Source organism: Aliirhizobium wenxiniae (assembly GCF_019511445.1).
GTDB classification, from domain to species: Bacteria; Pseudomonadota; Alphaproteobacteria; order Rhizobiales; family Rhizobiaceae; genus Neorhizobium; species Neorhizobium wenxiniae_A.
In genome coordinates this window covers 1-41608 of sequence record NZ_JAEUAN010000036.1, presented here as the reverse complement: position 1 = coordinate 41608, position 41608 = coordinate 1, and the positions used below count along the sequence as shown (strand labels likewise).

Sequence of the window (41608 nt, the reverse complement as noted above, 5' to 3'; positions counted from 1 at the left end):
GCTCAGTGCCACCTCCAGCGCGATGGAACGACGGCCCGTCGATGGATGGCAAGGGTCAGTTCACCGTGTTCCAGAACGTCCCGATGGGTGACGAGCCAGTTCTTGGACCGGCACGCCCGGATAGTGGCGCGCAGAACGAACAGATCGGTAAAGTATAAGCCGTCAGCCGGCCCGGCCGCGCTGGGTCGGCTCATTCGCTTGCAAAATCTAAAAGGTGATGGATGGCAAAACTGAACCGCCGAGCAATGGCAGCACTCGCGCTCGGCTTCAGTCTTGGAGGCTTCTTCGACGGGATACTCTTGCATCAGATCCTGCAGTGGCACCACTTGCTGAGCGGGCTTGAGCAGGCTCGTCTCGATATTCGCTTCCTCATCCTGACTGACGGCCTCTTTCACGGCCTTATGTACGTCGTAGCGATAATCGGGCAGAATCTGCTTTGTAAGTCACGCGCTCCGACAACACAAAGCGAGACCGAGCCTTTGCTCGCACGCGCTATGATAGGTTTTGGGATCTGGCATCTTGTTGACGCCATCCTTTCGCACTGGGTTCTCGGCATTCACCGTGTCCGAATGGACGTCGAGCAGCCCTTGCTCTGGGACCTCTCCTGGTTGGCTGTCTTTGGATTGCTTCCTCTCGCGACTGGCTATCACCTGATGAAGAGGCGCACAGTCAGCACATCGTTTCTTTGTTCTCCTGTCGCACTCGTTCTTGCAACCTTGATCGCGGGATCGATAGCAAGTTTCCCGGCGTCCCGCGGAGATACTGTTATCGTCCTGCTACGTCCAGGCGCGAGCGAGACCGTGATGATAAGTGGATTGGACGCGGTCGATGGGCGCCTGGTATGGACTGACCGGTCGAATAAAGTATGGGCAATAAACGTGCCGGCCGATGCCAAGCTCGCTCGCCTCTATGGCTATGGTGCGTTACTCGTTAGCAATTCAAATGCACCTGTCGGGTGCCTCAACTGGATTACAGCAAACTGAGCCAAACCGGAGGCTTTTCGTTCGGGACGATGGAACTACGACATCTTGCTTTAGTTCGCGGCCATCCATTGGAGCTTGCGTAGATGACCCAGCAAGAATTGCGAGACGCATGTTCCGCATACGAGAGCGAGCATGGCATGGAAGCCTGCTGTGATGCGATGGTAGACATTATGGCCGAGAGAATGACGCTCAAGGGATCAAACTTTGAGGACGGCCTTAACCCACTCGATGTGGCTGAAAAAACACCTTCCGCTTGTGGGTTCGGACGTAGTCCGAGTTTAGATTCGATGCCAAGAGGAGCCTGTAATGATGAACAATAGGATGGTTATTATCGTCGTTCTAGTCGTGGCTGTACTGGCAGTGATTATAGGCTCGCGTCCATTTCGAGCCTCGATCAGCGACCAACCGGGAGCACCGTCCCCGCATTCAATCGACCAATAAAATTGGGCGGAGGAACACTTCATTCGTGCAGGAGCCGCAAGGTATGGAACATGAGGTCGGCTGAGGTTTGACTCGATAATTTTCACGTAGATTAGAATCAAGCAATCGACCCGAAAAAAGGATTTGAATGCTTCGCCCCTATCTTGCAGCATTCGGGGGCAGCGCGTAGGCGATCACGTAATCGCCCGGCTTTGTGCCGACAGAGCCGTGACCACCGGCAACGATGACGACGAACTGACGGCCGTCCTCCACCGCATAGGTCATCGGCGTCGCCTGCCCGCCCGCCGGCAACCGGGCTTCCCAAAGCTGACGACCATTGGTCAGGTTATAGGCCCGCAGATAATCGTCGACCGCAGCCCCGAGAAAGGCAACGCCGCCCTTGGTGATCATCGGCCCGCCGATCCCCGGCACGCCCACCTTGAACGGCAGCGGCAGCGGCGTCATGTCCATGACGGTGCCGTTGCGATGCTTGTAGGCGATCTCTCCCGTGCGCAGATCTGCACCGGCGACATAACCCCATGGCGGCGCCTGGCAGGGGATTTGCAGCGGTCCGAGGAACGGCCCCATGAACACGCCATAGGGTGCGCCGTCATTGCGGTTCAGCCCCTGCTCGGAGCCTTTCTCGTCCTGCCCCTTCGGCGGGATATCGGCACGCGGCACCAGCTTCGAGGTAAACGCCAGATAGGTCGGCATGCCGAACATCACCATCCGCTCGGGATCGACCGCGACCGAACCCCAGTTGAACGTGCCGAAATTACCCGGATAGACGATCGTGCCGTTGAGCGAAGGCGGCGTATACTGCCCTTCATAGTTCATCTGCTTCAGCCAGATGCGGCACACCATCTGGTCGAACATGGTAACGCCCCACATGTCCCGGCCTTCGAGCGTGCGCGGCCGGAAGTTCAGCGCCGAGATCGGCTGCGTCGGAGAAGCGTGATCCTCGGGGATCGTGCCGCCTGGCGCCGGCTGTTCCGTGACGGGAATGATCGGCTCGCCGCTGCGCCGGTCGAGCACGTAGATATCACCCTGCTTGGTCGGGCCGACCAGCGCCGGAACGACGGAATTGTCCGGCTTGGTGATGTTAATCAGCACCGGCTGAGCCGGCACATCCATGTCCCAAAGATCGTGATGCACCGTCTGGCGCACCCATTTGTCTGCACCTGTATTGATGTCGAGCGCCACGATCGATGACGAATATTTCTCGACGTTTTCCGAACGGCCCATGCCGAGCTGGTCCGGCACCTGATTGCCGAGCGGGATGAAGACGAGACCGAGTTCCTCATCGACGGAGAAGACCGACCAGCTGTTCGGTGAGTTGGTCGTGTAGGTCTGGCCCTCCGGCAGCGGCTGGGTCTGACCCGGATTGCCCGAATCCCAGTTCCAGATCAGCTGCCCGGAATTGACGTCGAAGGCGCGGATGACACCGGACTGTTCCTCAGTCGAATAATTATCGTTGACCGCCCCGCCGATGATGATCTTGTTGCCGACAATCGCCGGCGGTGATGTCGAGTAATAATAGCCGGCCGGGTTGTATTTCATCCCCTTTTCGAGATGCAGCGTGCCGCCCTCGGCAAAGGATGTGCAGACCTCGCCGTTCTTGGCATCGAGCGCGATCAGGCGGGCATCCGCGGTCGGCAGATAGACTCGTTCGGCACATGCGGCTCCGGCGGCGGCAGCCTGATCCCTGTAATAGCTGACGCCGCGGCAGGTCTGGTGCTGCCGGTCCGGGTTCATCCCGGAATTGGCGTCGTATTTCCAGATCTGCTTGCCGGTCGCCGCATCGAGCGCGATCGCCAGATTATGCGGCGTGCAGAGATAAAGCGCGTTACCGATTTTCAGCGGCGTCACCTGATAGGTCGTCTCGCCCACATCGTCGGGCCGCTTCACGTCGCCGGTCTGATACCGCCAGACTTCCTGCAGGCCACTGACATTATCGACATTGATCTGATCGAGCGGCGAATAGCGCTGGCCATAGGGCGTGCGGCCATATTGATGCCATTCGCCATCCGGCACATTGCCGCCAAGCACCGGCGCTGCCGCGATCTTCTCTTCCGGAAGATCGCCGCTCTGGTCGAGCGGATCGAAGAACATCGAGACGCCGGCGATGACGACCGCCGCCAAAACCGCAAGCGCAAGCGGCCGGGCAGTTGCGCCGTAATGCGCGCCCGTCGGGCTGGTGAAGCCGAGCGGACGGCGGATCCACGGCGTCAGAAGCCACATGCCGAGAAGGATGATGACCCCGCCGCGCGGGCCGAGCTGCCACCAGTCGAACCCTACCTCCCATATCGCCCAGGCAAGCGAGGCGACGACGATCACCGCATAGACGTGCAGCGCCAGAAGCTTGCGGGCAATAAGAAGCGCCGCAACGATGAGAAAGCCAAGTCCGCAAAGAAGATAATAGGCGCTGCCGCCGAGCGACAGGAGATAGGCCCCGCCGCCGATCATATAGATTCCCATCAAAGCGACGAGTACTGCAGTGGCGATTGTGGTCATCATGGCCCCCAACGTTGAAGGCCAGCTAACAGGCTCTTCACACCAAAGTTCCCAAGGGACCCAGTCATTTTGCCGAGCGGCGATCTATGCGTCGCAGATTGCAAGAAACTGCAGTACGCGAATATTGATTTTGGGCTAGGTCAACAAGGTGCGGATGACGAGCCCTGCCGCCGCAACCACGCCGACACCCGCCAACCACAGCCCGATGAACCAAGCTGTCTTGCTAAGGCCGCCGATCATCAGTGATAGCCTTCTTCGGGATCAATTTTGCCCCTGAACACCCAGTACGCATAGCCGGTGTAGAGGAGGATCGTCGGCACCAGAACGGCAGCTCCGACCAGCAGGAACTTGAGTGAGCTTTCCGGAGCCGCAGCATCTTGAATCTTCAGGACGCCAGGGATGATGTACGGATAAAAGCTGATCCCCAGTCCGGCAAAGCTCAGCACAAAGAGCCCGAGTGCGGAAAGAAACGGCTGGAAGTGCTTGCCGTGTGTCAAGCCATGCCAAAGGGCGAAGGCGCAGGCGGCGAGCAGCAGCGGAACGAACGATGAGAAGAACGCAGTTGGCCATCTGAACCAGCGGTCGAAGTACGTCGCATTGATGAATGGTGTCCAGAGCGACACGACGCCGATCAGGGCGAGAAGCAGGAGGCTGAGTGGCCGTGCGAGCCGAGCCGAGCGGGACTGGATGTCGCCACTCGTTTTGAGGTTCAGCCAGGTGACACCCAGAAGGGCGTAGCCCACCAACACAGCGACGCCTGTCAATATAGAGAACGGCGTTAGCCAATCCCACCAGCCGCCCGCATAATGCCGTCCACTGACGGTTATACCCTGGACAAGCGCCCCAAGCGCGATGCCCTGCATCAGGGCCGCCACAGTTGATCCGATCCAGAAGCCGAAGTCCCACAAGTGGGACTCGTGGTGCGTTCGCCAGCGGAACTCGAAGGCGACGCCGCGGAAAATCAGGCTGACGAGCATCAGGATGATCGGCATATAGAGCGCGGGAAGAATGATGGCGTAGGCGAGGGGAAAAACTGCCATCAAGCCACCTCCGCCGAGTACCAGCCACGTTTCATTGCCGTCCCACACCGGAGCGATGGAGTTTGTCATGACGTCGCGGTCGCGACGTTGTCGAAAAAATGGGAAGACAATACCGATTCCCAAGTCGAAGCCATCGAGTACGACGTAGGCGAGGACAGCAAACGCGATAATGCCTGCCCAGATGAAGGGGAGCTCAATTGCCATGTCGTCCTCCAAGCGGGTCATCATGGCTCGGACCGGGCGTGATGCCTGCCGTTCGGATGGGGCCCGCATCGAGTTCGTGGTCCTCCAGCGGCGTCGGTGGTCTGCGCATCAGCTTGAGGAGATAATAGACGCCGGCGCCGAACACGATGAAGTAGACGACGATGAAGGTCAGCAGCGACGCGCCGACGGCGGGAGCCGAGACAGGCGACAGGCTTTCAGAGGTCCTGAGATGCCCGTAGACCGTCCATGGTTGGCGACCGACTTCAGTCGTGTACCAGCCGGCTAGGACTGCAATGATACCTGAACCTCCCATCAAGACTGCCGCTCGGTGAAGCCACGTCGATTGGTAGAGCGTTCCCTTCCAGCGCGCCCATAGTGACCAGAGACCAATCCCGAGCATGAGGAAGCCAAGACCAACCATGATCCGGAATGTAATGAAGGGCATGAGAGCTGGAGGGCGTTGGTCGCGAGGCCATTCCTTCAGTCCTGCGATCTTACCGTTCAGCTCGTGCTTCAGGATCAAGGAGCCAAGTTTCGGGATCTCGACGGCATAGCGCGTCGTTTCCGCCTCGTCGTCAGGAATGCCAAACAGGACGAGCGGTGCGCCGTGCTCGTGCGTCTCGTAATGACCTTCCATCGCGGCGATCTTGGCCGGCTGATGCTCTAGCGTGTTCAGACCATGCAGGTCACCGACGAAGATCTGGATGGGCGTGACGATGGCGGCCATCCACATCGCCATGGAGAACATGATGCGCGCCTGCCGGTCCTCACGGTCCCTCAGAAGATGCCATGCTCCAACAGCACCAACCGCGAATGCCGTCGTCAGAAAAGCCGCCAAAACTGTGTGCGTCATGCGGTAGGGGAAAGACGGGTTGAAGATGATCTTCCACCAGTCTTCGGGGATGAATACGCCATTGGTGTCGATGCTGAACCCTGCCGGCGTATGCATCCAGCTATTGGCGGCAGTGATCCATGTGGCTGAGATAAGCGTGCCGAGAGCGACAATCGCAACGGCTATCATGTGCGCGGTGTCACCAACCCTCTTGCGCCCGAACAAGGCGATGCCGAGGAAGCCTGCCTCCAGGAAGAAGGCCGTCAGTACCTCATACCCCATCAACGGACCGATGATCGGCCCCGCCTTGTCGGAAAATACGGACCAGTTGGTGCCGAACTGGTAGCTCATCACAATGCCCGAGACGACCCCCATGGCAAAGGTCACGGCGAAAATCGTCTTCCAATATTCGAACAACCTGAGATAGGCCAGGTCGCGTGTCCAGAGCCAGATCGCGTTGAGGACGGCCAGATAGCTGGCCGTTCCGATGGAGAACGCTGGGAAAATAAAGTGAAACGATATGGTGAACGCAAACTGGATGCGTGCCAGAATTTCTGCGCTGAGGCCGAGGAATGTCATTCGGTCCATCCATCCTGGGCGATGCGTGGCCGCGTTCGCCTTTCGATCCAACTTCAGTTCTTGACGGCTTAGGTGATCAAGAACCCGACCTCCTAGCCCGAATGGCGGTTGTGTGAAGCATCTGCAAGGCGGAATAGCCTCTCTTGCGATGATCGGCACCCACCGCGCAGGAATAACCGGCATCGATCATAGGGAAATTCTGACCGAGTGTGGTGAGCAACTCTGCCCCTCTCGGGCCGCGAACAACCGCCCCTCGCAGGAGTTCCGAACGAAGAAACTTATTTTGGCATCTGGGATTGCGTCGCTTGGATGTCCAGGGGCGCCATTTACCCGCGCCTCCACTTAACCTTTGAGGCAGCGCGCCCAAGACAACTCGACGTGGCCGAAGGATTTCATACAAGCAAAAAAGTGGCGGATGAAACTTTCGCCGCCGTCGCGTGTTCGGGCCGATCTTTAAGGAGGCTCATCATGCCAGAAAAGCATCCGAATACCCGTCGCTGGGGCGGACCAGGCTCAAGCCACGAGGACCGGCACAAGCCGGCTCCTGAGGAACACGATCCCCGACCGGATGGCGCACCCACCAATCCGCCGGTGAGTCGCGTCTCAGGCGGTGGAGGCGAACGGGACGAAAAGCATAGCCACGTTGATCACATGCGGAGCAGCAAATCTCATTCAAGCAGCACGCCCAGCCCCACGAGCGGCCGTGAATGGCTAGACAACAAGCCTCGCAATTAGCTGACTATAGCAGGTAGGCTCGTTCGATGGCTATCTGGCCATTTGAACGAGCGATGCGTAGCACCGCTGCGACGTATTCGTCTGCAAGCAGTAACAAAATTCTGAGTCCGTGGAACTGACGCGCCGACTTCCAGTTCGACGGCATCCATCAAACGAAGAGGTTCAGACATGGCCGAAAAAACCCTCGCCGATCTTTTCCACGAGACCCTGAAAGACATCTATTATGCCGAGCGGAAGATCGCATCCGCGCTTGGTAAGATGGCGCGCGGGGCTCAGGATGAAAAGCTAAAGGACGCGTTCATCACTCACAAAGAAGAAACACAAGGTCAGATCGAGCGCCTGCAAGCGGTCTTTGAGCTCATCGACAAGCGGGCGCGCGGAAAGACATGCCCGGCGATTGAAGGCATCATCGATGAGGCCGAAGAGATCATCGAAGAATTCATGGGGTCGCCCGCGCTCGATGCTGGGTTGATTGCCGCGGCTCAAGCCGTCGAACATTACGAGATTACCCGCTACGGAACGCTGCGAACCTGGGCAGAGCAGCTCGGGCTAAAAGAGGCCGCCGGCCTTCTTGAGGAGACGCTCGCGGAAGAGAGCAGAACCGACGAGCTTTTGACGAAGCTCGCCCAAACGGCGGTAAACGCTGCTGCCCAGAAAGCAGCTTGATCTCTCTTGCTCTAATACCCGATGGAGCACTGCACGCTCCACCGGGTGACCTCATGGCTAGCACGTCCGAGGCGGACGAGAGGCTTCAGAATGACATATTGATTGAGAAGAGGCGAAGATGTCCAAGCGTGATATCCATGAAGTCCTGAAGCGAGCCCTGCGGCAGGTTGGCAATACGAGTGCAGGTGGCCATCTGGGTGGCACGAAGTTTGGACAGGCGCACGACGCGAAAACGACGTCGCCTGTTCAGCGGAAAGGCAACAAGGCTCGCCCGAACAACGGCAGCAATTAAGGGGCATCGATGGCCTTCGATTAATCGGACGGGTTCGGACATGGAGGATTCATCATGAAAATAGTCGGCGTTCAGCTTATCGCTGAAGGAAGCGGCACGGGAGGATACACGGTCGAGTTCGTCGATGCAGCTGGAAGCGTAGTCTCGGTGAGGTTCGCCGCGAGTGCGGACCATGTCAACCGCGCCAACGCCGTTCAACAAGCCAAAGCTTTTCTGCATCGTCTGGTAGATGAAGACCTACTCCCTGATGAGATGGCCGAAGGCCAGAATCAGGACGGCCAGGCCGCGACGGTGGCGGAATCCTTTCCTTCCTCGAAACGGAGCGGATGATCGATGTAGTTGCCTCGACCAACACCATAGAGGCCGCCGACGTCTGAGAAGGTGAGTGGAAAATGGATAGAGTCGTCTGGAATTGCCCGGTATCTCTCGAGATGTACGGGCGGGGCCACTACAGAGTGGTTTCAAGCGCAAAAGAGGCGGAGCGGGTGCTGCGTAATGAATGGCCGCAGCTCAACGGATGTAGTTATGATGTCGCACTGGAGATGTGCTACGCCGCACTGAGAGCTGATGCTGATCCCGAACAGGCTCGACTGGCTTTTCTCGCGGCGGCGCGGGAAGCCGACATTCCTGTTGTCGGAGAAACTTAGTCGTTCCGCGGGTTGAAGGAGGTGGACATCGTGAAGTTCGGGCAATTTTGCGGTTTGCTTGCCGATGAGTTAGGTTTTCAACATAGTACTTTCCTCTTCAGCGCGGAAGTGCTGTTCTCCAGCGGGGAGGCTGTCGAAGTCCTGCATACTCCCTTCATTCTTCCACAGCGTGCGGTGACGGGAAGGGACGCCGCTCTGTTGCTCTGCCTGGCAGTCGCAATGGATCAAGGGTTTAGCGAACCGTCCGAGATCTCTGAATACGCAGGTGATGTCGTCGGTGCCGAGCCGAACTTGATCAAAGTTGCAGATGCCATCGAAAAAGGCATGGCCGTCACCCTCAACCTCTCCGGGCAGTTTGGCGCTACGGTGACCATTCCGGGATCGTTGATTGAGAAGATATCTCCCCTCGTGAAGGGCGGCAGAATTTCCCATTTGCGGTCGCTATAGGTGTCCGTCCCCGAGTCCAGGGGCGGGCACGCAGACACTCAAACTTTGGCGGTCCGTCCTTCCTCCTTGAGGCTCGCGAAGCGTGTTGTAACCGCGGCGAGGTTCTCGTCGAGCCACTGCGCCATGGCTTCCTCTTCCTTCAGGTTCGCCAGAAGCACAGACGTTGCACTTTCATGTCCGCCGACTTCGGAAAGGATCAGCAACGACTTGTAAGCAGCAATTTCGAAATGTTCGAAAGCGAAGTTTGCAAAAGAGCTCTTGAGGATCTCGTCACCAGCCATCGTATGCCCCATCGCGGCCATGCTGCCGGAAAAGGAGAGGGCAACGTCCTTGAGAGTTGAGCGATCGGCGCCGAACTGGTTGAGCAGTTCGTCAGCCGGGCGATCTGGCCTTCAGTCTCCGTAATATGCTGCTCGAGCCTGCGAGCAACCTCCGGATAGTGTTCGATACGAGCGACCTGGGGGCGCATGATCGAAAGCACCTGGTTCTCCATAGCATGGGCGTTCTTCAGGCCGGTGATGATCACGCTTCGTGCTGTGAATCTGGCATCGTCTTCTCCTATGTTGCAGGCGTTCGAACTGTGGGTGGTGGAGATAGTTCCAGCATGACACCTCTGGGAATTTAGTGATGTCGTGTCCGCAATCGTACGGACATGAAACTTATTGCGCCGCTCTCTGTTCGTCTCGCCCAACAATGGGAGAGCAAGATGTCTATGGTGATTGAAACCAGCTTTGACGTTCGCTGGCGAGAACCCGTCTGGGTGAAAACTTCGGCGGGAGTGCCCCGGGCTGTCAGAGGTCCCCGGCAGGCTCTGGATTACCTCACGCTTTCTCGCCCGGCACTGCCTGATGCAGCCTTCGAAAGTGCGAGACATCTTTGTGTTCAGGCGTTGCGCAAGGAAACGACCTGCGATGCGGCTCGGAGGTCATTCATCAACGCTACCCGGCATGCTGATCTTGACGCATGAGCCCATACCCGCGCCAGTCAACGGCAGACGCATTTGGCGGAAATATCGAGGAAGCACTTTATGGTAATCCTTAAATCAGGCGCTCCAGGTCGGTCGGTGCAAGGGCTGCGTGTACGCGAAGCTGCGATTTATCGCGGCCCGCACCTTTACAGCCGGACGAAGATGGTCCGTCTCCAAGTGGATCTTGGAGAACTTGAGCAGTATCCAACGTCACTGCTTTTGGGTTTCCCCGACAAGCTCCTGAACCTGCTTCCCGGTCTTGAAAGACATGGTTGCAGCTACGGGAAACGGGGTGGCTTCCTGCGCCGCATGGAGGAGGGTACGTGGCTCGGACATGTCGTGGAGCACGTTGCGATCGAACTCCAGAACATGGTCGGCGCTGATGTCGCTAGAGGCAAGACGCGCTCCGTCCCTCGCCAGACCGGCGTCTACAACGTCATGTTCGAATACAAGGATGAGACAGTCGGCCTGGCGGCGGGCCGCTTTGCGCTCGAGGTTGTCGACAGTCTGCTTCCAACCCATCTGCGCGGCCTTCAAGGGCTAGACAAGATCACAATTTCGCCACTCGACGCATTTGATTTTCCGACCGCACTCAATCACCTTCGAGATCTGCAGATTGAGCACGCCTTCGGCCCTACAACCGCTTCTATTGTTCATGAGGCTGAAGAGCGCGGCATCCCGTGGCGGAGGATGGACGCCAGCAGCCTCGTGCAGTTCGGTTACGGCAAGTATGTCAAGCGCATAAGGGCGAGCTGCAGTTCCCTGACCTCGGAGATTGCGACTGAGATTGCCGGAGACAAGGAGCTGACAAATCACCTTTTGCTAGAAGCCGGGCTTCCCTCTCCGCGAGGCGTGATCGTCACTGACCAAGCGGCCGCTATCGAAGCGGCACGCAGGCTCGGCTTCCCGGTGGTCACTAAACCGATCGATGGAAATCACGGGCGCGGCGTCAATATCGGGCTCTCGCGTGCCGAAGACGTCAGGTGGGGTTTCAGCCAGGCGCAAGCGCACAGCGGTCAGGTGCTTGTCGAGCAGCAATTTGAAGGCGAAGATCACCGGCTTCTAGTCATTGGAGGCAAGCTGGTTGCTGCGGCAAAGCGCGTTCCAGCTTGCGTGACCGGGGACGGGACGTCGACCATTGAGCAGCTGATCATGCAGGAAAACCGGGATCCACGGCGAGGGGAGGGCCATGAGGCGGCCCTGACAAAAATCGTCATTGATGACTGTCTGCTCTACTTTATAAAATCGCTAGGGCGAACGCTTCAGAGCATACCTGCAATGGGCGAGCAGGTACTGCTTCGCCCAACGGCAAATCTGTCGACGGGCGGTAAAGCCGTCGATTGCACGGACATCGTTCATCCGGATAATCGGCGCGTTTCCTGCCGCGCGGCGCAGATCGTTGGACTTGATATCGCTGGTATTGATTTCGTCACGCCCGATATCACGAAATCCGTCTTTGAGGTAGGCGGTGGCGTTATCGAGGTCAATGCCGGGCCGGGCTTCCGCATGCATCTGTTTCCGTCGGAAGGCGTGCCACGTAACGTTGCCGCATCGGTTATGGACCTCCTTTACCCCTCCGACGCCCCAAGCCGTATTCCCATTTTTGCCGTGACGGGAACCAACGGCAAGACCACGACGGCTCGAATGCTCGCGCATATTCTCGCAACCAGCGGGTTGAAGGTTGGAATGACGTCGAGCTCCGGCGTCTTTATCGACGGGGAGCGCGTCATGGACGGCGATTGCACGGGTCCGAAGAGCGCCCGTCTGGTTCTTGGCGAGCCTGGTATCGACGTCGCCGTCCTGGAGACTGCGCGCGGCGGACTTCTTCGTGAAGGACTGGCGTTCGAGACCTGCGACATCGGCTGTGTGACGAATGTGACCAGCGATCACCTCGGGTTGAAGGACATCGAAACACTCGAAGATCTTGCCAGCCTCAAAGCGGTCGTGGTGGAAGCGGTTCATCCAATGGGATGGAGTGTCCTGAACGCCGATAACGATTATACGGCGGCGATGGGCAAGGAAGCCGGGGGACAAAACTGTTTCTTCTCGACCCGGCGGCAAGGCAAGTGGCCGGACTTTCTAAAGGAGCATGTCGCTGCTGGCGGCAGGGCGCTGTGTTGCGATCTGGAAGCCGAGGGATCCGAAATCCTTATTCACGACGGCGGCAGGACCTTGGTGGTCTCGAGCGTTGCGGCCATTCCCGCGGCGCTCAACGGCATGGCAGGCTTCAACGTTGAAAATGCGCTTGCAGCAGCAGCCATGGCATTTTGCAACAACATCCCACTACCGGTTATCCGCGCCGCGCTGGCAACTTTCGGCGCGTCCTATAAGCAATCAGCGGGGCGGCTCAATATCATCGAACGCGGCCGCTCACGTATCATTGTGGACTACGCGCATAATGCTTCCGGCCTTCTCGCACTTGGCACGCTGGTGAAGAAGATGAAGCCGAGCTTCGTGACGACCGTCGGAGTCATCGGCATCGCGGGTGATCGGCGCGACCAGGACATTATCGAGATGGGCGAGGCTGCAGCGGGCATCTTCGACAAGCTGGTTCTTAAGGAAGACGATGATTTGCGGGGACGGTCGCCGGGCGAGGCTGCGGCACTTCTGCGCCAGGGCGCCTTGCTGGCTGGATTAGCGCCGACTGACGTCGAATCGTCCCTTCCGAGACGGAAGCAGTCGCTCGTGCCCTGGAAATCGCTCGGAACAATGTACTTGCAGTCGTCACTGCTAACGACATTGAAGGCGTATGGCGTCAGGTTTCGGCAACGCTGGATGTGGCGATACCGCCCCTATCACAGCTTCGCCCTTCCTCGATCGAGATGAGGGCAGTTTGATGTGGGCCATTATTCTCCACGGCGGCGCAAAGACGATCACCAACGACGAAGCGCTTTCCAATCGCCTTGGATGCCGGAAAGCACTGGATGCCGGCATCGCGATCCTGAAGATCGGTGGCAGCAGCATCGATGCCGCGGAGGCTGCAGTCCGTGTCCTCGAGGACGATCCGACCTTCAACGCTGGTTACGGAAGTGCGCGCAATGCCGACGGCGACGTAGAATGCTGTGCGGCGGTGATGGAGGGTGAGAAATTCAACGTTGGTGCCGTGGCAGCGGCGAAGGGAATTTGCAATCCCATATCAGCGGCGAGAGCGATGCTGTTCGAACAGCCAGTGCTTATTGCGGGCGACGGCGCAAGGGCATTCGCACGCGAAGTCGGACTCCCAATATGCGATCCTGACGATTTGATAGTGCCGGAAAAGCGAGGGACAAGCGATGAGGAATCGCAGCACGATACGGTGGGTTGTGTCGCCCTCGACCAGGGCGGCCGGCTTGCAATCGCCGTGTCGACAGGCGGTCGCGAAGGAGCCCATCCCGGTCGCGTTGGAGACTCGCCGCAACCGGGATGTGGCTTCTATTGCGATGATAACATCGGCGGTGTGGTATTTTCGGGCGATGGCGAACAGATCGCCAGGATGACACTCGCGGCGCGGGTCATGCAGGCCGCCGGCGATCTCTCGCCGACGCAATCGGTCGAAGCGGCACTCGCACATCTGGAACTCATTGGCGGGGAGGCGGGCGGCATTCTGCTGACGCCGGATGGCAGGTTCGGCTGGGCACACAATAGCGATAGTTTCGCGGTCGGTTATGCCAGCAGCAGGCAGCCTTCGCCTAAAGTATTCTTGACAAATGCGGAAGAACTGAATGGCTAGCGGACGGAAAACTCCCGGCAACGGACACGGCACGCTGATCATCATCGGCGGTCACGAAGATCACGAGGGTGAGAAGGCCATTCTGAGGGAGGTGGCAAGCCACGTGAAGGATGGGAAGCTCGTTCTCGCGACAGTCGCGTCGCACGAGCCGGACGGCTACCTGGAAAAGTACCAGGCCTCTTTCGCCGAACTTGGTGTTTCCAAAGTGACTGAACTTTACATCGATGAGCGCGACCAGGCGACGATGGAGGAAAAACTGATTGACCTGCGTGAGGTCAGTGCAGTCTTCTTTTCCGGCGGCGACCAGCTGCGCATTACCAGTCTCATCGGTGATACGCCGATCTATCAACTTGTGCATGAGATTTTCGCCAGGGGCGGCGTCATCGCCGGCACGTCGGCGGGGGCGTCCGCCATGAGCGAGACCATGCTGGTGCGCGGCACCAACGCCAGTTCATTCCGGATCGGCGATCTCAGCATGGCGCCTGGTCTTGGTCTGCTTCCGAACGTCATAATCGATCAGCATTTTGCCGAACGGGGCCGGATCGGCCGCCTGATCGGGGCCGTGTCGCAAAACCCACGTGTTTTGGGAATCGGAATCGATGAGGATACCGCGATCGTTGTTCGTGGCACACGGTTCGAAGTCATCGGTGCGGGCGCTGTGTATCTGGTAGACGCTGGCGATGTCACCCACACCAACATCGCCGAAGCTTCAGCCGATCAGGCGCTTTCCATCTACGACCTCAAGCTCCACGTTCTCAGTTCCGGTGACCATTTCGATCTGGAAACGAGGCGACCCGAGCGGGCAAGAGTAGCATCGCCCACAAACTGAAACGTTCACCAGGCTGATTGCAGTGTCCATAGAGCCAAATCCCTCACCCGTCGGCAGTCTCCAGGACCTTGATTTCTTGGCACTGGCAAGCGGGATCCGAGAAAAACGTGTCCTGCTGTTCGTAGGAGCAGGCGTGTCGATGAACCTGGGGCTTCCATCCTGGCACTCGCTGACGACACGCATGGTCGATCATTTCCGTCTCGATAGATCGCTTCTTGCTCGTGCGGATGTCACCTATCAGACTGTCGCCGAATACTTCATGATCCGGGGCGGCGATATCCGCTGCCTGAGTGGCTGGTTGGAGGCCGATGAACAGCCGAGCCAGGAGAAGGTCCAGGATTCGGAAATCCACCGGTTAATCGTGGCGCTCGGCTTTCCCGTAATCTACACGACGAACTACGACCGCAACCTGGAAGTCGCGTTCGACGTTCATGGGGAAAAATACGTGAAGATCACCAAACCGAGCGACGTTGTGAGCGCTGCTGAAGGTCACACACAGATCGTCAAGTTTCATGGTGATTTCGATGATCCGGCAAGTCTGGTGTTAAGCGAGTCGCACCACTTCGAGCGGCTGTTCTTTAATTCTCCGCTCGACGTCAAACTTCGCTCCGACGCGCTTAGCAAGACGATCCTGTTTATCGGCTACAGCATGTCGGACACCAACGTCCGGCTGCTTCTCTACCGGCTATGGCGGACTTGGGTAGATTCAGGCGAGGTCGATCAACGACCACCACTGTATGTGTTCACGACGGATTCCAACCCAATCCAGGAAGCGGTTTTATCTCACTGGGGCATCAAAGTCATCGGTGACGGCAAGAACGATCCCGGTGGGGCTCTCAAGCTATTCCTTGCCAAATTAGAGCAGGAAATTCGCGGACCATTAGAGGCGAAGGATCAAGCTCAGCAGCCATTCAAACGAGCCTAAAAATAAGCCCAAAACTTAGTCGAGACCCTGGAACTCCGTCGTGGCGGGCGCCAGTTCGCGCGACGGGCGGTTTCAGGTGATAAAAATGAATAGAAGACATATCATAACGGGTTTAGCTGCTGCGCCTTTTTACCGGGCGCCAGCGCTGCTTTGGCCCAACCAGCTGCGGTATACTCTGGCAAGATCGACGCTTTGATGTGCGGTGATTTCGCGACGGCTACGAGCAAGGTCGCAATGCAAGGAAGCAGTAACCGCATGGTGAAGACCTTCGCGGAACTTGAGATTGCTGAACAGGCGGCTGTCGCCAAAGCGTTCGGATTCAGACCGGGTACTGCCGGATTGAACAAGCGGCACGCGACATTGCTAGCGTCCTAAAAAGCATGCGGGGGCGAGAGTTCGACTGCATGTTTATCAATGGCCAGATCGCCGGCCACGAAGAGCTGCTTTCCATCCATAAGCGCTATGCTCGTAGTGGTGCTGACCCCATGGCGCGCGGCGCTTCGCTTGTAGGGGTCACCGGTATCGAATGCCACCTTGTCATGCTGAACACCATCAAAAGCATGCTGAGCTGAACGTTTCGCCGGTCGGTGCGCATTGTGCGCGTCCGACCGGTTCCGATGGGCGCGGCACGCAGCTAATCATAGCTGGAGATCCACAAGACGTGCGGGATTTTCTCGCGGAGGGAAATAGAGTGACGAGCTACAACAAATTCGGCCGCCCAGCGTCCCCTTCAGAGCGGTCAAAAGCCGGCGTCGGGGACACTGAACCTCCGGTCGTGCGACGCGGTGCTGTCAAAGTCATTGCTTGGATGGCGTTGACAGCCTTTGTCCTTTACGGGGTCTTGGCTGTTGCCGTCATTGTGATGGGAGCTTAGCCCCCGGAACTAATTTGCTAACGCGCTCGGTTGCTCAGAACCATGAACTCCAATGGTTGTCCGCCCCGAAGAGAAATCTAAATGCGCAGGGGCGATGACGGTTTGCGATCTCAAGCAGATTGTTGAGCCGTCTATTCTGGTTGGTGATCTTCATCAGCTTACTTCTTCGAGCGCCAGTCCTTCCGATTGAAGACGCCACATCTGGTCGAAGGCACCACCGCGTGCGCGCAGATCCCGTGGTGATCCATCCTCCAAGATATGGCCGTTGTCGATCACGATGATCCGATCGAAACTGGCAACCGTCGATAGCCGGTGTGCTACGGCTAATACCGTCTTGTCCCGCATGACTTCGACCAAAGAGCGCTGGATCGCCAGCTCGCTTTCCGAATCGAGCGCCGACGTCGCCTCGTCAAGCACGATGATAGGAGCTTCCTTCAGAAACGCGCGGGCGATACCTATGCGCTGGCGCTGGCCGCCGGACAGCTTGGCCCCGCGCTCACCAACGAGTGTGTCATACCCGTCGCTCAGAAACCTGATGAATGTGTCGCAATGTGCGGCGCGTGCGGCCGCATAAACCTCCTCGTCGCTCGCCCCCGGCCGGCCAAACCGGATGTTTTCCATGACGCTGCGGTGGAAGAGGCTGATTTCCTGCGGTACGACAGCGAGCGAGCGCCTGAGACTGTCCTGGGTGATCTCATCGATTGGATGGCCGTCGATCAGGATCTGCCCGGCCTCAAGATCGTAGAGGCGTTGCAGAAGGTGAACCAACGTCGATTTGCCGGCACCTGACGGTCCGACGATGCCAACCTTCTGTCCTGCGGGAATTTCAAGGCTGATGTCTTTCAGCGCGCAGCTGCCGGCGCGGTAGGAAAAGGAGACATTCTTCAAGCTCAGCGCTCCTTTAGACGCCGTCACGACCGGGGCGCCCGGATGATCAACGACCGTCTGGCGCTGGCCGATCACCGCAAGCGTGTCGGCAATGAAACCGATCTGCTGAACCATGTCGACCAAAGACATGGCCATGTCGCGGGAACCGTGAAGGATCCGGAAGGTCAGTGCGCTTACAACAACGACTTCGCCGGGAGTGATTTGCGAACGGCTCCACAGCGTTAAAGCCCAAGCGAGCATCGAGCCAGCCATGATCCAAAGGGCGATGTCATGGATGACACGGGCTTTTTCCGTGTACATCCAGCTCTTCTTCTGAATCCGTGCCTCTGCCTCGAACTTGGTTTTGAGCCGTGACCACTCCCGCCGTCGTGCGGAAAAAGCTTTGACCGACCACATGTTGGAGATCACGTCGACCAGGTCGCCCGCAACTTCGTTTGCTTTCGCGGCGAAATCGCGGTGCAGCGGGCGGCCACGTTCCCCGAAAACGATAAGACCCGCCATGATGACGATTACGGCTACGCCAAGCGCCACCATCATCTTCCAGTCAACCGTGCAGAAGACGATCAGCGCGCCGATGAAGTCCACGCAGATTGGCAGGATACGCCAAGCCACCGTGTTGGTGAGACCCCCGAAATGCCCCGCCACAGAGGTAATTCGGTGGCCCAAAGACCCCGCCAGATTATCGGCAAAGTATCGGATTGATTGACCGCTCAGATAGTGGAAGAGGTCGAGGCGAATCGAAACGCCGACCCCGACCGTCGTCCGGCAGCCGAGCCACCCGCTTAGCCGCCATAGAACGCTTTCCGCCGCAATGAGGCCGATAAAGAAACCGAGCGCCCACCAAGCATCGGCGCCGTTGCGGGGGCCGGCCATGGCATCCACAAGTATCTTCATCACATACTGCACCCCTACGCTACAGGCCGCGGCGCTGGAAACGAGCAGGAGAAGTGCGATGAAGCTGGGGGCCCAGCTCTTCACATAGTGCCAAATGAAGATTTCGGGACCATGTACGAAGGAGGGTGCCTCATTCTCGTCCGTATGCAGGATTTCTTTATGAAAATGCATGGTCTGGTCCGTCAACAATCGAAAGGTGGGAAGAAGATCGCCCATTGAAACGCAAGCTCTCGCGGCGAATTTCTGCCGCAAGCGGCTCATAGAGTGAACGATTTCCGCCGGGACCCGCCATGCCGATCACGCCGGTTTCGCAGATACGATCGTTGTCCCAGCCGGGATAAGCAGTTACCGGATAGAGGCAGATTCCTTTGACCGGGGCACCTCTGTGCATCGCCTCTTCTACTTGGGTGGAGATATAGTGCAGCCATCCAGGGCGCGACGATGCTTCCGCTCCGGTCTCGGCGACGAATACGGGCAGATCAAACCGCTCATGCGTCTCAACGACCATGTCGGCAAAAGATTTGAAGTGATGGTGTCCGAAGGGGATGCCCGGACCAAAATGGTACCACTGATTGGTCGGATAGAAATTCATACCCACGACATCGATGACACGCGGATGACCGCCCAGTTGTGGCTCCTGTTTACCGAGGAGCATGTCCACTGCTTCGAACTGATAGAGCCTGTGCCTTTCCGCCTCGGCGATATCGGTGATTGCCTCCGAACCCGTCGTAATGTTGACCGATGGTTCGGCAACGATGATGCAGGCATCCGGATCAACTTCACGAATGGCGTCAGAGGCGGCAATGAAGGCCCGGACGAGTTGGCGCTTCAGCTCGGCGCCCCGCGCGACGGCGCAGGGGTTCATGTAGCCCACCTGTCCGCCGCCCCATGCCCAGAAGGAGATTTCATTGATTGGGCAATAAGACCGCCGGCCGGAAATTTCCCCAGAGATGACTTCCGCGGCGACACGCGAAAAGTTTGCGAAACGCTCAACGAAAGATGGCGACCAGATGTCGAGCCCGTTTGGCCAACCATAGTGGCAGAGATCCCAGATCACTTCCGTCCCAGTCTGTGCGGCCGCTCGGATCATCGGTAGCGATGTCGACCAGTCGTAGCGATGTGGCCGGCGCTCGATCAAATGCCAGCGAAGGCCATCACGCACGCTCATGATCCCGAGCCCTTGAAGCTGTTGGTAATCGCGCTCGGCAAGCTCGTCGTGCCGGGTCGCAGCGAGCATATCCACGCGCCGCCCATCCTTTCGCTTATGGGTGGAACACTCGAACCCTCCCATCAAGAAGCTCTTAAACATTGGTCGCTCCCGGCTTGATTAAGTTCGCAGCGAGGCAGGCAGATTCGCCGTGGGCTCAGTCACAATCCGAGTGGCTTTTCTGGGAAGTCGCTCCTCGATCCGCCGGAATGTCGCAAGCGCCTGGCCCACTACCTGATCCATGTTATAGTACTTGTAGGTCGCGAGCCGGCCCACGAACCAGACATCCGGCGTCTGGCGGGCTAGTGCTTCGTACTGCCGATATCGTTCCGCATTTTCTTCTCTGGGGATCGGATAGTATGGGTCGCCGTCCGCGCTCGGATGTTCGTACGTCAGGCTGGTCTTGGCATGTTCCTGGCCGGTCAGGTGCTTGTACTCGGTGATGCGGGTGTAGTCCTCCGTCATCGGGTAGTTCACGACGCCGACGGGCTGGTGCCACGGTTTGTCGAGGGTCACGTGCTCGAAACTGAGGGACCGGTAGGGCAGGCGCCCAAAGCAATACTGAAAATATTCGTCGATTGGACCGGTGAAGACAAGGCGCCCGTAAGCCTGCGTCTGGCGTATCTCGTTGAAATCGACCCCAAGGCGGACGTCAATATTCGGATGCGACAGCATCCGTTTGAACATAGCGGTATAGCCTTCCAGCGGCATGAACTGGAACGCATCGGTGAAATATCGGTCGTCGTCATCGGTGCGTGTCGGCACCCGTGCTGTGACGGATTTGTCGAGCTGTGAGGGATCGACGCCCCATTGTTTCCGGGTATAGCCGCGGAAAAACTTTTCGTAGAGTTCGCGTCCGACGACACTGACGACGACATCCTCCGATGTCCGGATATTGCCGACGGGCTCGGCGCGCTGCTGAAGCCATGCCCCAAGTTGTTCCGACGTCAGGTCAAGGTCATACAGACTATTGATTGTGGTGCGGTTGATAGGGATCGGCACCTGCTTACCGTCTACTTGGGCCAACACCCGGTGGCTGTAAGGCCTCCACTCGGTAAACTGCGACAGATGATCGAAGATCTGCTGCGAGTTGGTGTGGAAAATGTGAGGGCCGTATTTGTGAACGAGGATGCCTGCCTCATCCAGATGATCATAGGCATTACCTCCGGTATGAGGCCTGCGATCCACCAGAAGAACGGAATCTCCGCGCTCCGAAGCAAGCCGTTCTGCTAAGACACTTCCGGCGAAACCCGCGCCGACGATCAGCCAGTCATACATAGGCCGCCTCCTGCGCTTCAATGAGGTTCCGTGTGTTGGGCCTTGCCATGTGGGCCTGCATCGCTGCCCAGGTCTGATCCCAGGAGTTCTGCGCGAGGAATTCGTCCGCTCGCGAAAGCCAATGCTCCTTTGGGCGATCGAGGAGAAGTGCCGTTCGAGCGCAAAGGTCCTCCGCCCCGTCGATAATCTCCACCAGCCCAAGATCGCCATAGGGACGCACGACGTCGCGGATCATCGTCGAGAGAACCGGCAGGCCGGCTGCCAGAAACTCGGGAGTTTTGGTCGGGCTGATGAACCGGGTCGCGTCGTTAAGCGCGAAAGGCATGAGCCCGATGTCCCAATGCGCAAGATAAGCCGGAAGCTCCTTGTAGCTCTTCGGGCCGAGCCAATGGATGTTGTCGCGGCAGGGAAGGATGCGCGGATCAACCTTGACGACTGGCCCAATCATGACGAACTGCCAGTCGGGCCTCATATCTGCCGCCTGGAACAAAAGATCGATATCCATCCGTTCGTCGATCACCCCGAAAAAGCCGATTCGTGGATGAGGGATCGCTGCTTGATCCGGGGGATCACCGTCGGCTTGGCGGGCCTTGTTAAAGTGAGAGGCATCGATACTGGACGGAAAGGGATGAATGTTTCTGTGACGGTCCTTCTTCGCCTCATAGAGGCTCTGGCCGCCGGTGAACACGATATCGCTGATCGAAAACATTTCGTTTTCGAGCGCGATGACTTCTGGTGGCGCTCCGTCGAAGGCTGACAGTTCGTCCATATTGTCATAGACGATCAGATCGGCGCTAAGCCAACGGCTGAACTCAAGGGCCATCGGAGTATAGTACCAAAGTACCGAAGGAGGTCTTCTCAGGTCGGAAAGAAAGCCTTCGAGCAGTTGGGCTTGGATCGCGGCCGCGTCTATCTGTCGCCCTTGCGGAAGATGAGGAACGACGATCTCGACACCTTCGTCGCTCGTTGACCGATGAAGCCAGGCAGCAGGGACGTCTTCAAATACCGGCTCTTCCCAGTAGTAGACGTCATAGGTGCGTGTGGCACGCGTCAGAAGGTGTTGAGGGCGCTGGAAGACGAAATTCCAACGAAGGTGAGAGAAGCACAGAAAAATCTCGCGCGAGCTATGTCCGCGCGGCTTCGTGAGCAGCGAAACGTTCATGTCGTCTCCGTCGTGGGATAGAGCTGAAGTGGGCAGAAGGCTCGTTGTGGGCAAGTAAAAGATTGGCCGCAACGACTCGAAATGAGTTTCCCGTTGGTATCGACGCCGCGAACAGCTTAGGCGAACGAAAGTTCGTTCTTAGGAAAAAAAATATCGATGCCGCTTGGGCGGACCGTCGCCTCGTATTTCCTGAAGGCGCTTTTCCGCAATGATAAGGAGGAACTTTTGCCTGACACCAAGGTTTGCAGCGCCCACATACGGAGGCTACGACGTGGAACAAGTTGTACGACCCACACCTACATCAACAGATGACTTTCATGACCTTGCTCAGCAGGTCGGCGCCTTATGCTACCGTCGAACTCGGAATGGCCCCGAAATGTTGCTCATTACGACCCGTGGAACCGGAAAGTGGATGATCCCGAAAGGATGGTTGATTGATGGTCTCACCGAGCGAGAAGTCGCGGAGCGACAGGCTTGGGAAGAGGCCGGAATAGTCGGGCGGGCAAAGAAGCGCGCTTTCGCTTCCTTCTCGTATATCAAGATTGTTGGCAAAGATCGAAAACTACCGGCTCGCGTACGCGTCTTCCTTTTAAGGGTTAGGCGTCAGCGAAATCACTACCCGGAGATGAGCCAGCGCCGATTAGCCTGGCTTTCGCCACAAGAGGCGGTAGCTCGAGTCAAGGAAACGGAACTGAAGCGGATCCTGATCCTTGGGGGCAAAATTCTAAATGAAGCTAACCCCTGACGTGCGGCGACCGCTAATGCAGCCGGCGACTCTCATGTCTTCATCGGAGAGGCAGTCCAGCTTTCCAGAACGCTTAGTCGAAAAAGATCACGATCTTCCTTGCGCACGACAATCTGGGTGAAACCGTTCTGCCGACCGTAAACATCCTCGAGCTGTCTGAAGACCAATCTCGCGTGAGCTATGGCCGTATCATCATCCAAGAGATTGATCGGAACCTTTACCGGCCATGGCGCGTCGATGGAGGTTATCTCGAACATTTACGTCACAGCCATTTTACCCTTCCGCGATCGTTCGCCGCGTTGTTGGCGCCCGCGAACTGCGGCAGGTGGGAGAAGTTCGCGAAGCTTGGAGACTTTGCGGTCATCGAAGAGTGCGCGACGTGGCTAAAGCTTCGGCCGCCATGGCACGAGCAAAAGAGTGTGCAGTTCATCCGCTCTAGGCGGAACTTTCTTCAGCTCAGGGACCGGCTCGCCTCTCTCGCGGCCTTTTCGAAATCGCGACGTGCTTGCTCCGGCGTGATGCGATCTTCGAGTGCCGCTTTGCAAGAGATTTTTGCTTTGATGAACGGAGCGCCGGCCATCGTCGGCCAACCTTCGGATAGTAGGGCCAGAGCTTCGAACGGGCCAGCGACCTCGCGACGCGCAAAACCGGGCAGCGCGACGACGACAGGCTCTTCCCAATCTGTGGTGACCATGGGCGGTTCCTTAATTAATCCCGATATGGGTCCTATCCTGATTATCTGCTTTCTCACCCGCTGTACGCTGATGTCCGCTCCCGGACGAAGCGGTCTGGCCGAGGTGCCTTGTGCAGGCCTCAAACAAACGTGTCAGCGAGATCCTCTGAAATCGCCCTCATTCATTTCTGACGGATCGTAATTCAGATCCCATTCCTTGACGGGTTTATGCCCCGGCGGTGTCTTATGGGCCGTGGCGTCCTCAGAACCGGTGATTACCGTGGGCTTGGCGCTTGCGACACCCGTGGACTTCGGATCCGCCTGCGACTTGGCATATTGTCCTTTCGCATCCGCTTCTGGATTACTCATATCAATCTCCCTTCGTTTTGCCGGCGTCGGTCATCTTCTCCCGTGAGGGATCGGCGGTGTTTTCTCCAACCGCATCACGATCTTTGTCGGGGTCACTACTGCCGGCAAATAGCCGCGCGGTCTCGTTTCTTCGGGTCCCTCCCATCGGGGTGACTGATCGGTGGTACCAGCCGCACCGGGCCTTGGCTCGTGATCGCCATTTCAGATCCTCCTGTTGAGGTGGATCGAACAGGCAAGCCTCACGGGAGTTCCCTTCGTTCTCGATGGATTTGCTTCAAATTGAAAAATTCAAAGATCCCGGAACTTTGCATATTCCGGCGAGTTAGCGGCGCCAATCCAAAGGAGTTCAATATGGCAAACGCTGATCGAAAGCACATCGGTTCAGGATCGCACGGCAAAGGGGACGGTACAGGGACGATGACCGAGCTCGACCCGGATGTGCTCCCAGAAAACATGGTGCTTTCCAACCGCGACAAGGCGCAGCACTCGCGCGAACGAGGATTGGACGGCAAGGCAATCCAAACTGAACAGCTTCATGATCATGAAGCCAACAAAGATCCAGCTTGATAGGTGAAGACATGAGCAGCAGACTTCCACCCGTTCCAGACGAGAATCGCAGCCCGAAGGGGACCGGTTCGTCGCCAGACCAGCCCGCCAATCTGAAATCCCCGAAAGATCCGGCGGACAATCCCGATAAGATGGGGCAGCAAGGCAACAGCAAGGTCAACACGACTCATCAGGGTTATCAGCAGGACCGGTAGACCGTGCCTCATACAGCCGGCGCGCGCGAGCCATGGAAAGAAAGGGGTTGGGATCGGCGAAAGGGGGAACCAGAACCTACGTTCTGAAACAGGCCTCCGGTGTCGCACTAGGGATCTTGACCCGTTACATGATAGGGGTCGGGACTGATTAGCGCTTCTTGGCTCCATACCATTGAAGCCGGAGCATCGACGCCTCATTGGCGCACGAGCATCGACCGATTGGTTATAGGGCTGAGATGAAGGCATGGCATCTCGGAAACATGATCATCTCGCGCGAGCTGTTCAGTGCTGTAAAACTTTCAACTTCGTCCTGAAAGTGTGCGCAAAAGAAAGTGGATCATTGGTTCCTGACCTTGAACCGGGCCGGCGAGACGACGACCCTTTGCGACGATACTGTCGATCGAAGCGAGCCCGGTGCGTTGCGCTTGCGTTCTGACAAGGCCTTTTGAGGGCCAATCCACTGACAGCAACCTGTTGTTCCTATATCTCCCACGCGATCTTTACGCGGACATTTCAGGAGAGCTTGACGAACTGCGAGACGTTGCATTGTCCGGACCAATGATTGGGCTGCTGTCGGATTTTCTTCTGTCATTAGAACGGCGATTGCCGACGCTGACAGAAGCTGAAGTCAGCGCCACCGCCTCGGCGCTCAAGGCGATGGTTTCCGCTTGCCTGGTGCCACACGGGAAAAACGATCGGCATTTGGCCGCGGATGCTGTCAATGAGGCACTCGCTGATCGCGTCAAACGCTACATAGGCCAAAACCTCAGCCTGCCGAATCTGGGGCCAGAGCATATTTGCGCAACTCTGGGCCTTTCGCGCTCAAAGCTTTACCGGCATTTCGAAGCTTCAGGGGGTGTGGTGCGCGAGATCAGGCAGCAACGTCTGCTCGCCAGCAAGGCAGCGCTTGCTGACCGTGCCGATACACGACCGATCCATCGTATAGCGGAAGATTGTGGATTTGCCTCGGCTGAGGACTTCTCAAAGGCTTTCCGACACCAGTTCGGTTTAACCCCAGGCGATCTGCGCAGGCTTGCAGACCGCAACCATGAAACGATTGTATCGCCCCAGACGCCCGACTTCGGGCGATGATTGCTGGAGTTGGGCTGTTGATTCGGGACTTGCAGACAAGATTCGGAAACTCTCAGACAATGGCATAAGCTAAGTTCCGGATTAGGCTGATCCCCTGTCACGTTTCGGGGATTGGCCGATGGCTCGTCGATATGAAAGTTCGGATGTGCGCGATGAGCTGGAACATATTCTGGCGCAGCCTTTTCTCGACGATCCACTCAGAAGACTGCTGATCTGCCTCGCAGATCAACGGCTTGCCGGAGAATACGACATTGCAAATCGCGATGGAGGTGTTCGGGAGAGATGCTGCCAGCGATGTACGCCACGATCCTGTGGTCCCGATCCAGATGGCTCGACTTCACGCGAAACTCGAGAATTATTACCAGCAAAGCAGCCGGACCATCTTGTTTATGATAAAGCGGCGACCCCGACCTTTCCTGGACTTTCGAACAGGCGGCAGACGGCTCAGTCCTTCAGGACGCCCGCACGTTGCGCAGCAGTCGTGAACGCAGAGCGGGCATCCTCTGGCCCGCAATTATTCTCGAAAACCTCCAAGCAAATTCTCAGCGCCTCGGAATACTCGTCGCTGTGATCCGGAGCCCAGTCGTCCATCATGACATCCGCGGCAGCTCTCATCGTCCACACTTCGACCGATCCCGCTGACGGCAGCTCGAGTTTCAGCGGAACCTGCCATGGCTCATCGTAACGATTTTCATCCGACATGGGCCGCTCCGGTTCTTCGGAGCGATTTTCCTGTTCTGGACGGAGAATACAAGAGGCCAGCACCGATAGATGCGATGTTGGCTTCCCGTTTCCGGCTTTGACTAACGCGGATCCTTTACCGCAACGTACACGACGGCATGACCGTCGTAGCGGGGCTCGAACCAGTTGCCGCCGCAATCTCGATAGGAAACACCGTTGACGACGACCGTCACACACTCAGGTGGGAGCGTGGCAATGATCGTCCCAACCGCGACGGCTGTTGCGGCGGCTCCCCACACGGCAGCAGGTCCCCAGTAGCCGGGCCAGTACGGACCAGAAGAGGCGGCGGCGGTGGTAATGGCGGGTGTGGCCCAGGATGCGGCCATCGATCGTGGAAGTAGCGATGTATTAGTCCTCGCCAACCCTGTAGATGGATGGATCCGGATGGAACTGGAAAGAATGGGATTCTGGATCATATCGGTCTCGGCCGCCTGGATCTCTGAATACACCAGTCCTGACTCGGCGAGTCGAAAAAGCTATGCAGGCAATGCGGCACTGTTACGTTCCCGCTTTTCACTCACGTAGCCGCGGCTGCCATCCATCAGGATGCGCGTGTAGGGATGCTCCACGGTGTTTTCGAGCAGTTGCTGCCTGGTGGCAATCTCGACAAAACCGCCGCTCTGCATGATCGCAACCCTGTCGCAGAGATGCGCGACGACCGCAAGGTCGTGGCTGACGAGGATATAGGTCAGTTTCTCCCGTTCCCGCAGGTCTTTGAGCAAGTTCAGAATTTCGGCCTGGATGGAGACGTCGAGTGCGGAAGTCGGCTCGTCGAGCAGCAGGATCTTTGGTTCGAGAATGAGGGCGCGAGCGATCGCCACGCGCTGCCGCTGACCGCCGGAAAGCTGGTGCGGATAACGGTAGCGGAACTTCAGCGGCAGGCCGACATCGGTCAGCACTTTTTCGATACGCTCCTGCCGACGGTCCTTGCCGTGGATTTCCAGAGGCTCCAGCAGGGTCCGGCCAATCGTATGGCGCGGATGGATGGAGCCGAACGGGTCCTGAAACACCAATTGCTGTTTTGCCAGCTGGGCACGGGTGCGCTTCTGGCCGATGGTCTCGCCCTCTATTTCGATCGAGCCAGTCCATTGTTTGTTGCGGCCGGCAAGCGCGCCCAGAATGGTGGACTTGCCGCAACCGCTTTCCCCAACGAGGCCGAAGGTTTCACCTTTCTGCGCCTCGAAAGACACGTCCTTGACAACCTTCAGGGCAGTGTCGCCATGTCCGTAGGAAACGGCCAGATGTTGGGCCTTGATCATGGTCATGTTCAGTTCTCCAGCCATGCCGGGTCGCGACGCAGAACTTCCAGCCTGTCCTTGGGACGATCGAGGCTTGGAAGGGCGTTCAAAAGACCGCGGGTATAAGGATGTTGCGCCTGATCGAGATCGGCTGCGGTGATCGTTTCGACGACACGACCGGCATACATGATGATAACGCGGTCGCAGAAACTGCGCACCAGATTGAGATCGTGGCTGATGAAAATCAGGCCGATATTGCGCTCCACCACGAGGTCGTCGAGGATCGTCAGAACCTGCTGGCGCACCGTCACGTCGAGCGCGGAGGTCGGCTCGTCGGCGATGATCAGCGATGGCTGGGCGATCAGCATCATCGAGATCATGATGCGCTGGCCCATGCCGCCAGAAACTTCATGCGGATAAAGATCGAACACACGCTCCGGATCGCGAATGTTGACACGTTCCAGCATGGCAAGCGTGCGGTTGCGCGCTTCCTGCCGTGTAGCGCGTTCGTGCAGGATCACCGTTTCGGAAATCTGCTCGCCAACGGTCATCACCGGGTTCAGCGAATATTTCGGATCCTGCAGGATCATGGCGATGCGCCGTCCGCGAATGGAGCGCATCTCCTCTTCGCTTGCCGTCATCAGGTCGACATCCTCGAACTGCATGCGGTTGGCTTTGACGATGGCCTGCGGCGGCTGAAGGCGCATGATGGCGCGGCCCGTCGTGCTCTTGCCTGAACCGGATTCACCGATAATGCCCACTTTTTCGCGGCCAACGGTGAAGGATACGTCATGCACGGCGGTGGTAACGCCGGTGAGGGTCGGAAACTCGACGGACATGTTTTCGACCGTCAGAATGGTATCGGATGTATTAGCCATTGCGGGGGTCCATGATGTCGCGCAGCCCGTCGCCGAGCAGGTTAAAGGCCAGGCTGACGGTCAGGATTGCAATGCCTGGAACCGTTGTCAGCCACCATGCGTCGAGAAGGTATTGACGGCCGGAAGCAGCCATTGCGCCCCATTCAGCCATTGGCGGCTGTGCGCCAAGCCCAAGGAAGCCAAGGCCGGCGGCCGTCAGGATGATGCTTGACATGTTGAGGGTCAGTCGCACGATGATGGAAGGCGCGCAGAGCGGCACGATATGGCGCAGCAGGATGCGTCCCGTACCGGCGCCCTGAAGTTCGGCGGCGATGACGAAATCGGCATGGCGGAATGTCAGCGTTTCGGCTCGCGCTAGACGCGCAATCGGCGGCCAGACGGTAAGCGCGATGGCGATGACGGCGTTTTCGATGCCGGGGCCGAGAGCTGCCGAAAACGCCAGCGCCAGAACAAGGCTCGGGAAGGAGAGGAAGATGTCGGTAATGCGCATCAGCACGACATCCACCCAGCCGCCGAGGTAACCGGCCGTTGCCCCGATCACAAAGCCGATGGGGGCGACGATGATCGTCACCAGAATGGTGATGTAGAGCGTGGTTCGCGCGCCATAGACGAGCCGTGAAAAGACGTCGCGTCCGAATTCGTCGGTGCCGAACCAGTGAGCGGCTGACGGTGCCTGTAGCGCCTTTAGGAAGTCCTGCGCAAACGGATCATGAACCGCGATGACCGGCGCCAATGCGGCGACGATGATCAACAGTAGGACAATGGCGAACCCAGCGAAAGCAAGCGGATTTGCGATCAGGCTGCGCCAGCCAAGATAGACGCTGTGCAGACGTGCCTGTCGAGACGACGTGAAGTCCTCGCTGATCAGCCAGTCGTGCAGGTTTGAAAAAGTACCGGACTTGGCCATTAGCGGGTCCTCGGATCGATGAAGCGATAAACGATGTCGGAGAGCAGGTTGATGGCGATCGAGATGATGCCGATCAAAAGAACGCTTCCGAGCACGGCGTTCATGTCGGCGAAGAAGAGAGCCGATGTGAGGTAGGAGCCGAGGCCGGGCCAGGCAAAAACTGTTTCGATCAGAACAGTGCCATCGAGTAAGCCGCAATAGGCAAGCGCGATCACTGTCAGAAGCTGGACGCGGATATTGCGAAACGCATGGCGCCAGATGATCGGTCTCTGCCCTAGGCCTTTGGCACGCGCCGTCAGAATGTACTCATGACGAAGCTGCTCCAGCATGAAGCTGCGCGTCATACGGCTGAGATAGGCCATCGACGCGTAACCGAGGATGACGGCCGGTGCGATGATGTGGTGAACCGCGCTCCAGAAGACGTTCCAGTGACCGCCCAATGCGGAATCGATCAGGATGAAATTGGTACGCGCTTGCACGATGCCTTCGTCATAAAGATAGACGCGACCACCTGGCGGGATTGCTCCCAGGTAGGCGTAGAAGACAAGGATAACGACGGTGCCGAGCCAGAAGATCGGAGTCGAATAACCTAAAAGACCAACCACGCGGGCGAGATGGTCAACCCACGTTCCTTTGCGCACTGCCGCAACGACACCGAGCGGGATGCCGAGGCCAGCGCCGATGATCGTCGCGAGTGTGGCCAGCTCGATGGTTGCCGGGAAGACGCGGGCAAGGTCTTTCGAAACGGCTTGTTTGGTTATGATCGACTGGCCGAAATCCAGATGTACCACGTCACTCAGATAATTGCCGAACTGTACATAGATCGGCCGGTCGAGGCCCATCTCCTTGTAAACGCGATCGTAAGTCGCTTGGTCGGCCTGATCGCCGATGACGGCAATCACGGGATCGGCCGGAACCATGCGGCCCACCGTAAAGGTGATCATCATCAGCCCAAGCAGCGTTGTCAGGATCACGACAAAGGATGTTGCGATCTTTGCCGCAGCTTTAGGAAACGGCGATTTCCTGCTCGGCGGGGCATCGGAGGTTTGGGTAATGCTCATGCCACTGTCCTTGAAGTTTTTGTCGTCACTCGCCCTTGGTCACGGTGTCCCAGCGGGTGAGCCAGGTCGGGTGCCCGACATAACCTTTCACCTCGTTGCGGACCGCTTTCGGGTCGGTGCGTTGAAATGATGTGACGAGTGCCGGCGAAGACCGCAGATAGGCTTCGTTGATCCGCGCATAAAGCTCATCGCGCTTTTCCTGATCGGTCTCGTGCGCCGCTGCGGTGACCATGCTCTGGATGTCCTTGGGCACATCCCAGGCCGAGCGCCACGCGACGAGACCCGCCAGCTTGGCGTTGTCTGCATTATTGGCATTCGTGGCGTAGGATTGCAGGACGGCGTGGGGATCGGGCAGGCGTTCGCCCGTTCGCGAGGAGAACAGTTCGAACTGGCGAGCCCGGAACTTGCCGATCTGGTCGCCGATCTGAAGGTCGAGCTTGATGCCTGCCTTGGCGGCGGTGTTTTGAAGAGAAATTCCGACCTCGGATTCCGGCGTGCCGGGCTGCGCGAAATAGACCTTGGAGAAACCTTCCGGATAACCCGCCTCCGCAAGCAGCTGCTTCGCCTTGTCGATATCCAGCTTGTAAGGCATGTCGGCGGAAGCGCCCGGCAGTCCGCCCGGAATGATGGTCTGCTGCTTGATCCCGTAATATTTCATCACCGAACCGGCGAGGCCGTCATAATCGATCAGGTAGCGGAAGGCTTCGCGCACCTTGGGGTTCGATAGGATCTCGTCTTTCTGGTTCAGGGCCAGATAGTAGAAACCGAAACCCGGCACCTTCTGGACTGTCACCTTCCCATCTCTTTCGAGGCCGGAAAGATCCGTGGATGACAGGCGCGTTGCCACGTCCACGTCTCCGGCGTCGATCTGCAGGCGTTGGGCCGAGGATTCCGGCACGTGTCCCATGTAGACACGCTTCATGGCGGGCTCGCCCTTCCAGTAATCCGTGAACGCGTCGGCGATCAGCAACTGGTTGGACCGCCAGGTGACGAGCGAATAAGGCCCCGATCCGGCATCTGCCGTCTGAAGATAGTTCCGCGCCCAGTCGCCATCCTTCTCCTTGCTGGCAAGGAATTTGCTGTCGACAATAGACGTGGAATAGCTGGCCAGCGAATAAAGGATGAGGTTGGGATTCCACACCTCGGGCGTCACGAGAACGAGCGTCTGATCATCCGTTGCCCGGATAAGCTGGTCGACATTCTTGGCCGAAAACCCCCATTGGCGCAGATCGGTAGATGGCGCCAGGCCGAGCTTGACCAGCCGATGCAGCGACCATTCCACATCCCGTGCCGTAACAGGATTGCCCGAATGGAAGGTGACGCCCTGCCGGATCTTGAACGTGAACGTCTTTCCATCGTCGGAAATCGCCCAGCTCTCAGCCAAAGAAGGCAGCGGCTTCGTGATGTCGTCCGGCGGCAGCGAGATCAGGCGATCATAGAGGTTCGCGACAACCTCTGCGGCTTCCAGCTGGTTGATCTCATGCGGGTCGAGACCGCGCATAGTCGTCATCATGATGGCGATAACCAACTGGTCTTTCGGGGTCGCGGCCGCGGCGGGATCCAGTGCCGCGAGCGTGACAGCGCATGCCATCAATGCGCGTTTGAGCGTCTTCATATCAGCCTCCCAAGGCTCCTCAACCTCGCCATACCGGAAATTCTTTCTCGACATGGATTTCAAATCTGATATACCAGATTTCATAATAATTGATCCTCGTCAACGGATTTTCGACAAGATGGCGACAGCTACCCTCCCTCCCTCAGGCGATGCCGAGTTCGAAAAGATCGACGCCAGCTTCCAGATGACGGTGCGCGATCACGTGCATCGCGCTATGCGCAGCGCAATCATTTCCGGGCGTTTTGCTTCGGGTCAGAAAATCAATGAACGAAATCTCGCGGAGCAGTTCGGGGTAAGTACGACTCCAATTAAGGAGGCTCTGCGCCAGCTTGAAACGGAAGGTCTGGTAGAGGCTCTCCCGCGGCGCGGTGTCGTCATCAGGTTCAGCAGTTCATGGGCGGAGGAGATGATCCTTGCGCGTGCCGCACTGGAGTCGATGATCGCCCATCTTGCAGCAAAACGCGTCGACGAGAAGGGCAGGGCGGAGCTTCAGTTGATCGCCAACCAAATGAAAGAAGCAACCATATCGGGGGACGCGGATAGCTTGATCACTCTCAACGAGAGGTTCCACGATCACATCCATCGGAGCTCGAAGTGCGGTTATCTCGCCAAGCTGATCGAGCGCCAGCAATTTTATGACGCGAGTATCCGGCGGGTCATCCATCTGGATCCGACCGAACGACAAAAGGCGCTCGACGAACATGTCGCCATTGCGGATGCGATCGCCGCAGGAGATGCGGATGGGGCGGAGCGCACCATGCGTGATCACGTTGTCCGGTCCGGCGACACGTATCTCAGCATTATTTTCAGGAAAGAGGGAGAAATCTGACGTGATTGATAAACTTCAGACCGTGAGGAAGGCACTGACCGGGATCTCTGGCGTGCCGGTTACACCCTACAAGGGCGATGGCTCGGTCGATACCGGGAAACTGGAAACGCTCATCAAGGGGCTTGCCCGCGCCAAGGTGCATAACCTGATGGCCGCCGGAAATACGGGCGAGTTCTTTACGTTGACCATGGATGAAGTCCGCGAAGTGCACGCGGTCACCATCGAGGCTGCGGCCGGCAACGCGCTCGTTAGCGCTGCTGTCGGTCGGTCGCTGACGGAGGCCAAGGCGCTGGCCAGGGACGCCATTGCCGCCGGCGCTGACGCGATCATGGGCCACCATCCGATGGATCCGTTTGCAGGGCCGTCCTATCAGGCCGGTTATTTCCTTGAACTTGCCGATTTCTCGACCGTTCCCGTAATTGCCTATGTGCGCAACGACAGTTTTTCCGTTGCGGATTTCCGCAGGCTGGCGCTGCATCCGAACATCGCGGGCATCAAGTTTGCTTCTTCCAATCTCATGCTCCTTGCCGAAGTCATCCGGGCGACCGCCGACGCGCCCGCCATCTGGGTCTGCGGCCTTGCCGAAGGCTGGGCGCCAGCTTTCTACGCCATGGGAGCGAGAGGCTTCACGTCCGGCCTCGTCAATGTTTTCCCCGACCGTTCGCACGCCATCCACAAAGCGCTCGAGAACGGAAATTATCCGGCCGCGCGCGCTCTGATCGATCCGATCGCCGGGTTTGAGGCATTGCGCACGAAATACAATAACGGTGCCAACGTCACCGTCGTTAAGGAAGCACTCGGCATGCTCGGCAATGATGTCGGGCCAGTGCGTGTACCCGGTGTCGTGGCGCTGAATGACGAAGAACGCACGACGCTCCGCGCGATCGTCGAACGCGTTAAAGACGAAGCGCTGGCCGCCTGATCGGAGACAAGACGTGCATATTACCGGTATCAAGACCTACATGCAGCGCGTGGACGATCGCCCGCGCCTGCTGTTGAAAATCGAGACGAGCGAAGGAATTTCCGGCTGGGGCGAGTGCTATGATCACGGCCCGGACTGGGCGCTTCCGCCGCTTCTCGACTATCTCTTTCATCAAATCGAGGGCGAGGATCCGCGCCGTGTCGAATTCCTCGTTCTGAAACTTAACCAGCAATGCCGGTTTCCTCCCGGGGCCCTCGGTCTTGCCGCGATTTCAGCGATCGATCACGCATTGTGGGATATCGCCGGCAAGGCTGCGGGGCTGCCCGTCTATATGCTACTGGGCGGCAGTGTGCGAGATCGGGTACGGATCTATTGCGGTGTCTATACCGCGCCGGATCCCGAACAGGTGCTCGAACAGACGCAAAAGCTCAACGAGGATTACGGTTACACGGCCTTCAAGCTCAGCCCCTATCGCCGCGATCTTCATTTCGGTCGCTGGGGCGAACTGGTGAAGGAGACGGGGGATTGGTTCGGACGCATCCGCGAGATCACGCCATCGCATTTTGAGTTCGCATTCGATGCGCATGCCAAGATTTTCGAGCCATACAAGGCGATCCAGCTTGCCGCCGCCATCGCGCCCAACGACCCGCTTTTCTATGAGGAGCCGATCCGGCCGGAGCATATCCCGGCATGGAAGGAGTTGAAGTCGAAGGTAAACGTACCGCTTGCCACCGGCGAGTCGCTCTACAACCGCTTCGAATTCCTCAACCTCCTTACCAATCAGGGGGCTGATATCATCCAGCCGGATATCTGCGTTGTCGGCGGCGTTTCGGAAATGCGGCGTATCGCGACGCTTGCGGAGGCCCATTACGTGACCGTCGCTCCACACAACCCGATGGGGCCTCTGGCAACAGCCGTCAACGTGCATTTCTGCGCGGCGCAGCCGAATTTCCAGGTGCTGGAATTCAAGCCGCATGTGCACGCACCTTGGGCGCTCGATCCTTATATGCCCGTCGGCGGCCATATGGAACTGCGGCCGGATCGGCCCGGCTGGGGCATCGAGATCGACGAGACGGTCCTTCAGAAGGATGATTACATTCACTGGGAACGAAAAGTAACCCGCAAGCCCGACGGCTCGACGGCGTACCCGTGATCAATAGAGATTGCCGCTTTTCGGGCGGCAATCTCGGAGCATCGCTGAGATACATCCTAGTGCGAACAATCGAACTAGTCCGCATAATCAGCTCATTTGGGGGAATTGCGGTCGTTGGTTCCGAATCCATCAAGAGCTTTGTAACCATCAACGATTAGCGGGCCCATATGGGCCTGACTTATTAGGCTCGCTCAAAGCGCTATACCGTACGGATCGCTGATCCTGCTCAGATGATGATGTAGCCGATCAATAATCGCACTGCGTGCGCCGGACCGCCTTTGCACGAGCCCGATCGGCCGAAATATGTGCGGTTCGCCAAACGGCGCCGAGACAATCGGCAAAGAGATGTTTCTCAACGCAATCCAGGGGACCGCGGACACACCAAGACCTGGATTGCGCAAGAGCCCACCGGGGCAATTGTGTCGATCTCGGACCTCGATCACCGAGCACAAGAGGTAGAAGAACCAAGTTTCCTTCCCCGGGATGACGGCTACAGGCACATTCCTATTCGCACTTGACTGAAAACGACGATCACGAGGAAAAAAGCTTCGGAGTTTTCGTGGCACTACTGGAACGAAACACGCAACGATCTATTTGGTACGTTATCAGGCAAAATGTTTGAGGGCTTGAAGCAGGGCCACCTCTCTCCAACCGAAACGAGACAGCCCGTGCATTCCGAACCCATCACCGTTCTCGTCGTCGAGGATGAGGCCCTAATCCGGCTTGCAATCGTCGACGAAATGGAAGTAGCTGGCTTTCAGGTCTTCGAGGCCGATAGTGCTGCAGCCGCAATCGCCATCATCGAACGCCATGCTGATATCCGGATGATCTTCACCGATATCGATATGCCGGGTACGATGGACGGACTAAAACTTGCAGCATTCGTTCGCGATCGTTGGCCACCCATCAAAATCATTGTCACATCAGGCAGGTTTATCCCGGGCGCAGGTGAGCTGCCGCCCGGCGTTCCTTTTGTTGCCAAGCCGTACGACTTCGAGCTCGTCATTCGGTCGATACACGCGGCAATGATCGAGTAAGGTAGCTCTGCACTGCTCACCAATTGCTGATGTAGCGGCCCGGCGTCTGGTTAACGGAGGAAGGCGAGACGCGCGTGGGAGGAGGTCGACGTCCGGCTATTCCGTCTGAAACCTTGTGGCACGCAAAGGACATTGGTCGGCCACCTTCATCTTTCCTGTAAACGCCTCGGACCACATATGCTTGAGTTTGTGACAACCTAAAGTGGCGATCGCGCTCGTCAAAAAAACTAAACGTTGACGCCGGTCCGTTTGCAGCCTATATAGCTTAAATCGATCTTTTGCTTGCCGAGCTTGTCTACGGCGTGATTGGCACCGCGTTTTAAGCGAACTTCTCTTTCAAAAATAGTCGGTTCATACCCGCGTAGCATCTGCCTCGCGGTCCCTCAATCCATGCTTTGAAAGGGTTCATCATGACCACTGGCACAGTAAAATGGTTCAATTCCACCAAGGGTTTTGGTTTTATCCAGCCCGACAACGGCGGCGCTGACGCCTTCGTTCACATTTCGGCTGTCGAGCGCGCCGGAATGCGCGAGCTCGTTGAAGGTCAGAAGATCGGCTTCGAACTTGAGCGCGACATGAAGTCGGGCAAGATGTCGGCCTGCAATCTGCAGTCCGCTTGATGATATCTGCTTCCCTTTGACCACGGATGTACTGGCATCGCCGGAAGCATTTATCAGTCTGAGGCCAGGCGGCTTGCCTGGCCTTTTTAATTTGGTCGAACGACCGACGATGGAGGAATCCATGACGGAAACATACAGCAAATCTCGCCAGCAGGCCGAACTCGACTTCGGCAACGTTCAATCCCAATTCTTTCCCAAGAACAACGCGTTGGAAGAGTTGAAGTCGGAAGAACACGCACGCGAGGCGAAGACATCACGGCTCAGAGAAGCAAGGCTTGCGAAAGAGCAGGCTGAACGGATGCCGGCAACCGCCGCACTCGTCGCCAAACGCGCCAAGGTGCGCTAACCGCGCCATCGGCGCGGCGCTCCTTGCCGCTTACCAGGTAGCCAAGACCGCTAACGATCCCATAAGGGATGCAAAACATGCCGAGCGCACCGCACTTGTTCAAGCGCGCGACTTACGGCGTGTAGAACGAGACCGTCTCAAAGTTGAGGAGCGTAATCGACGCGACGCCGATGCGGCCGAAAAGCAGGCAGCTATCGAAGCTGCTGCGTTAGCGGAAACGGAGGAGCGCGCAATCGCTGAGAGCGCAAGGATCAGACGTGTCGTTGAGGATGATGCTGCCCGGAAGGCCGCGCGCGATCGCCGCTATGCGAACCGCAAGGCTCGGCAGGCCTAATCGCCAGCAGATTAAACCGGGGCACGTCCCGGCTTGACGAAGCGACCGCTCCGGTGAGGGCCGCATTAGGAGCATGCCATGTCACCAGACAAAAACGAACTGCAGGCGATCAATACGGCTTGGCAGATTGCGATCCAGGAAATCCTGCGGATGGTGATACGCGATATGTACCACGGAAGCAGCGAAGAAGCTTTCAAAACGCATATCAAACGGATCGAAGAAGCCGCGGTCGATAGCATTCGGACGGACTTGCGGCTTCGTGGCACGGACGAGTGGACTGAGGTTTTGGTCAAAGAGCGGGCGAGCAACTTTGTTACGACGCTGCTGACATCTTTCACCTACGATCGTGCCTGATCGCCAACCCTCCAGGTAGTAAGTAATCTATGCATCCAGGTGCGGCCATCCTACCGGAACAAAAAACGGCTTGCGATCGAGCTTGAGTGCGGGAACGCACTTGGAACACCGCCACGCGTGGATCGTTTGGGTGCCGGGGCTATGAGTATCAGACCTTTCCTATCAAGCAGAGCGTACGCGCTTTTGTCTGTCGATCAGCAACCGTAAGGAACCACATCGATGATCGATAAACAGGATTTCTCCGTCAGTTCAAATGGCGACCGGTGGTCGCTTGAAAAGCATCAAGTCTCGGGTGAAACGGTGGTGGTGCACGAAGCGAACGCACCTTCAGGCGGACAGGTAACCCGCATCCCTGTGGCGGATTTTCTCAATCGCAATGTGGGCAAGCCCGAATATGCAGCCCTGCTGCAAATATTGGGTCAATCGCACCCGAGGCCGGAAAGCCAGCTCAGCGAGGATCAGGGTGAAACATCCTCGTATGCGACCGCGATGCGTTACCTCAATCTCGGTGGACGACGCCGGGCGAAGGTGGACGACAATATCGTCACCACGCGGTCGTGGGAGAATGATCCTTCCGAAGCAGAGGCTTTCTGGCAAGCAAACGTCGAAACTCTCGATGAAAGAGGTCGACGAGATGTCGCGCTTCATCTGCCAAGCATCAGCGAACGATAATCGTTCAAGGGATGGACTGACGCAGAGCCAGGAGCAACCTCTTTTCCTGGAGCCTCAGCCTAAGCATTAGCGGCGATCGAGCTTCACTCTGTAATCCGCGTAGGCCGCGATAAATGAAAATCTGGCAATCTCGGCATCGCAGCGATATCTGAGCGCACTGTTGCAGTCAGCAATCGCAGCGCGGAAAGGGGCTCCGGTCTGATGGCGAAAATTTTCATGAAGAAATTTGAGAGCCGCTCTTGGCCCAGTGATGGGCTTATCGAGCAGGCCATCTTGAACGAAGACAGCAAACTCCCACTCGAGACCGAAACCTACGGGGATTACGGAGTTCACGAGCTTCCCTTTCCTGCGGGTCCGAATGGCCGAGAGTTGCAAACGTTCAAAGCGCTGAACGCTGCTGTTTAAGCTGCAATCGAGTATGGCGCCGGGATTTCAGCGCCGTTCCGAATAATTCGCGTCGCGAAGGGGCGGATACCCAGGACAATGCGCGTTATGACGTTCGTTTAGCAATCGAGGCGCAGAATTCGCGTGCTCATATCCACGGTGGCAAAGATTGGATGATCATTACTGAGCCAAATGACTGTTGGGAGACGGCGGGTCGTATGAAGTACGAGTTGCCCAAGGGACCATATCACTGGCAAGGCGAGGTGTGACTGGCGATTACTATGACCGCCTTTTTCCGAAAGAGACTTCCTTGCCGGGACGCTTGACCGCATACGGTATGTAGCGGCGCGTACCGACGTCGGCTTCCCTTGCTGCATCGAGAAATGCTTCGCGCGCCTCTGATGGGTCGCCATTGTTGTCCAGCACCTGTAGGCACACGCGCAGCGCTTCATTGTAGGCTCTACCGCGATCAACCGGCCAACGATGCACAAGAGTCTCTGCAGCCTGCTCGGTATTCCCGATCAAACGGTAGTAGCCGATCTGTCCCAGCTCGACTTCGATAGGTTCATTCCAGTCGCCACGCATCATCATCTCCCATGTAGCGCGGGAATCAACTTCAATGCAGGTAATTGGCTCCTGCGTCGATTAGGTGGAACTAATAGATGCGTACTCTGTTCGACAGGTGGGATCACGCTTGAACTACCTGATCCCTCTCCAGATGTCGTAGTGCAGGCCTAATCTTGCCATTCGGATTGGGCCTGCACGCGGCCTTTGGTTTTTCCCCAAACCTCAATTAGGCCCGCTCGTTTCGGGCCTCTTTTTGTTCTCGGCTTAGATCAGTGAATCTTACTATTTCCACAGTCTTGCGAACGTGAGGCGAACGGATCACGTATAGCCGTGGAACAGTGTCATTTTTCAATTCACGTCAGCGCTTGAAGGCAAAGGTCAGGTTGACGTCAGCAAGCGACATGGGCTCGGCGCAATTCGCGGCTGAAACAATGGCGCGGAACCAAACTTCGAGTTTCGAATTAGTTGCTTTGTCACTCGACGCTCGTGACCACGGATGTAATGGCACCGGTGAAACGGCGACAACGAGGAAGGTCGGCGCGAACTCCCCCGGCCTTTTTTGTTGCCTGTACCGAGAGTAAATGAAGGTGTATTGCGTTGGGAGCACTTGTCTCGAGCAAGTGTAACGCTCTTGCTATGTCTTGAGTCTCCGCGCAGTTTCGCTGAAGCGAAGCATCGTGCCTTCGAATAATGAAATCGCGCACCTCCGGCTCAGGTCTCGCCTAGTGCAATGTCGCAGACACCCCAGCGTGGTTTCTGGAATTGATCTGCGCAATGAATTCGCATGCGAGCTCCGCCGCCTGCTCCATGGTACAAGCGAGTGCGTCAGTAGGATCGGCTTCAAAATGCCCCAGTACTTCCACCAATTTGCGCACAGAGGCTCCCCAGCGTGCCCTAGTTGGTTTGTCAAGCTGGCAAAAGACACGAGTGACCTCTTGTTTCAGCCCACGGAAAAGTAGTCGCCTCTCTTCGCTGCTGAGGCGACTTATTTCAGTTTCCAACCTGCCGCTTGCAACGATCATCCTAGCCTCCCAACAAAACAATGTTTGCGGACGGTATCAGAGAGGAAGGTACTCGTTAATACGGAAGTCGTCTCAGGCTCCCGCGGCCACGCGAGGCAGTGAAGCGTACCAATTATCAATGAAGCTGATCTAGGCCTGCAAGCTTTGAGTGGCTCGTCGCTTGCTCTTTATGACCTCAACCGACTTCACCTATCTTTTGCTGTCCGATTGCAGCTTAATCAACAGGTCGTGCCCTCGTGGTGTGACGTAGAAGAATGTCGCTGATTTCTTCATCTTCATCCTCTGTAACAGGCCTATCGGCTGACGGGTCGTGTCGCATGCACCCACCGCCACGAGAGATGATATCGCGCCGGCTTTTGCATGGTCGTCCGCCAACGATCCTGTCATTGCCACGACAGTGGCGAGCAACGGAATTTCTCCCCACGATGGATAACGGTCGCACGTCGATCCGGATGTCCCGACACCATCAGTTCCAGTAGGCGCAGTTCCAGCCCCGACAACGCTTTGCCCGGTACTCCCGTTGCTGCCAGCGAATGTGTTAGATTCAGTTCAGTCACCGGAGACCTTCGCGTGCAGGTTTTTCCCTCGCACTAGCTGCATATCATGCGAGAAGATTCTGTTTTCGACGACCTCGATCCACATGACTTTGTTGCCGAGCTGGATCTCGTATCTGGCTCGTGCGTGTCCGTCCGCGAGTTGAGCAAAACCCGATGCCTTGATGATCCCCAAGCCAAGGTAGCGCAGGAATTCATCCTTGGTCAGGCTGAACTGCTGATAAATCCGTTGAGCCTGGTGCTCGTCACGAGCAAATGCGCAGAAGGCTTCTAAAGCCCCATTCTTCTTGAATCTGAACATTCGCAACCTGTCGCAACCTTCTCCGGCGAGCAAATACCGCCGTTCTACGCAGGCACAACTGAAGAACGGATAGATCGGAACTGTGCTCAACGAACCCTCGCCGAACAAACACCGTGGCGCGCTATAGTAGAAGGTCGATGATCGGGCTAGCCGCAAATGCGGACACATTCTAGCAGCCTGGAAACTTGATCGAGCACTGTAACGACAGTGACATACCGTGTCAGCCCGAGTGGCTACCAGCGTACAGCGGATATAGCTCGGCGCCTGGCTTTATCCTTTGAACTCCGGTCTGAAGTGTACAAGCAAAGATTTTAACTCGACTTCCCGCACCCGTCGCGCTG

General features: G+C 57.5%; 47 protein-coding genes and 3 pseudogenes. 28 read left to right on the top strand and 22 right to left on the bottom strand.

The features are described from left to right. From JNB91_RS31045 to JNB91_RS28985, 3 genes and pseudogenes are all read left to right on the top strand, one after another. Window positions 1–158, top strand: a pseudogene (locus JNB91_RS31045) (manganese catalase family protein); the annotation flags it as partial. A gap of 63 nt (window positions 159–221) precedes the next feature. Next, window positions 222–983: a DUF2243 domain-containing protein gene (locus tag JNB91_RS28990; protein ID WP_220328902.1), complete on the top strand. Its 762-nt coding sequence runs from the start codon at window positions 222–224 to the stop codon at window positions 981–983. Between the two features lie 83 nt (window positions 984–1066). Continuing rightward, a complete protein-coding gene (locus JNB91_RS28985) occupies window positions 1067–1303 on the top strand; it encodes a hypothetical protein (RefSeq protein ID WP_220328901.1) in 237 nt (78 codons plus the stop codon). A gap of 259 nt (window positions 1304–1562) precedes the next feature. On the opposite strand, the gene JNB91_RS28980 is transcribed toward JNB91_RS28985, so the two are convergent. From JNB91_RS28980 to JNB91_RS28970, 3 genes are all read right to left on the bottom strand, one after another. Then, entirely contained in the window at window positions 1563–3917 is a 2355-nt protein-coding gene (locus JNB91_RS28980) for a glucose/quinate/shikimate family membrane-bound PQQ-dependent dehydrogenase (RefSeq protein WP_220328900.1), read from the bottom strand. Window positions 3918–4156: 239 nt separating this feature from the next. Further along, window positions 4157–5161 carry a cytochrome d ubiquinol oxidase subunit II gene (gene cydB, locus JNB91_RS28975; protein WP_220328899.1) on the bottom strand — a complete coding sequence of 335 codons (1005 nt, stop codon included), beginning with the start codon at window positions 5159–5161 and terminating at the stop codon, window positions 4157–4159. Next, entirely contained in the window at window positions 5151–6572 is a 1422-nt protein-coding gene (locus JNB91_RS28970) for a cytochrome ubiquinol oxidase subunit I (RefSeq protein ID WP_220328898.1), read from the bottom strand. Before JNB91_RS28970 ends, cydB begins: the two co-directional genes overlap by 11 nt. A gap of 903 nt (window positions 6573–7475) precedes the next feature. Here JNB91_RS28970 and JNB91_RS28965 point away from each other — a divergent pair. Next, complete coding sequence (locus JNB91_RS28965; protein WP_220328897.1) at window positions 7476–7973, top strand: YciE/YciF ferroxidase family protein; 498 nt, start codon at window positions 7476–7478, stop codon at window positions 7971–7973. A gap of 85 nt (window positions 7974–8058) precedes the next feature. Here the strand turns inward: JNB91_RS28965 and JNB91_RS28960 are convergent, their stop codons facing one another. Next, window positions 8059–8307 (bottom strand): hypothetical protein, encoded by a 249-nt coding sequence (locus JNB91_RS28960; RefSeq protein ID WP_220328896.1) that lies wholly within the window; start codon window positions 8305–8307, stop codon window positions 8059–8061. A gap of 12 nt (window positions 8308–8319) precedes the next feature. On the opposite strand from JNB91_RS28960, the gene JNB91_RS28955 reads away from it, so the two are divergent. The 3 genes from JNB91_RS28955 to JNB91_RS28945 all read left to right on the top strand — a co-directional run bounded on the left by JNB91_RS28955 (window position 8320) and on the right by JNB91_RS28945 (window position 9359). Further along, the gene (locus JNB91_RS28955) at window positions 8320–8595 is read left to right on the top strand and encodes a hypothetical protein (protein WP_220328895.1); all 276 of its coding nucleotides are present in this window, start codon (window positions 8320–8322) and stop codon (window positions 8593–8595) included. Window positions 8596–8657: 62 nt separating this feature from the next. Continuing rightward, window positions 8658–8912: a DUF982 domain-containing protein gene (locus JNB91_RS28950; RefSeq protein ID WP_220328894.1), complete on the top strand. Its 255-nt coding sequence runs from the start codon at window positions 8658–8660 to the stop codon at window positions 8910–8912. A 30-nt stretch (window positions 8913–8942) separates the two neighbouring features. After that, the gene (locus tag JNB91_RS28945) at window positions 8943–9359 is read left to right on the top strand and encodes a hypothetical protein (protein WP_220328893.1); all 417 of its coding nucleotides are present in this window, start codon (window positions 8943–8945) and stop codon (window positions 9357–9359) included. Window positions 9360–9397: 38 nt separating this feature from the next. Here the strand turns inward: JNB91_RS28945 and JNB91_RS28940 are convergent. Continuing rightward, window positions 9398–9852: pseudogene (locus JNB91_RS28940) on the bottom strand (ferritin-like domain-containing protein). On the opposite strand from JNB91_RS28940, the gene JNB91_RS28935 reads away from it, so the two are divergent. The 7 genes from JNB91_RS28935 to JNB91_RS28905 all read left to right on the top strand — a co-directional run bounded on the left by JNB91_RS28935 (window position 9827) and on the right by JNB91_RS28905 (window position 16361). Beyond that, window positions 9827–9967, top strand: a complete 141-nt coding sequence (locus JNB91_RS28935; RefSeq protein WP_220328908.1) for a hypothetical protein — start codon at window positions 9827–9829, stop codon at window positions 9965–9967. The pseudogene JNB91_RS28940 and the gene JNB91_RS28935 sit on opposite strands and share 26 nt — an antisense overlap. 44 nt (window positions 9968–10011) lie before the next feature. Beyond that, the gene (locus tag JNB91_RS31820) at window positions 10012–10326 is read left to right on the top strand and encodes a DUF982 domain-containing protein (protein ID WP_220328892.1); all 315 of its coding nucleotides are present in this window, start codon (window positions 10012–10014) and stop codon (window positions 10324–10326) included. A gap of 162 nt (window positions 10327–10488) precedes the next feature. Next, window positions 10489–13152 carry a cyanophycin synthetase gene (gene cphA, locus JNB91_RS28925; RefSeq protein ID WP_262928044.1) on the top strand — a complete coding sequence of 888 codons (2664 nt, stop codon included), beginning with the start codon at window positions 10489–10491 and terminating at the stop codon, window positions 13150–13152. A 10-nt stretch (window positions 13153–13162) separates the two neighbouring features. Next, window positions 13163–14035 carry an isoaspartyl peptidase/L-asparaginase family protein gene (locus JNB91_RS28920; RefSeq protein WP_220328891.1) on the top strand — a complete coding sequence of 291 codons (873 nt, stop codon included), beginning with the start codon at window positions 13163–13165 and terminating at the stop codon, window positions 14033–14035. Next, window positions 14028–14864 carry a cyanophycinase gene (locus tag JNB91_RS28915; RefSeq protein ID WP_220328890.1) on the top strand — a complete coding sequence of 279 codons (837 nt, stop codon included), beginning with the start codon at window positions 14028–14030 and terminating at the stop codon, window positions 14862–14864. The genes JNB91_RS28920 and JNB91_RS28915 overlap by 8 nt, the downstream gene beginning before the upstream one ends. A gap of 76 nt (window positions 14865–14940) precedes the next feature. Further along, window positions 14941–15789 carry an SIR2 family protein gene (locus JNB91_RS28910; protein WP_223218456.1) on the top strand — a complete coding sequence of 283 codons (849 nt, stop codon included), beginning with the start codon at window positions 14941–14943 and terminating at the stop codon, window positions 15787–15789. 317 nt (window positions 15790–16106) lie between these two features. Next, window positions 16107–16361 (top strand): DUF4142 domain-containing protein, encoded by a 255-nt coding sequence (locus JNB91_RS28905; RefSeq protein WP_346269425.1) that lies wholly within the window; start codon window positions 16107–16109, stop codon window positions 16359–16361. Between the two features lie 455 nt (window positions 16362–16816). Here JNB91_RS28905 and JNB91_RS28900 read toward each other — a convergent pair whose 3' ends face one another. The 4 genes from JNB91_RS28900 to JNB91_RS28885 form a co-directional block, all read right to left on the bottom strand. Further along, window positions 16817–18616 carry an ABC transporter ATP-binding protein gene (locus JNB91_RS28900; RefSeq protein WP_220328889.1) on the bottom strand — a complete coding sequence of 600 codons (1800 nt, stop codon included), beginning with the start codon at window positions 18614–18616 and terminating at the stop codon, window positions 16817–16819. After that, the gene (locus tag JNB91_RS28895) at window positions 18603–19502 is read right to left on the bottom strand and encodes a beta-glucosidase (RefSeq protein ID WP_223218455.1); all 900 of its coding nucleotides are present in this window, start codon (window positions 19500–19502) and stop codon (window positions 18603–18605) included. Before JNB91_RS28895 ends, JNB91_RS28900 begins: the two co-directional genes overlap by 14 nt. A gap of 270 nt (window positions 19503–19772) precedes the next feature. Continuing rightward, complete coding sequence (gene glf, locus JNB91_RS28890) at window positions 19773–20930, bottom strand: UDP-galactopyranose mutase (RefSeq protein ID WP_220328887.1); 1158 nt, start codon at window positions 20928–20930, stop codon at window positions 19773–19775. Continuing rightward, complete coding sequence (locus tag JNB91_RS28885) at window positions 20923–22092, bottom strand: glycosyltransferase family 1 protein (RefSeq protein ID WP_220328886.1); 1170 nt, start codon at window positions 22090–22092, stop codon at window positions 20923–20925. The genes glf and JNB91_RS28885 overlap by 8 nt, the downstream gene beginning before the upstream one ends. A 271-nt stretch (window positions 22093–22363) precedes the next feature. Between JNB91_RS28885 and JNB91_RS28880 the strand changes: the two genes are divergently transcribed. Continuing rightward, on the top strand, window positions 22364–22837 hold the full coding sequence (locus JNB91_RS28880; RefSeq protein ID WP_346269423.1) for an NUDIX hydrolase: 474 nt from the start codon (window positions 22364–22366) through the stop codon (window positions 22835–22837). Between the two features lie 32 nt (window positions 22838–22869). Here the strand turns inward: JNB91_RS28880 and JNB91_RS28875 are convergent, their stop codons facing one another. The 4 genes and pseudogenes from JNB91_RS28875 to JNB91_RS31040 all read right to left on the bottom strand — a co-directional run. After that, window positions 22870–23094: a hypothetical protein gene (locus tag JNB91_RS28875; RefSeq protein ID WP_220328884.1), complete on the bottom strand. Its 225-nt coding sequence runs from the start codon at window positions 23092–23094 to the stop codon at window positions 22870–22872. A gap of 194 nt (window positions 23095–23288) precedes the next feature. Next, complete coding sequence (locus JNB91_RS28870) at window positions 23289–23531, bottom strand: DUF982 domain-containing protein (protein WP_220328883.1); 243 nt, start codon at window positions 23529–23531, stop codon at window positions 23289–23291. A 132-nt stretch (window positions 23532–23663) separates the two neighbouring features. Further along, window positions 23664–23879 (bottom strand): hypothetical protein, encoded by a 216-nt coding sequence (locus JNB91_RS28865; protein ID WP_220328882.1) that lies wholly within the window; start codon window positions 23877–23879, stop codon window positions 23664–23666. A 1-nt stretch (window position 23880) separates the two neighbouring features. Then, window positions 23881–24065: pseudogene (locus JNB91_RS31040) on the bottom strand (hypothetical protein); the annotation flags it as partial. A 165-nt stretch (window positions 24066–24230) separates the two neighbouring features. Here JNB91_RS31040 and JNB91_RS28860 point away from each other — a divergent pair. The 3 genes from JNB91_RS28860 to JNB91_RS28850 all read left to right on the top strand — a co-directional run bounded on the left by JNB91_RS28860 (window position 24231) and on the right by JNB91_RS28850 (window position 25732). Beyond that, entirely contained in the window at window positions 24231–24446 is a 216-nt protein-coding gene (locus JNB91_RS28860; protein WP_220328881.1) for a hypothetical protein, read from the top strand. A gap of 11 nt (window positions 24447–24457) precedes the next feature. Beyond that, window positions 24458–24640 carry a hypothetical protein gene (locus JNB91_RS28855; RefSeq protein ID WP_220328880.1) on the top strand — a complete coding sequence of 61 codons (183 nt, stop codon included), beginning with the start codon at window positions 24458–24460 and terminating at the stop codon, window positions 24638–24640. A 558-nt stretch (window positions 24641–25198) separates the two neighbouring features. Beyond that, window positions 25199–25732 (top strand): helix-turn-helix domain-containing protein, encoded by a 534-nt coding sequence (locus tag JNB91_RS28850; RefSeq protein WP_220328879.1) that lies wholly within the window; start codon window positions 25199–25201, stop codon window positions 25730–25732. 444 nt (window positions 25733–26176) lie between these two features. Here the strand turns inward: JNB91_RS28850 and JNB91_RS28845 are convergent, their stop codons facing one another. The 6 genes from JNB91_RS28845 to JNB91_RS28820 form a co-directional block, all read right to left on the bottom strand. Further along, window positions 26177–26434 (bottom strand): DUF982 domain-containing protein, encoded by a 258-nt coding sequence (locus JNB91_RS28845; protein WP_220328878.1) that lies wholly within the window; start codon window positions 26432–26434, stop codon window positions 26177–26179. Between the two features lie 515 nt (window positions 26435–26949). Further along, the gene (locus JNB91_RS28840; RefSeq protein ID WP_220328877.1) at window positions 26950–27738 is read right to left on the bottom strand and encodes an ABC transporter ATP-binding protein; all 789 of its coding nucleotides are present in this window, start codon (window positions 27736–27738) and stop codon (window positions 26950–26952) included. Between the two features lie 2 nt (window positions 27739–27740). Continuing rightward, window positions 27741–28589, bottom strand: a complete 849-nt coding sequence (locus JNB91_RS28835) for an ABC transporter ATP-binding protein (protein ID WP_220328876.1) — start codon at window positions 28587–28589, stop codon at window positions 27741–27743. After that, entirely contained in the window at window positions 28582–29496 is a 915-nt protein-coding gene (locus tag JNB91_RS28830) for an ABC transporter permease (protein ID WP_220328875.1), read from the bottom strand. The genes JNB91_RS28835 and JNB91_RS28830 overlap by 8 nt, the downstream gene beginning before the upstream one ends. Further along, window positions 29496–30557, bottom strand: coding sequence for an ABC transporter permease (locus JNB91_RS28825; RefSeq protein WP_220328874.1), 1062 nt, complete (start codon window positions 30555–30557; stop codon window positions 29496–29498). Before JNB91_RS28825 ends, JNB91_RS28830 begins: the two co-directional genes overlap by 1 nt. A gap of 25 nt (window positions 30558–30582) precedes the next feature. Beyond that, the gene (locus tag JNB91_RS28820; protein ID WP_220328873.1) at window positions 30583–32172 is read right to left on the bottom strand and encodes an ABC transporter substrate-binding protein; all 1590 of its coding nucleotides are present in this window, start codon (window positions 32170–32172) and stop codon (window positions 30583–30585) included. Window positions 32173–32224: 52 nt separating this feature from the next. Here JNB91_RS28820 and JNB91_RS28815 point away from each other — a divergent pair, with 52 nt between their 5' ends. The 9 genes from JNB91_RS28815 to JNB91_RS31035 all read left to right on the top strand — a co-directional run bounded on the left by JNB91_RS28815 (window position 32225) and on the right by JNB91_RS31035 (window position 38439). After that, complete coding sequence (locus JNB91_RS28815; protein WP_346269422.1) at window positions 32225–33001, top strand: GntR family transcriptional regulator; 777 nt, start codon at window positions 32225–32227, stop codon at window positions 32999–33001. A gap of 1 nt (window position 33002) precedes the next feature. Next, window positions 33003–33923, top strand: a complete 921-nt coding sequence (locus tag JNB91_RS28810) for a dihydrodipicolinate synthase family protein (protein ID WP_346269421.1) — start codon at window positions 33003–33005, stop codon at window positions 33921–33923. Between the two features lie 13 nt (window positions 33924–33936). Then, window positions 33937–35076, top strand: coding sequence for a mandelate racemase/muconate lactonizing enzyme family protein (locus tag JNB91_RS28805; RefSeq protein WP_220328871.1), 1140 nt, complete (start codon window positions 33937–33939; stop codon window positions 35074–35076). A gap of 668 nt (window positions 35077–35744) precedes the next feature. Then, on the top strand, window positions 35745–36113 hold the full coding sequence (locus JNB91_RS28800) for a response regulator (protein WP_430736375.1): 369 nt from the start codon (window positions 35745–35747) through the stop codon (window positions 36111–36113). A 410-nt stretch (window positions 36114–36523) separates the two neighbouring features. Beyond that, window positions 36524–36733: a cold-shock protein gene (locus JNB91_RS28795; RefSeq protein ID WP_018902430.1), complete on the top strand. Its 210-nt coding sequence runs from the start codon at window positions 36524–36526 to the stop codon at window positions 36731–36733. Between the two features lie 121 nt (window positions 36734–36854). Beyond that, window positions 36855–37079: a hypothetical protein gene (locus JNB91_RS28790; RefSeq protein WP_220328869.1), complete on the top strand. Its 225-nt coding sequence runs from the start codon at window positions 36855–36857 to the stop codon at window positions 37077–37079. A gap of 7 nt (window positions 37080–37086) precedes the next feature. Beyond that, on the top strand, window positions 37087–37413 hold the full coding sequence (locus JNB91_RS28785; RefSeq protein WP_220328904.1) for a DUF6481 family protein: 327 nt from the start codon (window positions 37087–37089) through the stop codon (window positions 37411–37413). A gap of 78 nt (window positions 37414–37491) precedes the next feature. Beyond that, entirely contained in the window at window positions 37492–37767 is a 276-nt protein-coding gene (locus tag JNB91_RS28780) for a hypothetical protein (protein WP_220328868.1), read from the top strand. Between the two features lie 219 nt (window positions 37768–37986). Then, the gene (locus tag JNB91_RS31035; RefSeq protein ID WP_223218453.1) at window positions 37987–38439 is read left to right on the top strand and encodes a hypothetical protein; all 453 of its coding nucleotides are present in this window, start codon (window positions 37987–37989) and stop codon (window positions 38437–38439) included. A 66-nt stretch (window positions 38440–38505) separates the two neighbouring features. Here the strand turns inward: JNB91_RS31035 and JNB91_RS31815 are convergent, their stop codons facing one another. After that, window positions 38506–38691: a DUF982 domain-containing protein gene (locus JNB91_RS31815; protein ID WP_430736376.1), complete on the bottom strand. Its 186-nt coding sequence runs from the start codon at window positions 38689–38691 to the stop codon at window positions 38506–38508. On the opposite strand from JNB91_RS31815, the gene JNB91_RS31030 reads away from it, so the two are divergent. Continuing rightward, a complete protein-coding gene (locus JNB91_RS31030; protein WP_223218462.1) occupies window positions 38656–38844 on the top strand; it encodes a hypothetical protein in 189 nt (62 codons plus the stop codon). The genes JNB91_RS31815 and JNB91_RS31030 overlap by 36 nt on opposite strands. Window positions 38845–39102: 258 nt before the next feature. Here JNB91_RS31030 and JNB91_RS28765 read toward each other — a convergent pair whose 3' ends face one another. Beyond that, on the bottom strand, window positions 39103–39408 hold the full coding sequence (locus JNB91_RS28765; protein ID WP_220328867.1) for a DUF982 domain-containing protein: 306 nt from the start codon (window positions 39406–39408) through the stop codon (window positions 39103–39105). 1553 nt (window positions 39409–40961) lie between these two features. Further along, window positions 40962–41267: a hypothetical protein gene (locus tag JNB91_RS28760; RefSeq protein ID WP_220328866.1), complete on the bottom strand. Its 306-nt coding sequence runs from the start codon at window positions 41265–41267 to the stop codon at window positions 40962–40964. Between the last annotated feature and the right edge of the window lie 341 nt (window positions 41268–41608).

Excerpts from the sequence above, each read along its gene's own strand:
- JNB91_RS28990 (WP_220328902.1), top strand. The coding sequence starts at position 222 with ATGGCAAAACTGAACCGCCGAGCAATGGCAGCACTCGCGCTCGGCTTC.
- JNB91_RS28985 (WP_220328901.1), top strand. The coding sequence starts at position 1,067 with ATGACCCAGCAAGAATTGCGAGACGCATGTTCCGCATACGAGAGCGAG.
- JNB91_RS28980 (WP_220328900.1), bottom strand. The coding sequence starts at position 3,917 with ATGACCACAATCGCCACTGCAGTACTCGTCGCTTTGATGGGAATCTAT.
- cydB (WP_220328899.1), bottom strand. The coding sequence starts at position 5,161 with ATGGCAATTGAGCTCCCCTTCATCTGGGCAGGCATTATCGCGTTTGCT.
- JNB91_RS28970 (WP_220328898.1), bottom strand. The coding sequence starts at position 6,572 with ATGACATTCCTCGGCCTCAGCGCAGAAATTCTGGCACGCATCCAGTTT.
- JNB91_RS28965 (WP_220328897.1), top strand. The coding sequence starts at position 7,476 with ATGGCCGAAAAAACCCTCGCCGATCTTTTCCACGAGACCCTGAAAGAC.
- JNB91_RS28960 (WP_220328896.1), bottom strand. The coding sequence starts at position 8,307 with ATGTCCGAACCCGTCCGATTAATCGAAGGCCATCGATGCCCCTTAATT.
- JNB91_RS28955 (WP_220328895.1), top strand. The coding sequence starts at position 8,320 with ATGAAAATAGTCGGCGTTCAGCTTATCGCTGAAGGAAGCGGCACGGGA.
- JNB91_RS28950 (WP_220328894.1), top strand. The coding sequence starts at position 8,658 with ATGGATAGAGTCGTCTGGAATTGCCCGGTATCTCTCGAGATGTACGGG.
- JNB91_RS28935 (WP_220328908.1), top strand. The coding sequence starts at position 9,827 with ATGATCGAAAGCACCTGGTTCTCCATAGCATGGGCGTTCTTCAGGCCG.
- JNB91_RS31820 (WP_220328892.1), top strand. The coding sequence starts at position 10,012 with ATGAAACTTATTGCGCCGCTCTCTGTTCGTCTCGCCCAACAATGGGAG.
- cphA (WP_262928044.1), top strand. The coding sequence starts at position 10,489 with ATGGTCCGTCTCCAAGTGGATCTTGGAGAACTTGAGCAGTATCCAACG.
- JNB91_RS28920 (WP_220328891.1), top strand. The coding sequence starts at position 13,163 with ATGTGGGCCATTATTCTCCACGGCGGCGCAAAGACGATCACCAACGAC.
- JNB91_RS28915 (WP_220328890.1), top strand. The coding sequence starts at position 14,028 with ATGGCTAGCGGACGGAAAACTCCCGGCAACGGACACGGCACGCTGATC.
- JNB91_RS28900 (WP_220328889.1), bottom strand. The coding sequence starts at position 18,616 with ATGCATTTTCATAAAGAAATCCTGCATACGGACGAGAATGAGGCACCC.
- glf (WP_220328887.1), bottom strand. The coding sequence starts at position 20,930 with ATGTATGACTGGCTGATCGTCGGCGCGGGTTTCGCCGGAAGTGTCTTA.
- JNB91_RS28885 (WP_220328886.1), bottom strand. The coding sequence starts at position 22,092 with ATGAACGTTTCGCTGCTCACGAAGCCGCGCGGACATAGCTCGCGCGAG.
- JNB91_RS28875 (WP_220328884.1), bottom strand. The coding sequence starts at position 23,094 with ATGTTCGAGATAACCTCCATCGACGCGCCATGGCCGGTAAAGGTTCCG.
- JNB91_RS28870 (WP_220328883.1), bottom strand. The coding sequence starts at position 23,531 with ATGGTCACCACAGATTGGGAAGAGCCTGTCGTCGTCGCGCTGCCCGGT.
- JNB91_RS28865 (WP_220328882.1), bottom strand. The coding sequence starts at position 23,879 with ATGAGTAATCCAGAAGCGGATGCGAAAGGACAATATGCCAAGTCGCAG.
- JNB91_RS28860 (WP_220328881.1), top strand. The coding sequence starts at position 24,231 with ATGGCAAACGCTGATCGAAAGCACATCGGTTCAGGATCGCACGGCAAA.
- JNB91_RS28855 (WP_220328880.1), top strand. The coding sequence starts at position 24,458 with ATGAGCAGCAGACTTCCACCCGTTCCAGACGAGAATCGCAGCCCGAAG.
- JNB91_RS28850 (WP_220328879.1), top strand. The coding sequence starts at position 25,199 with ATGATTGGGCTGCTGTCGGATTTTCTTCTGTCATTAGAACGGCGATTG.
- JNB91_RS28845 (WP_220328878.1), bottom strand. The coding sequence starts at position 26,434 with ATGTCGGATGAAAATCGTTACGATGAGCCATGGCAGGTTCCGCTGAAA.
- JNB91_RS28840 (WP_220328877.1), bottom strand. The coding sequence starts at position 27,738 with ATGACCATGATCAAGGCCCAACATCTGGCCGTTTCCTACGGACATGGC.
- JNB91_RS28835 (WP_220328876.1), bottom strand. The coding sequence starts at position 28,589 with ATGGCTAATACATCCGATACCATTCTGACGGTCGAAAACATGTCCGTC.
- JNB91_RS28830 (WP_220328875.1), bottom strand. The coding sequence starts at position 29,496 with ATGGCCAAGTCCGGTACTTTTTCAAACCTGCACGACTGGCTGATCAGC.
- JNB91_RS28825 (WP_220328874.1), bottom strand. The coding sequence starts at position 30,557 with ATGAGCATTACCCAAACCTCCGATGCCCCGCCGAGCAGGAAATCGCCG.
- JNB91_RS28820 (WP_220328873.1), bottom strand. The coding sequence starts at position 32,172 with ATGAAGACGCTCAAACGCGCATTGATGGCATGCGCTGTCACGCTCGCG.
- JNB91_RS28815 (WP_346269422.1), top strand. The coding sequence starts at position 32,225 with ATGGATTTCAAATCTGATATACCAGATTTCATAATAATTGATCCTCGT.
- JNB91_RS28795 (WP_018902430.1), top strand. The coding sequence starts at position 36,524 with ATGACCACTGGCACAGTAAAATGGTTCAATTCCACCAAGGGTTTTGGT.
- JNB91_RS28790 (WP_220328869.1), top strand. The coding sequence starts at position 36,855 with ATGACGGAAACATACAGCAAATCTCGCCAGCAGGCCGAACTCGACTTC.
- JNB91_RS28780 (WP_220328868.1), top strand. The coding sequence starts at position 37,492 with ATGTCACCAGACAAAAACGAACTGCAGGCGATCAATACGGCTTGGCAG.
- JNB91_RS31035 (WP_223218453.1), top strand. The coding sequence starts at position 37,987 with ATGATCGATAAACAGGATTTCTCCGTCAGTTCAAATGGCGACCGGTGG.
- JNB91_RS31030 (WP_223218462.1), top strand. The coding sequence starts at position 38,656 with ATGAAGAAATTTGAGAGCCGCTCTTGGCCCAGTGATGGGCTTATCGAG.
- JNB91_RS28765 (WP_220328867.1), bottom strand. The coding sequence starts at position 39,408 with ATGCGTGGCGACTGGAATGAACCTATCGAAGTCGAGCTGGGACAGATC.
- JNB91_RS28760 (WP_220328866.1), bottom strand. The coding sequence starts at position 41,267 with ATGTTCAGATTCAAGAAGAATGGGGCTTTAGAAGCCTTCTGCGCATTT.